A 50750-nucleotide genomic window follows, 5' to 3' on the forward strand; every position below is an offset into this window, starting at 1 on the left:
CCTGGGAGGCGCTCTGGGGGCGGTCAGGAGTACCAGGTCGGTTCGGGCAGTTCGCCCTCGATGACCCAGCGCCCGGCCTCTGGCCGCTTGTGGGCGACAGGGTCATGGATGGTGGGTGCGGACGTTGCGCCAGAAGCGGCAGGCCCTCGGATGCGGCGGTGGCACGGGCGCCGGTCACTTCGAAGGTCTGGTTGCCGATCTCCAGGGCGACGTCGACGGCGCGGGCCTTCACTACTGGAAGTGCCCCCGTCGGCGCCATTCCTCCGCGAGCAGTTCGTACGAGCGGACCCGGTCCGTGTGGTCGTGGGTGATCGTCGTGATGAGCAACTCGTCCGCGCCCGTGGCCTCCTGCAGTTGTTCCAGCTGGTCGGCGACCCGGCCCGGCGAGCCGACGAACTGGGTGTCGAGGCGGTCCTGGACCAGGGCCCGGTCCTCGTCGGTCCATTCGTGGGCGCGCGCTTCCTGCGGCGTCGGGAACTCGATGGCGCCCTCGGCGGTACGGATGCTGCGCACCCACGGGCCGTAGCCGGTGGCGAGTTCACGGGCCGTTGCGACGTCCGCTGCGACGACGACGTCCGCCGAGACGCTGACGTACGGCTTGTCGAGGAACTCGGAGGGCTGGAAGAAGGACCGGTAGCCCTCCACCGCCTCCAGGACCGTGGCCGGGCTGACGTGATAGTTGGCCGCGAACCGCAGACCGTTGCCGCCCGCCACCTCTGCGCTCTGACCCCCGCTGCTGCCCAGGATCCACACCTCCACGTCGGCGCCCTCCCCTGGCACGACGTGCGCTTCGACGCCCTCCGGCGAGCGGTAGGTGCCGGCCAGCAGGGCGAGGATGTCGTCGATCTGCTCGGCGTAGTCCTGTGACTCGGCGCCCGGCAGCAGGAGCAGCCTGCGCTGCAGCGCGATGCGGGGCGAGCCGAGCAGATGTTCGAAGGAGAAGCGGGATGGGATCAGCAGGCCGTTCGGGGTGCGGCCGTCGGCGACGGGGGTCGCCGTCGACAAGGGGGCGGCCGGCTGTCCCGGCGGGCGGCCGCCCGAGCGGCCCAGGCCCAGATCGAAGCGGCCCGGGTGCAGTGTGTCGAGCAGGCCGAACTCCTCCACGGTGGACAGCGCCGTGCGGTGCCCGAGCTGCACGGCCCCGGAGCCGAGCCGGATGGTGGAGGTGGCGGATGCGGTCAGCGCCAGGACGACGGCGGGTGACGTGCCTGCCACGCCGGGATTGAGGTGATGCTCAGCGAACCAGTAGCGGGCATACCCGAAGCGCTCGGCCTGCTGTGCGAGATCGAGGGAATTGCGCAGGGCATCGGCTGCCGTCGATCCGGAGGAGATCGGGACCAGGTCGAGGACGCCGAGGGAGATGTCAGACACGGACGGACTCCTGAGTGAGCGGTGATGCCGAAAGCACGGGGCCCCAGGCGAACGGCGGGTCGGGGATCTCGCGGCGCAGCACGGGGGCGACCTTGGACTGGAACAGCTCGAGGGAGGCGCGGTGCTGGGACTCTGGCAGCCCACCCGCGTCGGCGTGCAGGTGGACGACCGTGTGGCCGAACTGCTCGTGGTAGCGGTGCACCTTGTCGACGACCTGTTGCGGGCTGCCGATCAGCGCCGAGCTGCGCTCGACGAAGTCCTCCAGGGTTTCGAAGACCACCGGCAGGCCTGCCTTCTTGAAGAAGGCCACGTTGGCCTCGAAGATCGGCCGGTACGCGGCGAGCGCCTCCTGCGAGGTGGGGGCGACATAGATGCCCGCGGTGCCGGCGCCGACGGCGATCCGCGCCGGGTCGTGGCCGTAGAACTCCCAGCGCTCGCGGTAGTGGCGGATCAACTCGGTGTACGCCTCTATGGGGTTGGTGACGTTGGCGGAGAACAGCGGGTCGCCGTAGCGGGCGGCGAGGTCGACCGACTCCTTGCTGGTGGCGCTGCCGTGCCAGACCCGGACGGGCTGCTGGTACGGCCGCGGCCACACCTCGGCGTCGGTCAGCGGCGGACGGAAGCGGGTGTCGGCGGTGACCTTGTCCTGGCGCCAGATCTTCCGGAAGACCTCGTAGCTCTCGGCGTTGCGGTCCCACTGGTCCTCGGGCGTGACGTGGAACAGGTCGCGTTGGGCGGCGCCGTTGCCCTTGCCGATGATCAGGTCGAGGCGGCCGCCCGAGAGATGGTCGAGGGTGGCGTAGTCCTCGTACGCGCGGACCGGGTCCAGCAGGCTGAGCGTGGTCACGGCCGTGAACAGGCGGATCCGCTTGGTCAGGGCTGCCACATGGCTCAGTACGACGGTCGGGGACGAGGAGATGAACGGCCGCTCGTGCCGCTCCCCCACGCCGAAGCCGTCGAACCCCAGCTCCTCGGCGAGCAGGGCGTTGTCGAGAACCTCGCGGAACCGGTCGTGTGTGGACTTCTGCACCCCGGTGACCGGGTCCGGTCGATGCACGATCAAGGTGATCGCGAGGAACTTCACGACGCCGCCCGCTCGTCGGACGCCTCGTCCGGGTGGGCGAGGCCGAGGTGGTGCCGGAGCGTCGGGCCCTCGTAGTCGGTGCGGAAGACGCCCTGTTCCTGCAGCAGCGGGACGACCTTGTCGGCGAAGTCGTCGAGGCCGGTCGGGGTGATGTGCGGGACGAGGATGAAGCCGTCACTGGCGTCTGCCTGGACGTAGTCGTTGATGGTCTTGGCGATGGTCGCCGGGGAGCCGACGAAGTTCTGGCGGTTGCCGGTGTTGATGACCAGGTCGCGGATGGACCAGTTGTTGGCCTCGGCCAGCTCGCGCCACTCGCGGGCGGTGGCCAGCGGGTCGCGGTACATGCGGACCTGGGCGCGGCCCTTGGAGATGTGGTTGTCGCTGACGTCCGGGTCGATGTCGGGCAGCGGGCCTTCGGGGTCGTAGGCGGACAGGTCCCGGTTCCAGACGAACTCCAGGTGCTTGATGGCGGTGGCCCCGCTGACCTGCTGGCGGCGCACCTCCCGGGCCAGCTCCTCCGCCTCGGCGTCGGTGTCGGCGAGGGTGAAGGTCGCGGCGGGCAGGATGAGCAACTGGTCATGGCGGCGGCCGTACTTGGCGAGGCGGTTCTTGACGTCCGTGTAGAAGGCCTGGCCGCCTTCGAGGGTGGCGTAGCGGCTGAAGATGGCGTCGGCGCTCGATGCGGCGAACTCGCGGCCCTCGTCGGAGTCGCCGGCCTGGAAGATGACGGGACGGCCCTGCGGGGAGCGCGGGACGTTGAACTGGCCGTGGATGGCGAAGTGTTGGCCGGTGTGCACGAAGGAGCCGGCCTTCGCGTCGCGTAGGAAGACGCCGGTCGCCTGGTCGGCGATGATCTCGTCGCCGTGCCAGGAGTCGAAGAGTTCGCCCGCCGTGGCCAGGAACTCCTTCGCCCGGGAGTAACGCTCGCCCTGCGGCAGGAAGCCGCCGCGGCGGAAGTTCTCGCCGGTGAAGGCGTCCCAGGAGGTGACGACGTTCCAGGCGGCGCGGCCGCCGGAGAGGTGGTCGAGGCTGGCGAACTGGCGGGCCACCTCGTAGGGCTCGTTGAAGGTGGAGTTGATGGTTCCGGTCAGGCCGAGGTGTTCGGTGACGGCGGCGAGCGCGGCGAGGATCGTGAAGGTGTCGGGGCGGCCGACAACGTCCAGGTCGTAGATCTTTGCGCCCTGTTCGCGGAGCCTGAGTCCCTCGGCGAGGAAGAGGAAGTCGAACTTGGCGCGTTCGGCGGTCCGGACGAAGTGCGCGAAGGAGCTGAACTCGATGTGGCTGCCGGCCTTCGGGTCGCTCCACACGGTGGTGTTGTTGACGCCCGGGAAGTGTGCGGCCAGATGGATCTGCTTCAGCGGCTTGCTCATGTCGGTGCGGTCCTTCCGGCTCAGGCGGTCGCTGCGGCGTAGCGGTTGGCGGGGTGGGCGAGGCCCAGCAGGCCGCGCAGGGTGTCGGCCTCGTAGGCGGTGCGGAAGGCGCCGCGGCGCTGGAGTTCGGGCACCAGGCCCCGGGTGATGGCGGGCAGGTCGTGCCCGGCGACGGCGGGCCGCAACCGGAAGCCGCTCAGCCCCTCCGCCGCCACCTCCTGCAATAGATCGGCGAGTTGGGCGGGCGTACCGGCAAAGATGCGGGCGTCGCTGGTGTACGGCTCTCCCGCGAGGGCGTCGAGACGTGCACGGCGGTCCTCCGCCGCGGCCGGCTCGTCGTCGAGGAAGACCACCAGGTCGCCGAAGACGTGCAGGAGTTCACCGGCGCGTCCGGCCGCCTCCTGCTCGGAGCGGATCTCGGCGACGATCGCGCGGGCCTGGCGGGCGTCGTGCGGAGTGACGTAGCCGACGTCGGCCTGGCGGGCCACCAGCCGGTACGGGATCGTCTGGTGGGCCAGGGCGGTGACGAGCGGCTGGCCCTGGGGCGGGCGCGGGGTGATGGACGGGCCCTTGACGCTGAAGTGCCTGCCCTCGAAGTCGATGTAGTGCAGCTTGTCGCGGTCGATGAAGCGGCCGGTGGCGACGTCCCGGATCTCCGCGTCGTCCTCCCAGCTGTCCCAGAGCCGGCGCACGACCTCGACGTAGTCGGCGGCCTCATCGAAGTGGTCGGTGAGCAGTTCCTGCCCGGCCGGACTCTGGATGCCCTCCAGGCTGAGCGGTGGAAAGGTGCGGCGACCGAAGTGCGCGGCCTCGTGCGGCCGGGGCGAGATCTGCACGCGCAGACCGGCCCGGCCGGTGCTGACGTAGTCGAGAGTGGCGATCGCCTTGGAGATGTGGAACGGCTCCGTGTGAGTGGCGATCACGGTCGGCACCAGTCCGATGTGCCGGGTCAAGGGTGCGATACGGGACGCGATCAATACGGCGTCCAGGCGTCCGCGGACCTGATCGGTACGGCCGTCCGGCTCACCGTAGTGCGAGGACTGCAGGCCGAGTCCGTCCTCGATGGTGACGAAGTCGATCAGGCCGCGCTCGGCCTCGGCGACCAGGCCGGCCCAGTAGCCGGCGGTGAACAGGTCCCGGGGCCTGGCTGCTTGCTCGCGCCAGGAGGCAGGATGCCAGCCGGTGCCGTCGAGAGCCACGGCAAGGTGCAGGTGAGAAGCGGGAGTTGAGGACACGAAGGTGCCTTCCTGGAGGTCCGTACTAGATCGCCGGCCCGCGGGAGTCGGGGCACACGGCGGCTGGGGAAACGGGGTCAGGAGCTACAGAGGGAGCCGGCCACGCGCTGGAGGTCGATGTGGGGCCGGGAGTGGAGGTGGACGGCACGCAGTACACGTGTCACGTGTCGCACCTCCGTCCGAGCGGACCATGCACTCACCTTCGACAAGGACAACGGCACGGCTATGCCGTTTCTTCCAGAGCGGCGGCGCCGGTGTGCAGGACGAGCGAGAAGGCGGTACGGCGGCGCAGGGTGAAGCCGATCGACTCGTACAGCCGGATCGCGTTCGCGTTGGTGGCCGCGGCGTGGAGGAAGGGGCGTTCGCCGCGTTCCCTGATGCCGGCGGCGACCGCGCGGACCAAACGGGTGGCCAGGCCCCGGCCGCGGTGGTCGGGATCGGTGCACACGGCGCTGATCTCCGTCCAGCCCGGCGGGTGCAGCCGCTCGCCGGCCAGGGCGATCAACCGGCCCTGGTGACGGATGCCGAGGTAGGTGCCCATCTCGACGGTGCGGGGCAGATAGGGGCCCGGCTCGGTGCGGGCGACCAGGTCGAGGATCTCGGGCACGTCGCCGGGGCCGAGCCGTACGGCCTCGGGGTCGGGCTCGGCGCGCAGGGAGGTGTCCACGAGCTGGACGCCGTGTCCGGTGCGCACGACCTCCCAGCCCACTGCCGCCTCGGTCACGCCCCGCACCGCGGCGGTGCCGCCAGGGCCGACGAGTGCGGCGAGGTCGGCCCAGGCGCGCGGGTCGTCCTCGTCCAAGAGGGCGTGGAAGGGTGCCACGTCCTGGTGGTAGCGGGCGGCGTGGCCGATGCGTTGGGCGAAGTGAACGTGGGGGCCGGTGAGCGCGGCCCAGGCGGGGTTGTCCAGGATGTGCGAGGAGCTGGCGTCGATGCTGATCACGGACATGGTGTGGCAGTCTCCGGGGTGCGGCTCGGGGTGTCCGGCGCGCGGGGACTCCACCGCGAGGCGGCGGTGGAGTCCGCTCACGCGTGGTCAGGAGTTGTCGAGGGGCAGTCCGGGCGGGTTGACCTCGGACTTGGCGACGGCTTCGTTGGAGAGGTTGTAGGCCTTGAGCCACTCGGCGTACTGACCGTTCTTGATCAGGTAGTTGATGGCGTCGGCGAGCGGCTTGGCCAGCCCGCTGTCCTTCTTCGCGGTGGCCGCGATCAGGCCCTGCAGGCTCGCGCCGGCGCCGGAGTAGGTGCCCGCGGTGCGGGTGGCGTTGGGCGTGTCCGCGACCTCGCGGTTGTGGTAGGCGATGCCGGGGTTGGGGCCGAGGTACGCGTCGATCTTGCCGCTGGACAGGGCGAGGTAGACGCTGTTGCTGTCCTGGAAGTACTTGACGGTGAGCTTCTTGCCTTCCTTGGCCAGCTTCGCCTTCCACTCCAGAAGGATCTTTTCCTGGTTGGTGCCAGAGCTGACGGAGACGGTCTTGCCGGCGAGGTTCTCGTAGTTGCCGTCGAAGTTCCAGGTGCTCTTCTTCGGCACCACGAAGGCTAGGTTGTCCTGCCGATAGGAGGCGAACTCGTACTTTTTCTTGCGTTCCTCGGTGTCGGTGACGTTGGAGAAGGCCACGTCGACCTTGCCGCTGTCGATGCCGACGAAGAGGTTCTCCCAGGTGGAGTTCTTCACCTCGGGCTGGAGGCCGAGGACCGCGGCGACCAGGCGGCCGAGGTCGGGTTCCGCACCGGTGAGGGTCTTCTGGTCGCCGCCCACGTAGGCCAGCGGCGGGAAGCCGGCCGGCAGGGCGCCGATGCCGATCTCCAGCTTGCCGCTCTTCTTGACGGCGGCGGGCAGTTCGCCGCTGATGGACTTGACCTCGGAGACCTTGATGGAGGTCTGCTGGGCGGCGCCGTTGGAGACCTGGCCGATGACGACCTCGCCGGCCTTGGCGGCGCTGTCGGTGGAGGTGGCCGCGTCGCTGTTGCCACCGCAGGCGGCGAGCCCGGTGGCCAGGGAGGCGACGGCGGTCGCCGCGGTGATGCCGCGTATCAGGCTGCGTCGGGTGAAGTGGGTGGCCATGGCCGTTCCTTGTCGCTCAGGGGCGGTGATGAGGGGGTGGCGTGGGGGGAGGTCGTGGGGGCGGCGGGTCACAGGACCTTGCTGAGGAAGTCCCGGGTCCGCTCATGCCGTGGTGCGTCGAGGACCTCGGAGGGCGGCCCCTGCTCGATGATCTTGCCGGCGTCGATGAAGACGACTCGGTCGGCGATCTCGCGTGCGAAGCCGATCTCGTGCGTGACGATGACGAGGGTGGTGCCGCTGGTCGCCAGGTCCTTGATGACGGCGAGGACTTCGCCGACCAGTTCGGGGTCGAGGGCGGAGGTGGGCTCGTCGAAGAGGATGACGCCGGGGCGCAGGGCGAGGGCGCGGGCGATGGCGACGCGCTGCTGCTGGCCGCCGGAGAGCTGGCGAGGGTAGGCGCCGGTCTTGTCGGCGAGGCCGACCCGGCCGAGGAGTTCGCGGGCCAGCTCCTGCACCTCGGGCCTGCCGAGCCTGCCGGTGGCGACCGGGGCGGCGGCCACGTTGTCCAGGACGGTCAGGTGCGGGAAGAGGTTGAAGTTCTGGAAGACGAAGCCGATCCGTCCGCGCTGGGTGAGGATGGCGCGCTCGCTCAGCTCCTTGAGCCGGTCGCCCTGTCGCTTCACGCCGATCAACTCGCCATTGATGCTGACGTGGCCGATCTCGGGCTTCTCCAGGTGGTTGATGACCCGCAGCAGGGTGGACTTTCCGGAGCCGGAGGGGCCGAGGATGACGGTGACCTCGCCGGGGCGGACGGTCAGGTCGACGCCGTCCAGTACCCGGTGGGTGCCGTACCACTTGTGCACGTCGTGGACCTCGACGGTGGCGGCCTCGACGTCCGCCCGGGCGTCGGCGGTCTTGGCGGTCATACGGCGGCCTCCCGGCGGATGCGCTCCCGCAGGTCGGTGAGCCCGGTGCGGAGCTTCTGCAGCGGTGTCGGCGGCAGGCTGCGGGTGGCCCCGCGGGCGTAGTGCCGCTCGACGTAGAACTGGATGACGGAGACGACGCTGGTCAGGATCAGGTACCAGACGGTGACGACCAGCAGCAGGGGCACGATGTCACCGGGGTAGGTGGAGCCCATGGTCTGCGCGGAGCCGAACAGGTCCAGCAGGGAGACGTAGAAGACCAGTGAGGTGCCCTTGATCAGGCCGATGAGCTGGTTGACGTAGTTCGGGATGATCGAGCGCAGCGCCTGCGGAAAGACGATCTTCCGGAACTGGTAGCCCTTCGGCAGGCCCAGCGCCGCGGCCGCCTCGTGCTGGCCCTGGTCGACGGAGAGGATGCCGCCGCGAACGACCTCGGCCGCGTAGGCGGCCTCGTTGAGGCTGAGGCCGACGACGGCGACGACCATGTCGGTGGCGAGCTTCGACTCGTCGAAGGAGAAGAAGGCCGGGCCGAAGGGAATGCCGACGCTCAACGTCTTGTACAGGGCACTGAAGTTGTAGAGGAAGATCAGTACCACGATGAGCGGGATGGAGCGCAGCGCCCAGACGTAGGTCCAGCTGACCGCGCGCAGCACGGGGCTCCTCGACAGCCGGGCCAGGGCGAGCACGATACCGCCGATCAGGCCGAGCACCGCGCTGTAGGCGGTGACTTCGAGGGTGATGAGCAGGCCGTCGAGGATGGTGGGGCGCAGGAACCAGTAGCCCCAGCGGTCCCACTGGTAGAAGGGGTTGGAGACCAGTCCGTGCACGAACTGGGCGACCAGGACCAGCACGACCGCGGCGGCGATCCAGCGCCCTGGCCGGCGGAGCGGCAGAACTCGCTGGGCAGTGAGGGCTTTCGATGATTCGGCGGCGGTCGGCGCTTCGGGGAGGGTGACGGTGGCGCCAGGGGGTTCACTCATGGTGGGCTCCGGCTGGGGGGGTACACCCCGGAAGCGCGGCGGCATGCGGGGGCGCACACGACGGCGTCGTACCGGGGTGGGGAGGACAACAGCACACCGCGCGGGCGGTGTTCGTCAGGGATTGCGGGGGCTGCGGGGAAGTGTCAGCCCCGACAGCGGGCACAGCCCGGTGCGGTACACAGCGCGCTGTTCACGCGGAGCAGATCGACGGCGCGATCGGCGACGAGAGGGTTCGGGTACGGCGCGCCGTTCGGGCCGAGCAGCCCGAAGAACGCACCATCCGGTATCTCCAGGTCGAGCCCGGCCACCGCGGTGAAGCCGTCCTCGTACGTCTTGCGCAGGCCCTCGACCCGCAGCGCGGGCGGACTCCCGCCGCTCCGGAAAGTGGAAGCGGCGGGAGTCGCAAGCGGGTCAGCCACGGGAAGCGGATCAAGCCCGGAAAGCGGGTCAGCCATGGAACTGGTTCGCAGGCACCGGGAGCCCGTAGTGCTCACGCAGGGTCGTACCTTCGTACTCCTCGCGGAACAACCCCTTGCCGCGCAGGATCGGCAGCACGTGTTCGACGAAGACCGCCAGGCCCGACGGCAGCGCAGGGGCCATGATGTTGAACCCGTCCGCAGCACCGCCCTCGAACCAGGCGATGATCGTGTCCGACACCTGCTCGGGCGTGCCCACGAACTCGAAGTGACCGCGTCCGCCCCCGAGCCGGGAGATGATCTGTCGTACGGTCAACTGCTCGCGCACCGCGAGATCGATGATCAGGTCGGAACGGCTCTGCGAACCCTCCAGCTTCGGCCTCGCCAGGATGAACTCCGGCAAAAGCTGGTCGAGTTCGAAGACCGACGGCTCAGTCTCGAACACCGCGGCCAGCTGACGCAGCCCGTACTCCGGGACGCGCAGCTCGTCGAACTGCCGCGCAAGCGCCCGGGCCTCCTCCTCGGTCGAGCCGATGTACGGGACGATGCCCGGCAGGACGATGACGCCGTCCGGGTCGCGCCCCGCGGCCCTGGTCCGTGCCTTGATGTCGGCGTAGAAGCCGGCCGCACGCTCGTATGTCGTGTGCGCAGTGAAGATCGCCTCGGCGTGCCGTGCCGCGAAGTCCTTACCGTCCTCCGAGGAACCGGCCTGGACCAGCAGCGGGTGACCCTGCGGCGGACGCTCGACGTTGAGCGGGCCGGCCACCTTGAAGTACCTGCCCTCATGGCCGAGCCGGTGCAGGCGTGCGGGGTCGGCGTAGCGTCCGGCGGCCTTGTCCGCGACGACGGCCTCGGACTCCCAGCTGTCCCACAGCGCCTTGGCGACCTTCAGGAACTCGTCGGCGCGGGCGTAGCGCTCGGCGTGGCCGGGGCGGTCGTCGAGGCCGAAGTTGGCGGCCTCGTCGGCCCCGGCCGATGTGACGATGTTCCAGCCGGCCCGGCCGCCGCTGACGTGGTCGACGGACGCGAGCCGGCGGGCGAGGTTGTACGGCTCGTTGTACGTCGAGGACACGGTCGCGATGAGGCCGATCCTGCTGGTCGCCTGGGACAGCGCGGTCAGCAGAGTCAGCGGCTCCAGCTGGCCCGGTGGTCGGAATTCGCCGGTACCGATGAGGGCCGGGCCGTCCGCGAGGAACAGCGAGTCGAACTTGGCGCTCTCCGCCAGCTGCGCCAGCTCGATCCAGTGCCGTAGGTCGAAGTCGGCGCGGGGATTGCTGTGCGGCAGCCGCCACGCCGCCTCATGGTGGCCCGCTTCCATGAGGAAGGCGTTGAGGTGGAGCCTCCTCCGTCCCGCGCTCATGAGGTGACCTTCAACTTCGAGCTGTCGTAACCGGCCGGGAGGAGGTTGTCGACGATCGACGGGACGTCGACCTTCTTGGTGATCTGGCCCGCCTCCAGGAAGGCGTCCGCGAGCTTCTGCTCCAGTTCGATGTCCGACTGCTCCACCGGAGTCACCCGGTTCGAGTAGGCGGCCAGGGACGCCTTGGCGTCGGCCAGCGGGATGCCCTGCTCCTTCGATAGCGCCTGCGCGTATTTGTCGGGATTCTTGACCGCCCAGGCGAACTCTCGCGACAGCCTCTTCAGGACGTCCGTCAGAGCCGCACGCTTGGTCTTGTCGTTCAGCGACGTGTCGCTCGCGACGTAGTAACTGCTCGTCTGGTCGATCGGCGGGAGGCCCTTCACCAGGATCCGCGCGCCGTTCTTGACCGCGATCGCCGACTGCGGGTTCCAGATCGACCAGGCGTCCACCTTGCCGGTGTTGAACGCCGTCGCGCCGGCCGCCGGGTCGAGGAAGACCAGCTTCACGTCCTTGGGGGTGAGGCCGACGCTTTTCAGCGCGTTGAGGGCCAGCCCGTGGGCCGAACTGCCCGGCGGGACGGCGATCTTCTTGCCCTTGAGGTCGGCGGGCGTCTTCAGCTTCGAGCCGTTCGGCACGATGATGTTTTCGTTGGACTGGGTGGGCGTGAGCGAGCGGTTGACGGCCACGACCTTGAAGCCGTACTCCTTCGCGGCGCCGGTGATCGGCGGTACGTCGCCGACGCTGCCGAGGTCGATGTCGCCTGAGGCGGCGGCCTGCACGAGCGGAGGGCCGTAGGTGAAGCGGGCGAACTTCACCTTGTAGGGCGCGTTGTCGAACACGCCGGTGACTTTCGCCAGTTCCTGGCTGCCGTCACCGCCGTTGTCGCCGATGGTGAAGGTGTACTTGCTCCACTCGGCGTGCTTGGCGTCACTCGATTCGACGGCGTTGCTCAGCGGCGCGGCGGTGTCCGACGACGATCCTCCGCAGGCGACGAGGGTACTCGCCAGAGCGAGCGAGCCGACTGCGCCGATGAGTCTCGTGGTTCTCTTTCGCATGGGTTGTCGTGCTTTCTGTGCTGGGTGAAGGTGTTCGGACAGTCAGTGCTGGCCAGCCAAGCCGAGGTCTTCCAGGAGCCGGGCGCGCAGTTCCTCCCGTGCGACGCTCGCCTCGCGGTCCGCGGCTGAGAGGTCCACCTGGTGCGCGGTGCCGATGCGGCCGTTGCTCATGACGACGATGCGGTCCGCCAGGGCTATCGCCTCGTCGACGTCGTGAGTGACGAGCAGCATGGCCGCCTGATGCTTGGTCCGCAGGGCGCGTACGAGGTCGTGCATGCGAAGCCGTGTGATGGCGTCAAGGGCGGCGAACGGTTCGTCGAGCAGAACGAGTTCGGGCTCGGAGACCAGTGCCCGCGCGAGTGAGACCCGCTGGGCCTCGCCGCCGGAGAGCTCCTTGGGCCAGGCCTTCTCGCGGCCCGCGAGGCCGACCTCGGCGAGCACGTCGCGGGCCCGCTGCTCCGTGTCGGCCCCGTGCAGGCCGAGCGTGACGTTGCTCAGTACCCGCTGCCAGGGCAGCAGCCGGTCGGCCTGGAAGACGATCGCACGCCGGGCCGGGACCTCCACGCGCCCGCCGTCGGGCCGGTCCAGTCCGGCGAGCAGCCGCAGCAGGGTGCTCTTGCCGCAGCCCGAAGGGCCGAGCAGGATCACCAGCTCCTCGTCGGCGATGGTGAGGTCGAGGTGGTCGAGCACCACCCGGTCACCGAACTGACGGACCACCTGCTCGACGACGGCCCCGGTCTGACGACGGGGCTCTGTCGCAATCGTGCTGCTCATGACGCCTCATAACTGGGTCGCCACCGCAGCAGCACCCGCTCGAGAGCCCGGACGAACTGGTCGGCGAGCAGACCGAGGAGCGAGTAGATCACCAGCCCCACGAAGACCTGGTTGGTCTGGAGATACGTCTGCCCCTGAGTGATGAGGAAGCCAAGTCCCTTGTCCGCGTTGACTGTTTCGGCGGCGACCAGGCCCAGGACGCTGTATGCGAGGGAGAACCGGAGGCCCACCAGGAAGCCCGGCAGGGCTCCGGGCACCAGCACGCGCGTCACCAGGCGCCAGGGGCCCGCGCCCGTCGTGCGCGCCATCTCGATCAACCGCTGGTCGACGCCCCGTATCGCGGCGAACAGGTTGAGGTACATCGGGACACCGGCGCCGAAGGAGATCAGCAGCACCTTCGTGAGTTCGTCGATGCCGAACCAGACGATCATCAGCGGCAGCACCGCGAGGAGCGGGATCGTGTTCAGCACCTGTACCAAGCCGTTGAACAGGTACTCACCGCTGCGTAGCAGCCCGCCGAGCACCCCGCTGACGGTGCCCACCGTCAGACCGATCGCGAGACCGATGCCAGCCCTCTGCAGCGAGATGGCCAAGTCCGGCCCGAGAATGCCCTGTTGCCAAAGATCGGCGGCGGACTTCACGATCGAGGTCGGGGCGGGGGCATAGGTCTTCGACACCACTCCGGCCCGAGCGAGGATCTCCCAGGCGATGAGGATCGCGACCGGGGTCGTATAGATGCCCAGCGGCCAGCGCAGGCGCTCGCGGAGTGTGCTGAGCGACGTCCGGCGGCGGGCGTCGCGCGGGAGGAACACCTCGCGTTCCCGCGCGCCCGTCGTCTCGACGTCCGAGCCCTTGGTGACGGCAGGCGCCTTGAGGCTGAGATCGGTCATGCCGCCACCGCCGGCACGCTGCTGTAGTGCGAGGCGTCGCCGACGAGCTGCTCGCTGCGGCGGCCGTCGACACCGGTCGGTACCTCTCCTGCGATGGTCACCCGGTTGAGGCGGCGCGGGTGGTCGTCGTAGTTGTCCACCGCATAGTGCTGGGTGATCCGGTTGTCGAAGATCAGCAGCTGGTTCGGGGACCACGTCCAGCTCAGGATGTTCTCCGGACGGGTCACATACGACTGGAGGATGCGCAGCAAATCTGCCGAGTCGCTGCTCGACAGGCCGACGATCCGCCTGGCGAATCCACCGATGAACAGCGCGCGTTCGCCAGTGAGCGGATGGACTCGCACGACCGGGTGCTCGGCCTCGTAGGGCGTCGAGACGAAGGCCCGGTCGTACTCCTGTCGCTGCGCCGTCGTGGCCGCGGGGCGGGCGTAGTCGTACTGGTTGGTGTGCACGACGCGCAGCGTGTCCGCGAGCGCGCGCAGCGCTTCGGGCAGGTCGCGGTAGGCCGCGGCGGCGTTGGCGATGAGCGTGTGGCCGCCGTAGGGCGTGGTCACGATGGACCGGAGCGTGGTGAGCTGCGGCGGGTTGACCACGAAGGTGACGTCCGTGTGCCACTCGTTGGCCTTGGACGTCGCGCTGTCGACGGCGAGGACATTCGTCGTGCCGTCGGCTGCCGGTACGTTCGGGTGGGCGGTGGTGAGTTCGCCGAACCACCCGGCCACGCGCTCCTGGCCGGCGTTGTCGAGCTGCACGTCGTCGAACACGATCGCCTTGTGCTCGTTGAGGGCGTCTCGGAGCGTCGTGACTGTCGAGGGGTCGGGCGGCGCCGCGAGGTCGACGCCCTCGACGACCGCGCCGATGCGGCTGGCGAGCTTTCGGATGGACGGAGGCATGAGGGGATCCCTCCCGGGCAGATGGGCACGCCAAGGGGCGCTGGGGACGGGGAGTCGAGTGAAGGGGGTGGGTACAGCGCAGGACTGGTCGACCACGCGGAACACCGGACTGGGCCGGCCGGAGAGAAGACGCGCGGTGGCAGGGCCTCTACAGCCGCGTTCTCAGCGGCCGCGTCGGCGTGCGCGAACAGGCTCCCGGCTCATACGAGAAGGGGATGAGAGGGGAGCCCTCAGGAGATGGATACGACGATCCCTTGCCGCGTCAGCGACAACAAAACGCGCTGGAGACGTGCGCCAGGTCGATGTGGCGCCGCCGAGTGAGGTCCACGCGCGGGTTCATAAGACGGGAGTTCAGCAGAGGTCCCCCACGTCGGTCAATAGCTTTCCGGACAGGTCTTGCATGGCGGACACGGAGAACTCGTCCGCCTGTTCGTGGAGATCGCGCAGGCCGCATTGCCTGCCTCTGACGTGTGCGTCAAGGGCAAGCCTCCTGCGCGGCGGCGCCAGCAGGTCGGCCGCGCTCGGCGGGCTTCCCTCGATCAGGAACCGTCCATGGCCGCTTCCCTGCCCTCCGCCGCCCGTTACTGAGAGCGCCCGGCACCTGCGGCCGCCTCGCTCACGGGCAGTTCACCGTGAACAACCCGGCCTCCTTCGCGTGCACTCAACGCCGGGTCGTGAGCTACTGGAGCTGCTACTGCCGGGGCACCTACGCGAGTTTTCGGGGCCACCCGGGGTGCACTCTTGTGGACCTCCTACGGTCCGCCGCCTTTGACGGAACAGGGCATCCCTGGCCCACCCTCACTCCGACCGGCGCCAAGCGGGACGCCTACTGCTAGAGGTCGGCGCGTTCCACGAAGAGGTCACGCAGGTGGGCAAGGCTCCGCTCGGCCAACGGGCGTAGGGCTGGGGCAGCGGCGCGGGCGTCCGCCTATGCGGTGAAGGAGGTGGCCTCGGAGCTGGGCCGCACACCCGCCCAGGTCGCACCGGCCTGGACCCTGAACGCCCCGGGCGTGACGGCACCCATCATCGGCGCCCGCACCATCGCGCAACTGGAGGACAACCTGGGTGCCCTGCAGGTCGACCTCGCTCCTTCCCAGCTGGCCCGCCTCGATGAGGTCAGCGCCATCGACCTCGGCAATCCGCACGGCCTGCTCGCCAGCGATCACATCCGCACGGTCACCACAGGCGACATGAAGATCGAAACCCTCGGCTGATTCGCTTCAACGGCGACATCCGGATATATCGACATGTTTTTGATGATGGAACGGAGCAACCTCGGTTATGGGTAGGTACAGCGACAAGAATGCGGTGATCACGGGTGGCAGCAGCGCATGGGGCTCGCGCTGGCGGAGCTGCTGGTGCAAGGCGGAGCCCGCGTGGTGATCACCGGCCGTTCTCAGGCCAAGCTCGACGCGGCACGCGAGCGGCTCGGCAAGGATGCCGTGGCCGTCCGGGCGGATGTGGCCTCACTGTCCGACCTGGATATGCTCGTCGGGCGTGTAAAGAGCGAGTTCGGCTCGATCGAGGCTTTGTTCGTCAATGCCGGCATCTCCCCCCTCACTCCCCCTCGAGTCGACGACCGAGGACGTGTACGACGAGCTGTTCGCGATCAACGTCAAGGGCGCCTTCTTCACTGTCCAGAAGCTCGCCCCGCTGCTGAGCGCGAACGCCGGCATCGCCCTCACCACCTCGATCGAACGTCATCGGCATGGTGGACACCAGCGTCTATGCGGCCGGCAAGGCGGCGCTGCGCTCGATGGCCCGCACCTTCTCCCGCGAACTGCTTCCGCGGGGAATTCGTGTCAATGCGATCAGCCCGGGTCCCATCGACTCGGGGATTCTGGAAGCGATGAACTTGTCCAAAGAGGCCGCCGACCAGTTCAGGGCGGAGCGGACCGCGAGCAACCCCATGAAGCGCTACGGCACGGTCGAAGGGTTCGCCAAGGCGGCCGCATTCCTCGCCTTCGATGCCACGTACACCACCGGCATCGAGCTGGCCGTGGATGGCGGCGAAACCCAGCTCTGAGCTCGTCTGCCGTCCCGTGGCGAGCAGCGCGCCTCGCCGAAGTGCGCACGCCCACAAGTGGGCCGTGGCGCACAAGGAGAGAGACGACGGCCCCCAGCGCCGGGGATGCAAGCACACCGGGCGGGTGCCGGGTGACGACGGTCAACGCGACAGAGGCTGTTCGATCACGCCGCCCCGATGAGGTTCAGGGACGTAGCCCTTCGCCCCAAGTGGCAGAACCTCCAGGCAGGCCTGGGAGCAGGCGTTGACCAGCATCGGCAGAACATCCGTCGCCACCGCCCGGGAGAGCCACGCCTGGTGCGGGCCGCAGTGGTGCCCCAGCGGACGGGATCCAGACCCTCGAGGTCCAGGACCGTATCGCCGGGCAGGAAAAGCCGCGGGAAAGGCGGCCGGTACTTGTAGTTGCCTTGACATCCTCGCCCACCTAAAGGAGGGCGATTCCCGCCTGCTACACCGTTGTCGGGTGCAGCTTCGGGTGGGTTCCTGTTTCTTCACGCTGTGCCGGGACGGGTCCCGGTCTTACCCGCGCTCGGCAGGCTGACACCGCCAGTCCGGCGGCCTTGGCGACGTTGACCGCCGCATTGATGTCCCGGTCGAGGACGGCCCCGCAGGCTGCGCACTCCCAGATGCGGACGTGCAGTGGCTTGGCGCCGTCCTTGACGCCGCACTGCGAGCACGTCTGAGACGTCGGCTCGAACCGGCCGATGCGCACGAACGTCCGGCCGTACCTCGCGGCCTTGTATTCGAGCATCCCGACGAACGCCGACCAGCCGGCGTCGTGCACGGACTTGGCCAGGCGCGTGCGGGCGAGTCCTTTGACCGCCAGGTCCTCAACGGCAACCGCTTGGTTATCACGAATGATCTTCGTTGAGAGCTGGTGGTGGAACTCGCGCCGTGCGTCGGCCACCCTCGCGTGAGCGCGGGCGACCTTGAGCCGGGCCTTTCCCCGGTTGTTGCAGCCCTTCGCCTTCCGACTCAGGGCCTGCTGTGCCTTCTTGAGTTTCTTCTCGGCCCGGCGCAGGAAGCGGGGGCTGTCGATCTTCGTGCCGTCGGAGAGGATCGCGAAGTGCGACAGGCCCAGGTCGATGCCGACCTCGGGCACGGTCTCGGGGAGGACTTCGGAGGGTTCGGTCTCGACCACGAAGGATGCGAAGTACCGTCCGGCGGCGTCCTTGATGACGGTCACCGTGGACGGGACGGACGGCAGGGGTCGGGACCACTTGACCGCGATGTCGCCGATCTTCGGAAGGCGGAGCTTTCTGCCGGGCGTGATCTTCCATCCGGCGTTCGCGGTGAAGCGGATCGACTGCCGGTTGTCCTTGCGGGACTTGAACCGGGGCGCCCCCATCGTGGGCCGCTTGCCCCCCAGGCCGTCGAAGAAGTTCCGGTACGCGGTGTCCAGGTCGCGAAGGGACTGCTGGAGGATCACGGACGACACCTCGCCGAGCCACGCCCGCTGCGGCGTCTTCTTCGACGCGGTGAGCCGCTTGGACAGCTCGCCGGAGGTGACGAACGCCAGCCCGGCGGCGCGGGCGTCCTCCCGCACGCGCAACGCGTCGTTGAAGACCACCCGAGCGCACCCGAACGCCCTGGCCAGCGCCGAGCGTTGCGGATTGTTCGGGTACAGGCGGAACCCGTACCTGAGCTGCATAGCGATCACCATACAAAGGTGGTTCATGTCACCATGCTGGAACCCAAATCCCGATGTGCGTACCGGCCGCCACGTCGTCCACAACGTTCACGTCCACTTGCTTCACGTCCACTTGGTTTTCGTCACGAAGTTCCGGCGCACCGGTGCGGAGCCATGACCGACCAGATCTGACGCGCTGCGAAGAGATCATGCGGGAGGTCTGCTCCGACTTCGAGGCCGAGCTGAAGCAGTTCAACGGCGACGCCGATCACGTCCATCTGCTCGTGCACTACCCGCCGAAGGTCCAGCTCTCCAAGCTGGTCAACTCCCTCAAGGGCGTCTCCGCCCGGCTGATCCGCAAGGAGTACGACAGCCACATCCGCCGGTATGTGTGGCCCGGACACTTCTGGTCCGGCTCGTACTTCGCCGCAAGCTGCGCCGGGGCACCCCTGACCGTCATGAAGCAGTACATCGAGAACCACAGACGCCCCACGTAGCGGGCTGAGGTGAACACTGTGGACCCGTGCTCACGTGCGGGTCAGCGCAGTTCTGAGATGGCCCTCACCCCCGGCGTAAACGCCGGAGCACTGGCCAAGATCAAAGGTAGATCGAGCGCGTGTTCACCGTGCTGTTCATCAGCCGAGCGCACCGCCTGATTTCGTACGGGAACCAGTGCAGCCGTCGTGACGTGTAGGGGCTGAACTCCTCCAGGCTTGTCATGTCGCCGATCTCCGGAGGTATGCGGACCAGGTTGCTTCCGTACAGCACAAGGGTCCGCACTGCTGTCAGCCGCCCGATCGACGCCGGCAGCGTTACGATCTGCCGCCGCTCCTCAGGTCTCAGATCCGGCAGCGGGCGGAACTCCTCCCGCCTGTCGGCCGCCGCCTCTTCGATCAGCTCCAGCAGCGGAGCCAGCCCGGAGCACTGGTGTCCTGGATCTCGGCGTGGAAAGCCGTCGCCGCGCCGGGCGGGCTCACCCGGGCCTAGCTGAAGAGTGGCAGCGGTCCTGCGGCACCCCGAGCCGGGGGTCGACCGCTTCGGGAACAGCAGAGAACTCATGGGACCCGCGTCGTAGCAGTTCCCCTCGGCTGATCAGACGTCGAAGGCTGGAGTCACCTCGTATGGCTGCGGCCTTTCGCGTGTGCGCGGCTGTTTTCGCCCGGGTGCCCGACTCGAAGCGGTCCTCTTCGGCGAAGAGGTGATCTTTTTCAGCAGAACAGACATGCTCCCCCGTACAACCCTTCCTCCCTATGCGGCGTCAAACACGGCGCCGGACATAGGAACGGGACCTATCCGGACACCCCCCGCGCCCCCGAGCCAGCCGGTCGTATCTGAGCCAAGGAGCCGCTCATGCGCAAGCACCGCTCGGCCGCCGTCGCGGCGGCATCGTTTCTCCTCGTGACGGGCGCGGTCATCGCGACCGCTCCGAGCGTCTACGCCGGAACACCCGGCGGAACACACGCCAACGACCGCAACACCGACTTCAACGGCGACGGATACGACGACGTGCTCGTCGGCGGCCCCGGGGCGGCGGTCGGCGGGTACAAGGGCGCCGGCATGGTCACCGTGCAGTACGGCGGCCCCAGGGGCATCGGCACGACCAGGGTCAAGGCCTTCAGCCAGAACTCCACGGGCGTCCCCGGCGCCGCCGAGAGCGGTGACGGCTTCGGCAAGTCGCTGGCCACCGGCGACCTCGACGGCGACGGCTACGACGACGCGATCATCGGCATTCCCGGCGAGGACCTCGGCGCCGTCGCCAACGCGGGCGGCGCGGTCGTCCTGTGGGGCACGCCGAACGGCCTCACCGGATCGGCCAGCGACTGGCTGCAGTCCGACGACCTCACCACGGGCGGCCGGTTCGGCGCCTCGCTCGCCGCGGCCCGCTTCGGCGACACCACTCCGGGCGACTTCCTCGCCGTCATGGACTCGGTCGGGCTGACGATCTACACCTTCGAGCCCGCCCCCCAGCCCACCGCCAAGAGCACGGACGTGCAGGCGCGGCGGCCGGTGCAGAAGTCGCGCACCACGCTCACCTCGCCTTCGCGGAAGACGCTCAGCCAGGCCTCCGCCGACGACGCGCCGGGCATCCAGCCCAAGTCGATGACCACGGGCGACTACGACAACAACGGCTTCGCCGACCTGGTCGTCTCCGGCACCAGCGTGGGCGACGAGCCGGGCTACGGCTGGTCGTACATCCTGCCCGGCACCGCGTCGAACGAAGAGCCGCTGCCGATCACCGCGGTGCGCGGCGGCCCGGTCGTCGCGTCCGGCGACATCAACCGCGACGGCTACGACGACCTGGTCACCGGCGAGCCGCACAGCCCGGACGACGGCGGCGAGAGCATGAGCGGCGGCATGGTCGGCGTCTACTACGGCAGTGTGGACGGGCCCGCCGGCCAGGAGGGGCCGGGCACTCCGCCCCTGTGGTGGACCCAGAACTCGGCGGGCGTGCCGGGCGCGAGCGAGCAGGGTGACGGCTTCGGCACCGACCTCTCCGTCGGCGACAGCAACGGCGACGGATACGCGGACGTGGCGATCGGTGTCGCGGGCGAGGACATCGGCAGCGTCGCGGACGCCGGCGCTGTCACGGTCCTGCGTGGCTCGGTCAAGGGCATGACGTCGACCGGCGCATGGTCCGTGAACCAGGGCACCGCGAACGTCCCGGGCACCGTCGAGAAGGGTGACAAGTTCGGCGGCCAGGTCGCCTTCACCGACCCGAACGACGACGGCCGCTTCGGCCTGCTCGCGTCGGCACCCGGTGAGAACACGAACGACGGCTACGTCTGGGTGCTCTCCGCGGGCAGCTCGGGCCTGACCACCTCCGGCTCCTGGAGCTACGGCCCGAGCGCGTTCGGCGGCCTGCCGACGGACGCGCTGTACGGGGCGGCGATCGACGACTAGGCGGTACATGGCGAGCGGCCCGTACGCGGCCTTCGTACGCGTACGGGCCGACGACGGGCCGCGACGCGTCCGGCGGCGAACCCGTAATGAAGAACCGCCTGCTCTGGCCTCGCGGCCGGGGCATGCGGTGTCGTCGCTCCATGAGAACCAGGAGAGCGGTGCAAGGCGCGGTCGTGTCGGCGTGCGCCCTGCTGTCTTCCGGATCCACGAGTGCTTTGGGCACGAGCTGCCTGTGGCCAAGCGTCTCGCCGGACCGGACGACAAGTACGACATCCTCGAATACGGCCGCGCTCACCGACGTCGTCCTGGGCCACGCATTCCCGCAGGAGCACGTGCACGACCTCCTGGAGGCTCTCAAGCCCTGCCCAGACGTCACCATGGAGTCCCTGCAGTTCCTCAACCGCAGGCTGTACTGCCATCCCTTCGAGGGCTTCGTCCGACAGCCTGGGCCGCTGTCCACCGAGTCCTGGCCTGCTCCGCGAGGAGGAGGCTCCCTGACCGAGGGACTGCTGGCGATGCGCAGCTCCGAAACCGAGGCCGAGGCACGCCGCCAGGCCGCAGCTCTGCTCATCCAGGAGTCTCTGGCACAGCTCGAGGAGGGCGCCACAAGGCTTGTTTCGCAGCTGAGCCTGTGGCCCGGGACCGAGGCGGAAAGCCACTCCCGGACCACGGCCGTCGTCGCCAACGGGTTCGCCGGCGGAGGCCGTGTCCGTGGCGGCGGCGTCCAGCTTCGTGCGGGCGCCCTCGAGGAAGTGCGCGTACTTCTCCCGTACGTCGCCGCTCGGTTCCCGCCCCGACTCCCAGCCACCGACCATGGACGCACTGACACCCACACGAAAGGGCCCGGATCGTGTGGATCCGGGCCCTCTTCGACAGTAGCGGGGACAGGATTTGAACCTGCGACCTCTGGGTTATGAGCCCAGCGAGCTACCGAGCTGCTCCACCCCGCGTCAGTGTCCCCCACCGTACGCCATCACAGCAGGCACCGAAGACCACCATCCGACGCAAGGCTTCTGCGCGGCGAAGCCGACGGTGGTGACGTACTCGGAGCGCAGCCGCAAGGGTCACCTCGTGTTGTCTGTCAGCACAAGCACGATTGAGCGCAGGACCTCGGCCTGTCAGGACTTTGGATCTGTTGGGTGATAAGCCGTGCGCGGTCTGGATCATCCACGGCCACCGACCTGGCGACAGCGGCCCGTACTCTCACCCCGGCATACCTGTCGGTAAGCGTGTTCGCGATGCGTTCCGCTCGGTCGGGGTCAGCGGCGGCCACCGCCTCCCAAGGCAACTGGCTAGTGCCGGTGCCAGACCAGCGTGTAGCGCCAAAACAGTCGTCGGTGCAGGGGTGCACCGGGTAGCGCCAGGTGGGCGTCACGAACGATGTCTGCAAAGGTCATAGTCGCCGGTCGGGTCGGGGCGGTCATTGAGGCTGGTCGCGGCGCCTTGCGGCCCTTGTTCTTGATCCAGGCCATGGCGACGTTCGCTGGAATGGCCACAGCGTCGATCAGGTAATCGCTCCGAGACTGCGGGCGATAGACGCCGACGACGACCAGGGTTCCGCCGGGCGCCAGGTGCTGACGGAAGCAGGTGAGGGCGTCGATGAACGGCATGTGGTGGATGGTGGCGACACATGTGATGACGTCGTAGGGGCCAGGCTCCACCTCCTTCAGTGCGTCTCCGACAGTGAAGGTCACCGGGGCGGCGGGGTCTGTGAGCTCCCACGCGCGATCGATGATCGTGGGATCGACGTCGATACCGTGCACTGCTCCGGCCCGTGAGGCCAGGAGTCTGGCGAGGTCACCGCTGCCTGATCCGACGTCCAGAGCCCTGTTGAAACGTCTGGGGAGCCGGCGCAGGATCCACCGGTGGTAATGGGCGTTGTGGTCCCAGGGGTGGGTGGCATGGAACTGCTCAAGTGCTCGCAGGACGCGGGGCAGCAATGTCGTCATGGCGTGAGTCGATCACCTCTCGGTCGCCTGCCGAAACCACAACCGAGACAAAGGTGAGCTGGCCGGGGCGCCAGGCCTGGAACGACCGACAGCCGCTCGGCCGGGTATCCCGGCGCGCCGTGCGGGGACCTGCGGGCTGAAGCCGAGCCGGTGCATCAGCCTCGTGGTCCCGGAGACGCTGTAGGAAACGTGGAACTTTCTGCCGATCAGCGTGGCCACCCTCGCGGCGGTCCACACCTGGTCCTCCACCCAGCCGTGCGCGGCGGGACCCTGCTCCAGATACACGGCCAGTTTCTCCAGACAGCGCGAGGACAGACGGCACCGCGACCGCTCGGGCCGCGGGAGGCCAGAGCCTGCACACCGCCGTCCCGCCACAGCTGATGCCACTGGTAGGCCGACTTCGGACTCACCCGCAGTTGCCGCGCGACCTCTGATGGCTTGACCTTCTGCTCGAACAGCTCGACCGCCTGCATCCGCACAGTCTCCCGACGCTTGCGTCCCGCAGCCGTCAGCCCGCCCCCATCCGCGTATCTCACACAGCACGTGATACGGCCACCACCCCAGACTCATCAGGGACTTCGCCAAAGTTCACCCTGACGAGCCGAAGTCAGTAACCTGGATGTGGGGCCTCCCGTATGCCGGGAGGCCCGCACGTCAGCCGGCCGCTCAGGCCTGCGGGACGAAGAGGAAGTGATACGCCTCCAGCCCGGTGATCGGATACTGGTGTCCCGTCAGCTCATCGAACCGGGCCGCCACTGTCGCACCCCCCGAACGAAACACCCGCAGCAGGAAACGGCTGTCGGCGGGCACGGCGAACGAGAACTCGGGCCCCTCGATCGTGCAGACCACCAGGTCGCCACTGCCACTGCGATACGGCCACTCCCCCAGCAGCTCGAACTCCGCGCCGAGCGGCTCGGAAAGCTCAGCACCCGTCTCGAGCGTCACTTCCACATCGTGCGCCTGCGCCTCGCTGCGCACTAGGACCGTGCCGTGGCTGACCTGCACGGGGCCGGCATCGACGGGAAGATCAGTCCAGAACGGCCGCTCCGCCTCACCCGGCCGCCGGTTCTCGTCGATACCGCAGATCGACCGGTCAATCTCCACCGTGCCGGACACGCGGTCATTGCTCACACCCATGCAACCGAGCCTATAAGGGGGAGTGTAAATCTAACGGCGGATCCGGCGATCATGGGAGGGACGTCAAGTGACTGATACCGCCGTGGAGTTGGAGACCGTGGAGCCTGTCGAGAGTGCCGTGTCCGGGCAGCCTGTGCCTGTGTCCGACGAGCAGCTGGTCGCGATGCTGGTGGAGCGGGCCCGGTCGGAGGGGCTGCAGCTGACCGGGCAGGGTGGGCTGCTGCAGCAGCTGACCAAGCGGGTTCTGGAGTCTGCTCTGGAAGGTGAGATCACGGATCACCTCGGCTACGAGAAGCACGACGCGGCCGGCCGGGGCAGTGGCAACTCCCGCAACGGGAGCCGGTCCAAGACGGTGCTGACCGACGTCGGGCCGGTCGAGGTGAAGGTCCCGCGTGACACCTCGGGCACGTTCGAGCCAGGGATCGTCAAGAAGCGGCAGCGGAGGCTGACCGGGGTCGATGAGATGGTTCTGTCGTTGTCCGCGAAGGGGCTCACGCACGGCGAGATCGCTGCCCACCTGGCAGAGGTCTACGGGGCCGAAGTGTCCAAGCAGACCATCTCCACCATCACCGACAAGGTGATGGAGGGCATGGCCGAATGGCAGAACCGACCCCTCGACCGTGTTTACCCCGTTTTGTTCGTCGATGCGATCAACGTCAAGATCAGGGACGGGAAGGTCGCGAACCGTCCTGTCTACGTGGTGATGGCGGTGACGGTGGACGGCACCCGCGACATCCTCGGCATCTGGGCCGGCGACGGCGGCGAGGGCACCAAGTACTGGCTGCACGTGTTCACCGAGCTGAAGAACCGCGGCCTGGACGACGTGCTCATGCTGGTCTGCGACGGGCTGAAGGGACTTCCCGAGGCCGTGGAGACCGTCTGGCCTCGCACGATCGTCCAGACGTGCGTGGTGCACCTGCTGCGGAACTCGTTCCGTTACGCCGCCCGCCAGGACTGGGACAAGGTCGCCAAAGCCCTCAAGCCTGTCTACACCGCGCCCAGTGAGGACGCGGCGACGGAGCGGTTCCTGGAGTTCCAGGAGGCGTGGGGAGGCAAGTATCCGGCGATCGTGAAGCTCTGGTCGGACGCCTGGGCCGAGTTCGTGCCCTTCCTCTCCTTCGACGTCGAGATCCGCAAGGTCATCTGCAGCACGAACGCGATCGAGAGCGTCAACGCCCGCATACGCAGGGCCGTTCGTGCCCGCGGGCACTTCCCCAACGAGGCTGCCGCCCTCAAGTGCATCTACATGGCGCTGATGAGCCTGGACCCGACCGGGAAGGGCCGCAAGCGGTGGACCATGCGCTGGAAAGCACCCCTCAACGCGTTCCAGATCACCTTCGAAGGCCGCCTGACCCCGAGCAACAACTAACCATCAACAACCAAGATCAGCCGTTAAATTGACACACCCGACTAGGGGGCAGGTCGATGTCGATGCCGAAAGGGACCGCTGTCTTCATGCGCTCGCGGTTGATTCCGGTGGCGACGTAGGCGCGGGTGATGTCGTCCAGCTCGTACGGGTGGATGACGGGGAGGCCGTTTTCCTCCTCGATACACCAGTAGTGCGGGATACCCGCCTGCGCGTATTTGAACGGCTTCAGCGACCGGTCCCGGTCGGCGGACTCGTCGGAGACGACTTCGACGGCGAGGGCGACTTGGTCGGGGAGGTAGCGCGTACGGTCCGGGCCGTAGGCGACGGTGACAGCAACGATGTCAGGCTCGGGTCGGTTCTTCTCGTTCAGTTTGACCGTCATTTCCCGGTCGATCGCGAATCCCTCGGGGGTCTGGTCGTCCAGTGCGGTCGTAAGTCGGGTGACCACGCGGGCGTGCCAGGACCGCTGCGGGGAGATCATGAAGATCAGCGCTCCGTCGATCAGCTCGGTATGCCGGGGGAGGTCGGGTGCGTTGTCGAGGTCATCGGCCTCCCATCCACTGGGCCGGGGCGGCAGCATCCAGGGCGGGAGCGCGTCCCACGCGGTCGTCATCGTGTCCTCCTTCGGGCGCCCCGGCCAGCTTGTCTGTCAGCTCCGCGTGGCGGTGCGGGCCGCGACGAGAGCGGCGACGGGGTCGGTGGTGGCGGGGGCACAGGGCCACCATGCGGCGGTGGGGCTTTCGCGGGTGTAGGGATGCCATCGGTTGTCGGGGCCGAGGCGGATCTGGACGTCTTCGTCGTCGGCGGTGAGGCGGTTGCGCCAGGTGCGCATCCGTAGGGTGCGGGCGGTGTCATCTGTGCTGTCCGCGTTGTCGGGGTCGGCGAGGGCGGTGCGGGCGGCGGCCATGGCGGCGGGATCGGGGACGAAGGGTGCGCGGGCGACGGCGACGCCGGCGGATCCGCCGTGGCGCAGGGCGCGGACCAGGAGGGCGAAGTCGAGCGGGGGCAGGCCGGCGGCGCGTACGAGCTGGTGGAACCAGTCCTCGCCGATGCCGGTCGCGGCGAGGCGTACGGCGTCCTCGAGCGGGGTGCAGGTGAGGGAGGTGGTGTGCCCGGCGGCGAGGTTGCGGGCGCGCTGAGCGGTGTCGCGGGTGAGTGCTTCGAGGTCGTCGAGGGTGAAGGGGGCGCCGGGTGGGGGTGCGGTGGTGACGGGAGAGGGGGCTGTGTCGGGTTCGCCTGGTGCGCTCTTGGCCGGCTCGAGGGCAGGCAGGGTGAAGGTGCCGTTCCAGGAGGCGAATGCGTCGCGGGCGGGCATGCCCCGGCCGCGGGGCGTCTCGCCGGTTTCCGGCACAGCGCACGTTGAGGTCTGGCGGCGGGTGCGCAGCGCGGTGAGGACGGCGTCCTTGGTGCGGCCGCGGAGGGCGAGGAGCCGGAAGGGGTCGTCGTCGAGATGGGTGGCGGTGGCGTAGCACAGGGCGGCGGCGTGCTTGCAGGGGTAGCCCCAGTCGGGGCAGGAGCACTCCGGGTCGAGTTCGGCCGGTTCGGGCAGCAGGGGGATGCCGGCGGCGCGGGCGTCGTCGGCGAGGTCGGCGGGCATCTCGCCGTCGAGGAGGGCGGCGGTGCGGCCGGCTTGGGCGGCGATGGCGTCGAGGAGGGCGTCCCACTGGGCGTCGGTGAGGACGCGCAGGCGTACCGCGGCGTCGTACGGCCGGGGGGCGCTGCCCTCGACCTCGGCGCGCAGCATTCCGGGGGTGGCGGTGACCGGGCCGACCATGCCCTTGCGCGCGTAGGTACGGCCGCGGGAGAGGCGGCCGGCGTCGAGGGTGGAGGCCTCCAGGGCGTCCACCCAGGCCCGGCCCCACCAGGTGGCGGCGAAGGCGCGGCTGCCGGTGCGCGGCGCTTTGTGGGAGGGGGTCATGCGTCGGCTCCGTGGGACAGTGCGACGAGTTCGGCGAGGTCGGCGTTGGTCAGTTCGGTCAGGGCGGCCTCGCCGGAGGTGATGATCTGGTCCGCGAGGGCGCGCTTGGCGCCGAGCAGGCGGGCGACTTTGTCCTCCAGGGTGCCCTGCGTGGTGAGCCGGTGGACCTGGACGGGGCGGTCTTGGCCGATGCGGTGGGCGCGGTCGGTGGCCTGGTCCTCGACGGCGGGGTTCCACCACCGGTCGTAGTGGATCACGTGGGTGGCGCGGGTGAGGTTGAGGCCGGTGCCGGCGGCCTTCAGGGAGAGCAGGAAGACGGGGAACTCGCGCTGTTGGAAGGCGGCGACCATCTCCTCGCGCCGGGGGACGGGGGTGGCGCCGTGCAGGTAGCGGGCGCGGATGCCGCGGTCGGCGAAGTGCCGCTCCAGGAGCTTGCCCATCTGCGTGTACTGGGTGAAGACCAGGGCGCCCTCGTCCTCGGCGACCACCGTGTCGAGCAGTTCGTCGAGGAGGTCCAGCTTGCCCGAGCGGGCGGCCAGGGGCCCGGTCTCGCGCAGGTAGTGGGCGGGGTGGTTGCAGATCTGCTTGAGGGCGGTGAGGAGTTTGAGTACCAGGCCGCGGCGGGCGATGCCGTCCGCCTTCTCGATGAGGGTCATGGTCTCGCGGACCTGCGCCTCGTACAGGGCGGCCTGCTCGCGGGTGAGGGTGACGGGGTGGTCGGTCTGCGTCTTGGCCGGGAGTTCGGGGGCCACACCGGGGTCGGACTTGCGGCGGCGCAGCAGGAACGGACGGGTGAGCCGGGTGAGCTGTTCGGCGGCCTGCCGGGCCTGTTCGGCGCTCTCCTCGTCGCCGTCCGCACCCAGCGCGCCGCGCTCGATGGCCTTCGCGAAGCGGTCGCGGAAGGCGGACAGCGGGCCGAGCAGACCGGGGGTGGTCCAGTCGAGCAGGGCCCACAGTTCGGAGAGGTTGTTCTCCACCGGGGTGCCGGTGAGCGCGACGCGGGCGCGGGCGGGCAGGGCGCGCAGTTCGCGGGCGGTGGTGGCGTACGGGTTCTTGACGTGCTGGGCCTCGTCGGCGGCGACCAGCGACCACTTGACGGCGGCCAGCCGCTCCCGGTCCCGGCGCAGCACGCCGTAGGTGACCAGGACGAGTTCGTCCCCGGCGAGGTGGTCCAGGGTGCGCTCGCCGCCGTGGTAGCGGCGCACCGTGAGGGCGGGGGCGAAGCGGGCCGCCTCGCGCTGCCAGTTGCCGAGCAGCGAGGCCGGGCAGGCCACGAGGGCGGGGCCCGCGGTGTCGGGTTGCTCCTGGCGGTGCAGGTGGAGGGCGAGCAGGGTGACGGTCTTGCCGAGGCCCATGTCGTCGGCGAGGATCCCGCCGAGCGTCAGGCGGGTCATGTCCGCCAGCCAGGCCAGTCCGCGCTTTTGGTAGTCACGCAGGGTGGCCGTCAGGCCCTGAGGTACGCGGACGGGAGCGCGGCACTCGCCGGCCCGCAGACGGTCGACCAGCTCGCCGAAGGCGCCGGCCGTTTCCACCGCGACGCGCTCGCCGTCCCATTCCACCTCGCCGCTCAGCGCCGCCTGGAGTGCCTCCAGCGGAGCGAGTTCGCGGCTGCGCTGCCGCTTGAGGCGGGCCACCAGCTTCGGGTCGGCGACCACCCACTGGTCGCGGAGCTTGACCAGCGGGCGGCGGGCCTCGGCCAGCACGTCGAGTTCGTCCTCGGTGAGCTGCTCGCCGCCGAGCGCGACCCGCCAGGAGAAATCGAGGAGGGCATCCCTGCCCAGCAGGGTCTCCACGGTCGCGCCGGGCGCGGTGGCCGCCCCGATCTCCGCTCGCAGGTCGAGGGCCTTGACCAGCTCGCGCGGCCAGTGCACGCGTACGCCCGCCGTGCGCAGCGCGTCGGTGGCGTCCCCCAGCAGCTCCATGGCCTCCTCGTCGTCGAGCCTCAGCGCGCTGGGCGCGGCTTCGGCGAGCAGGCGGGTCAGGGGCTGCCAGGCGCGTGCGGCACGGCGCAGTGCCAGCAGCGCCTCGGCCTCGGCGTGCGGGCCGAGCAGACGCTGCGCGGTGCGGGTCGGCCCACAGCTCGGCGGCGTCCAGGACCAGGGAGGGGTCGGCTGCGGTCCGCAGCTGCAGCACCGCCTGGAAGACGCGGCGCCGCCCGACGGGGGGCTCGACCCGCAGCTCCACACCGACCTGCGCGGCCCGCTCGGCCGCGGCCTCGGCCGCCCACGGGGCCAGGCGCGGGTGCAGGGCGGTCGTGCGGTCGGCGTACGGGTTGCTGGGCGCGGCCCAGCAGGCGGCTGGGGTACGCGGCAGGGCGTCTGCCAGTGCGTCGCAGAACTCCCCTACGAGGGCTGCCGGTTCGGCGATCCGTACGGCCTTGCCGTCTGCCGGTGGCGCGGGGAGATTGTGGGCGTACGGGGGCAGAGCGGCGGCCAGCGCGTCCAGGTCCCGCTTGCCCCGCGCGCCGGGTGGCCCGAAACGCCAGGTGGTGTATGTGTCGGAGGTCAGCGCCGGATACAGCCGCCCCTCGCCCAGCAGCTGAAGGGCGCGGCGGGCGACGGCCGCCCATGCGGCGAGCGATGGATGAACGGGGTCCTTTGGCAGGTCGGGCAGATCGAGCAGGAGGGCGAGCGCGTCTGCGGGGCCGAGCGCCAGCCCCTCGATGTCGCGGGTGCGCACCCCGGCACCGTGCGGCAGGACCAGATCGAGGCGGACCCGCTTTACCGTCTTTGGTACGGCGGTCGAGGCGGGCACGCGGCGGGCGTCGGCGGAGGGCCGGTAGAGCACCAGGCGGCCAAGTCGGGCCGGCCGCCCCGGCTCGGCCGGCACGAACACCGCGGCCCAACTGCCCGCGGCGAGGTGTTCGCGCGCCCAGGCAGTGGCAGCAGGATCCGCGAGCGGCGCGGCCTCGGCGGTAGTCTCCCGCAGAGCTCGGCTCACTTGGCACTCCCCGCCTTGAACGCGGCCTTCCGCAGCCGCTTGGCCACGGCCTTGTCGAGGGGTTCGACGGCGTCGGCAAGCGAGCCGAGCACCTCGCCGGCGTGCGGGTGGCCGGCACGGTACGAGAGGAGCGCGGCCGGCAGTTCGCGGGCGTCCGACCGGGCGAGCGAGCTGGTCACCGGCGCCGGGACGCCTGCCGCCACCAGCAGCGCGCGCAGGTCGAAGCGACCCAGCGCCGTGAGCTGGAAGCGGTCGGCGGGCAGCATGCCCTGCCCGCCGCCGTCGAACAGCAGGGTGAAGACGGCATCGTCCGCAGGAGGCTCATGGCCGTCGCGCTCGGCGGCACCGAACAGCTCCAACGTCCCGGCGGGGTCGTGGTACTGGTCGGCGAGGAGCGCTGACACCAGCTGCCGGGCCGGGCCCTCGGGCAGTCCTGACAGGCCGTCCGTGCCGAAGTCGGCGACATCCAGCCACTCCTCGTCGGGCAGCCCGTACGCCGCGAGCAGCATCAGAAACACCAGCGGCGGAGCCTTTTCGGTCAGCTCCCGCAGCGGCGCCAGCTCACCCAACGGCCCGCCCAACGCGCGGAAACCGAGGGCGGGTTCGGTCGCCGCTGCCGCCACCGCCGACCTCTCCTCCTCGCCCTCCCCCACGCTCGAAATCGCTCGCGCGGCGGAACCCCCATCGTCGCCGTCGGCGAGCAGGCCCGCGTCGCCGAGCAGAGAGTAAAGCTCGCCGCACTCGCGCCAGCACATCCCCGGCGGAGCCTGGCGCTCGCCCCACCTGCCACGCCGTTTGGGTCGCGTGCCCGCCCGCCCCTCTCCCGCCACCACCCTTCTGCAAAAGCCATTCGGGCCCTTCTCTGTCCTCCGCAGCCCCACCTGCGCCAGCCCGCGGGTGAGTTCGGCAGGGTCGAGGTCAGCCTGGTCGAGGCCCTCCTCGTACAGGCCCGCCAACACCTCGTCGTGCGGGCTCTGGTACTCCACCCGCTTCTCACCGCCGTGCCGGACGACAGCGGGGCTCGGGCGCTGCCCGTCCCCGTACCGCTCCAGCCGCTCGGTCAGCTCGCGCACGCCACCGAGGTCCTCGGCGGGCGGCATGGCACGCCGCCCGCCCATGCACAACGGGACTTCCCCCTCGCCCTCTTCGGCGGGGCGTGCTCCCTCCACAGTGATCCGGTGCAGCCAGTCGTCGCCGAAGTCGTAGGTGTAGTCCATTCGGTCGCCGGTGCGCGGCGGGACGTCCGCGAGGACGGCCTCCTCCTCGTCGAACACCGGGACATCGAGATCCTCCGGCGGGGCGTACCGCCCGCCCAGGCGGTCTTCGAAGGCGTGCAGGTGCATGTCCTGCCAGCCGAACGCCTCCTGGATCACGACGTGCAGCGATCCCAGCGTGATGTCCGAGGGCACCACCAGCCGCCGCCACACCGGCAGTTTCATCCCCTCCAGACCAACCTTCAGCTGGTGGACGGAAAGCTGGCGATCGAGGGAGCTGCGCTGGGCGGCCATGGCTTGAGGACTTCCCACTGTTGGAGGCATACGCACCGGACCACACCGCGCATCCGCCGCTGTACGCCGAACCGCTGACCGGCCATTCTTGCAGTCCGAAGACACCAGCCCAGCCGCTCAGTCCCTTCAGTTGGAGATCAGTGGCTTCGCTGTAGTTCCTCGATCACTGCGTGCGGGTAGCTTCAGCGGAGTTACTGGACATTTTGTCGGAGGTCACGGACCGGGAGCGGGCCGAGGAGTTCTCTGATCGGTAGCCGAACAGCTCCCGGATGCTCCCAGGTGTGGCAGCCTTCGGTGCCTCTGCTGCCTGCACGGCGGCGCTACGCGCTGCCCGGGGTAGCGGCCATCGACAACCACCGTGGTGTCCTTGCAGCGGCCGACGCTGGAAGGCAGGCGGGGGGTGGGTTACGAGCCTGGGATCGACGAGCTCACGCAGCCGCACGACAAATGCCGCCGCCGCGGGCTTGTAGGGCTGTGGCGCACAGGCGGCCGAGCCGCCGTTGCTGAACGAAGCGGCGGACAGCCTGGACGTGGATGGCTGGGAACCCGTCGAAACATATTGATCGCCACGTGCCCCCATTCCCGGCGGCCGCGAGCTATCCGTCTTGCATCGTTGGACATAGATTGTGTGGCTTCAGTACTAAATATCCCCCTCTCCGGGTCCTGAAGCTGCAGGAACATGATGTCGCCTCGGACTGCCACGCTGCAGCTGCCTACTGCTGAAATAACAGAAGCCCGCCTCCCCAAGTCGGCCTGGACAGCGTGATTTCGGGGCGACGGGCTTCCGATAACACCCCTCGCAGTTGAGGTGATGTCCTGTGCACAAAGACCGTATCGCCCGTGCCGCCGGATCCAAAGAGGAGAAGCCCCGCTGGGCCCTGGCACTTGCTGCCGTGTCGGCCGTGGCAAATGTCGCCCGTTTGATCCGCGAACTCGTCCAGCACTAGCAGTTTCGTTGAGATCATCCGATCGCCGGTCCGGGTGTGCCGTTGACTGACACGCAGTGGGAGCGGATCGAGGCGGTGCTCCCGGACCGCACCGAAGCGGGGTGGCCGCTGGCGGGATCACCGCAGGGTGATCGACGCGATCGCCTTCGAGTCCCAGACCGGCTCGCAGTGGGTCCATCTGCCGGAGAAGTACGGCAACTGGCGAGGGGTCTACAACCGGCTACGGATGTAGACCGTCGACGGCACCCGGAAGTGGGTCTTCACCGCGCTGATGGCTCAGGCCGACGCCGACGAGGACCTGAACTGGGCGGTCACGGGGGGGCCCCGGCCGGCGGGCCGGCCGACCATGCCGTCGGCCGGTCCCACGGCGGGCTGACCACGAAGACCCACCTCGCCGCCGACGGTCGCTGCCGTCCGCCGGTATTTCGTTCTCACCGCCGGACAGGCCTGAGATGTGCCTGCGTTCACAAAGTCATGGCCCGTCTGCGCGTTCCCCGCCGCCGCGACGACCGCGCACCAGGCCGGGCCTGGTCCTGGCCGACACGGCGTATTCACAGTGAGATGACGCAGAACGGGTCCGATGGACCGAAGTTCCTGTGGGCCGAGCATGGGGCTGTCGCTGAGCGGCAGGACGGTGGCGGTGCGCTCGGCGAGCCGGGCGGGGAATTCGCTCCACAGCGCCCAGTCGCGGGCGTAGCCAGTGATGGTCTTGCGCGCCTGGTGCTTCTCGATCTCCTCACGGGCACCGTCCGCGGCGATCCTTCTGCCGTGCGATGCAGGGCCGGCCGAGGTTCTGCCGGCCCGCTCCGCGACACTCGTCAACGGGCGACTGCAGCTTTACGATGCGCTCGTGGACGGGGCCACCCTTTTGAACGTGCTGGCCATAGCGATCTCCGTTTCCGCGGTGCTCGCCTCGATGTGGTTCGGAGCACGGCAGGTGCAGATCGCCCGGCAGGCGAACTACATACCTGCTCTGATGGACCTGCTCGCCGAGTTCCGCTCCGCCGAGCTGCACGAGCAGTACGCCTACGTCTGTCGCGATCTCAACCGTGAGCATGCGCCGGATGGTGGGCTGCGGGGCCTGCCGCCTGACGCCAAAGCGGCCGTGTACAGCGTCGCCTACTTCTTCCAGACACTCGCCGGCTTGTACGCACTGGGTGTCATCGACGAAACCGCCGCCATCGTCATGGCGCGGGGCCGGATCGCGAAGGTATGGGAGGCCATCGAACCGTTCGTGGAACAAGAACGGCGCTTCCCCGACGTCGATCAGCACCTCCTCGCCCTCCTGCAGGCCTACGCGGCCGTCTCCCAGCAGTTCACCGGCCCCTCCAGCGCAGAACTCATCCGGGCGCGCTGGCACAGCAGACACTCCACGTTCTGGCAGCACCTGTTCGGGCGGCGCCGCCGCTGACCCAGCCGCGGCGACGGCCAGCCCCTCCCGTTCGATTACCGGCACATCGCCTACCTGATACCCATTCATAGGTGCAGTGTGCTTGGCCGATTGAGCGGACCTTCGGCTGGCTGATGCACCACCGCCGCGTTGCCCGCGACTTCGAGACCCACTCCCACCGCTCCGAAGCCATAATCCACGTCGCGATGATCGACCTCATAAGCCGACGCCTCGCACTGGCGCGACACTTGAACCTCGAACCAAACACTGCCGCCGGGACAAAACGCTCTTTCAGAGAGAAGAGATATCTCGATGACACTGCAACGAAATGCCATTACCGGCCTTCTAGCGACACTTCAAAAAATTCACTCCGGACGATAAGGGGGTGCGATGGCTTGATACGAGAGCGCCCTTTCTACGATTTCCTCGGGCGTAAGCTCAGGTTCCGAGTGGTAGATCAAGGAGTAGACACCCGGATAAGGAACACTTGACTCGAATAGCACCTCCATGGCGTCCACTTCTTCTTCAGTTCCATCGAACGCAATGATGCGTCGAACCAGACCTACAAGCTGCTCCCACGTAAGATCACCTAGGGCCACTAGATCCCCCTCTCGCATGCAAATCATCCGAAGTGATGACCGCGATCAAGTACCTCTTCCACTGTGGCCTGGACGCCTCTAGCAAGACAGAGCATCCCCTCGATGGTGACCGGCCGTCGCGGCGGTCGTTGAAGGAGGCAACGCGCACAGCTCCCCCGGCAGATGCGCGAATGAGAGCGCGGGCCCGAACCTCGCCCGACTTCGTGCCCGCCCTCGATAGTCGCTGAGATGCCGTTGACGTCCGCTCTCCGGTGAAGAGAGCACTCGTGACGGAACTCACCCGAACAGCAAGGGGCTGCCGGTGGGCGGCACGGCCACAGCGCCGTCACGCTCTGGCAGTGCCGACTGAGCCGGAGGCACGCCGGGCGTGCGCCTACACGGTGGCGCCCGGTCCCGGACGGGCCGCCGCACCGTCCAGCCGTCTGTGCGTGATCAAGTTGGCGGCATCGGCTGATCGAGGGTGACACGCCCGGCATGAATAAATATCCGAAGCTTTTCTTGCATATCGTTGAAGTGGACGTCGATTCGCTCGTTCATCTCCGCCACGACCTCTCGTGTCAGAGTCCCTGAAGAAGATCTCACTTCGTGTTCTTCTGCACAATTCAGCAGATCACGCAGGCTGGAGATACAGTCGTTCGCCCTAGCAGACACCTCGTCAGGCCCTTGCAATCCCACACCGTACGAAGCCACTACAGCATCCCTATGTGCCCTTCTTCCCTCCATTCGAAGGCCAGCGATGTGCTCGGATGCGCGAACTGCATTGAGGCAAGCTCTGTGGTAATCAAGAGCTACACCGCGGGCGATCAGAACTTTTTCGGTGAATCCCTGATAAATCGCCCTTCTGTGATCTCTCCTCCACCGGTGATGTTCCAAACGAAGGTCAAGTTCCTGCAGGCCTGCTTGTCTGTGTGACTGACGTTCTTCATGCCGTTCCAGAGCTTGCTGTTTCGCACGTTCCGAGCGGAGAGCGAGGAACCCAGTGAGACCACTGCCGATCAAGGTTCCGATGATTCCCGCAAGAGAGAGGAGCAGCGAGTCGGCCATGCTTCATCCCTACGTCAGACAGCACACCAATACTCCTGCACTGCTGACCGAGTCCTGAGCCGCGCGCGCCACGGTCGAAGGCAGCACGCGCGACCATGGCCTAGGGAAGCACGCAAGCCAGGGGAACCCAGCGCTCCGCCCAGGCCGCGATCAGGCTCGGTCTGCCCCGTTCAGAGTCCGAAGCACCGAACCGATCCACGGTGTACGCAATGTGTGCACGTGGTGCTTCCCGTTCAGGGCGTCGCCCCGGAGTCAGGCCAGTATGGCGACAGGGTGGGCACCGGGGACAAACCCATGGTGCGCCGGGGATGAAGCTGGTCGGCGACATCACTTACATCCCCACCCATGAGGGCCGGCTGTATCTGGCGACCTGGCTGGACCTCGCGACCCGCGAGATCGTCGGCTACTCGATGGCCGACCATCATCGCGCCGGCCTGGTCGTGGATGCGCTGACGATGGCCGCCGGACGCGGTCAGCTGAAGCCTGGATGCATTGTGCATTCGGACCGCGGCAGTGCATACACCTCGGACGAACTCCGATGTGAGACAGGCCGGTTCGGGCTGCGGCAGCGCATAGGCCACACCGGCTCCTGCTTCGGCAATGCAGCCGCCAAGTCGTTCTTCGCTCTGCTGAAGGAGGAGATCGGAACCCGTCGCCGGCCCGACCGGACCGGCGCCCGCGCGGACATCTTCGCTTTCGTCGAGACCTTCTACAACCGACAGCGCCTGCACCGCCATGCGCTCTGGTGTGTGTCAACTTTGACAGTCCCTTCGCGCCCAGGGACACACAGGCGAAGAGGGACCGTCCCGGGGTCTCATGCGGCGCTTCGAAGACACCGTGCCCGGTGATGCCGTCAGCCGCTGTGGGGTTTCGGGCGGATGAGCAGGAGGGCGATGTCGTCGTGGCGGGGGGCGTCTCGTGTGGCGTGGTGGATGAGGGTGTCGGCGAGGTGGTTCAGGTCCTGGTCCCGGGCGTGGACGAGGTGCTGGGCAAGGGCGTGGGTGGTGTCGTCGATGTCGGTGCCGGGGGTTTCCACGAGTCCGTCGGTGTACAGGGCGAGGACTGTGCCCGGGGGGAGGGGGATCTCGGTGGTGGTGTAGTCGGCGTCGGGGTCGATGCCGAGCAGCAGGCCGGGCGGCAGGCGCAGGACTTCGGCGTACCCGTCGGGATGGGCGAGCAAGGGCGGGGGGTGTCCGGCGTTGGCCAGCCGGGCGCGGTGGCGGGCCACATCGAGGTGGGCGATCAGACAGCTGGTGAACAGCCCAGGGTCGAGGTCGGTCAGGAGACGGTTGGTGCGGGCCAGGACATCGCCGGGGGATATTCCGGCAGTGGCGTAGGCGTGGACGGCGATGCGGACCTGCCCCATGAGGGCGGCGGCGGTGGAGTCGTGGCCCTGGACATCGCCGATCGCCGCAACGGCGCTGGTCTCGTCACAGCGGATGAGGTCGTAGAAGTCGCCGCCGATGTCCATGCCGCGCCCGGCGGGGAGATAGCGGGCGGCAACCTCCAGCCCCTGGATGCGGGGCAGGGCCTGGGGCAGCAGGCCGGTCTGCAGAGTGCGGGCGAGGGCGTGTTTGGCGTCGTAGAGGCGGGCACGGTCCAGGGCCTGGGCGATCAGTCCGGCAAGAGAGGTGAGGATGGCGCGTTCTGCCGGGGGGAAGGGGCGGGGCTGGTCGTAGGAGAGGACGAGAGAGCCGATGGGACGCCCGGAGACGGTCAGAGGCAGAAAGCCCCAGGCGTTGGTCTTCTCGTAGCGGGGGCCCTCGGGATAGGCACGCTGGAAGTCGTCGAGGGTGGGGAAGAAGGCGGCGTCGCCGGTGGTCAGGACATGCGCGACGGCGGTTGCGGAGGTCAGAGAGGTGCCGTCGAAGCGGCGGACGAAGTCGGTGCGGTAGCCGCGGTGGCCGACGATGTGTAGACGGCCTTCCTCCTGGGTCATCAGGATCAGGCGCTGGGGGCCGAAGGCGGGAACGATCTGGTCGGCGACCCGTTCGGCCACGTCGCGCACGCCCGTGGCTTCGGCGAGAGCGGCGGCCAGGTGTGTCAGGAGGTACAGGGCCGTCGCGCTCACCGGTGCGTCCGGAGAGCGCAGCTGCTGTCCCGGGCCGGTGGTGGCCGGCTGCGCGGCGGGGGTGATGAAGATGCTGATGCCGCTGCCGTCGGGGTAGAGCTGGAAGAGCAGCGGCGTGTTCGGGGGGCGCACGGCGGTGAAGGACGTGGGCTGGCGGGAGATCAGCGCTGCCCGGTAGCCCTCCTCGAAGAGCGGGTGGTGCAGCCACAGCAGCACCTCCCACGGGCGTTTGCCCACCAGGCGGGCGGCGCCGGCGTCCATCAGGCTGGCGGCGGCGGCGTTGATGAAGGTGAGCCGGCCCTCGAGGTCGAGGGCGCAGCAGCCCACCGGAAGGCGTTCGGTGAAGCAGAGCGCGGCCCTGGCTTCGGCGGGGTCGGCCTCTGCAAGCTGCGGGGCAAGAACCCGAGGCTCCTCAGGGGCTCTCAGCGGACGGCCGTGCTGCGCGGCCTGCTCGAAAAGGTCCGCCGCACGCTGGCAGCAGGTGGTGACCGCCTGGCGTTCATCCTTGCTGAGCTGCGGCGGGTGCCAGATGGGCCACAGCAACACGATGCCGCCCCACACCATGGCGCCGCTGGTGAGGGGGGCCGCGGCGAGCATGAAGTCGTACGGCAGCACGATCCCGAGCCGGGGATAGCGGCGCGCCAGCTCCTCCTGGCTGCCCAGCCACACCAGACGCCGCTGCCGCATCGCATCCAGCACCGGGATCGGAGCATCCACGGGAATGCGGGCCCACGGCGCGGCAATCTGCTGGGAGACACCCGACAGCAACGCCAGCCGCAGCACTTGCTCTCCGGGCTGCAGCAAAAACACCAGGGCAGCCGACGCATCGGTCTCCCGCACCACGTCGGCCACGACAGAATCCAGGCGCTCCGCGGCGAAACCGGATTCGAGGCCGGGGTCGGCAGGCTGCCGCATGGCGTTCACCCGGACCTGGCGACCGGCGCAGTGCTCCCACGGGTGCGCCCGAAACGGCTGCGGGCCGCCTCGGCGCTGATGCCCAGCCCCGCACCGATCTGCGCCCAGCTGGCCCCCGCCTGCCGGTCCGCCCGCACCGCCGCCCTGACCAGCTGCCCGGCCAGGTCCGGCACGCGTGCCACTGCCGCGCTGTGCCACTGCGTGCACGGCCCCGGCGGCGGCAGCTCATGAGCCCGCTGGGCGAGGGTCTGCACCTGACAGATCAGGTCCTCACCGGCCGCGGCCATCCCTTCCCGGGCTCTGGCCGCCTGCCTCCAGCGGCGGCGTGCACGCCAGGCCGCCTGCCGGTGCGCCGGCCGACAGTACCGGCGGCCACCCACCGCCGCCCCCTGGATCCGGGCCCCGCACCAGCCACACTGCACGTCACCCATATGCGGACAATACGCCCGTTCCGCCGAGACGGCCTCATCCACGTGACTGACGGGGCCACCGCTCAGCGGCCGGCCAGTCCTCCGCGGTGGAGGACCGGCGAGGACGGGCGGCTTCGGGCGACATGCCGCCCTCTGGGCCGCCCCGCGCGGGGTCAGACGGCTCCGTCGAAGGACCGGCATCTCCTTTGACCCGCACTGGTACCGCCACACCTACGCCACCAGACTGCTGTGAGGCGGCACCCCGGTCGAGGTTGTCAGCAAAACGCTGGGACACGTCAGCCTGACCACTACGACCGAGACATACGGACACCTCACCGCCGAGGACGCTCGGAAGGCGCTGGAGGCCGTCGGCTGGTTCGACGGAACGGAGGTGCGGCTGTGAGCGAGACCTCGCACATGCCTGCCGACCCGGGAAAGGCGGGGCCCGAACGCGCCAGGCTTCAGCTGCATACAGGGCAACGCGTCGAGGAACCCACTGCGCGAAACGTCTGGGACATCGAGTACGACCGGGAGGTCTGGCGGCTCCGCGAGCTGGGGATCAAGGCCAAGATCGCCCACATCCTCTTCGACCGGATCCCACAGCCCTGGCTGAAAGATCTGGCAAAGCGGTGGGCCCGGTGGCGGCTCAGCACAGGGCTCGGCGCGGAGTCGGCACCTCCGGCACACGAGCCATTACCCACTTCGCGCAGTTCCTCGCATCGCCTGCGGTTCGCGTCGTCCGCCTTGATCATGTGGATCGGCCGTTGTTGGAGAGGTATCTGGCCCATCTGCACGCCGACTATGCGGGCCGAGCGGTGCACCGGAACTTCATCGGACAGCTCAATCTCTTCTTCCTGGCCATCCGTCAGCACCGCTGGGACGACGCCTTGCCCTCAAGCACTGTGTTCTTCCCCGAGGACCTTCCCCGATACGACGAGCGGCTGCCCCGGGGCCCTGAGCGAACCAGTGATGACGCAGTTGGAGCAGCCCTCGAACCTGGACCGGTGGAAGACCCCGGCCTCCCGGCTGGTCACGCTCATCCTGATGCGGCGGCCTGAGGATCACCGACACGGTGCGGCTGCCGCACGACTGCATCGTCCACGACGCCGACAGCCCTACCTGCGCTATCTGAACAGATGAAACGTGAAGCGCTCGTCCCCATCGACGAAGAGCTTGAGCGCGAAATCCGAGATCGCGAGGCCTACCTGAGCATGCTGCTGTGCAGAACACGTTTCCTCTACCGAGAGTAGAGGAACGCGGTAGAGTCGGGATATGGCAGCAGACGAGACGAGCATCAAGGTGAGCACCGCCGCGCGGGATCGGCTTGCCCAGTTGGCGGCCGAGCACGGCACCACTATCCGTAGCCTGGTGGAGGGCCTCGCACAGGGCACGCCGACGCAGGCCGAGTACGCCGAGCGTGCCGAGCTGGCTCGCGCCGAGCTCGCCTCGGCCCTCGGCAGCGCGCCGAGCCCCGAGGCGGAGGCGAAGGCCCGGGCTCTGCTGGAGCGCCTGAGTGCCGCCTCGCACGGTCCGCGGGCGGCCGCGTAGTGGCCGGGATCGCCGTTGTCCTGGACCACACGACCGCCACGGCGCTGTACGACCCGAAGGACCCGTTCAACGAGGCGGTCGCTGCGTTCTACGTCCAGGCCTCCGGCGGACTCGGCGAGCTGTATGCGCCGGTGCTGTCGCTGACGGCCGGCGACGCCGAACGACCCGGCCTGCTCGCCTATATCAAAGGGCTGCGGTTCATCCGGATCGAGGCGTTCGACACCGACGCTGCGGTCACCGCCACCGAACTGCTGCGCTTCGGGCATTCCTGGGCCGCCGTCCACGCCATCCACGCCGCCCGTCCCTCCGCAGCCCACCCCAGCGGGCGGTACCTGCTCACCCTGAACCCCAAGGCGTACGCGGGAACCGGCGTCCAGGCCGTCCACCCTGACCAGTAGCCGTCAGCAGCCGCGGCAGCAGAAGACGTTCGCCTCCCGCCTGTCCTGCCGTCACGATCGTCGCTTTGCCCCGGGCCCGGCTCGCCGCAGCCTGACGCCCGTGAAGGTCCGACACTGCTAGGCCGGGAGCGTCACCGCTCGCGCAAGCGGTCGCTTTCTGTGCCGATGTGCCGGGCCGCAGGCCGAGACGTCTTCTGAAGGAACTGTGCAGTTCACTGTCCTGCCCAGCCACGGGCGACCTGTCTCCCCCGTGCCGGGGCAGGCCTTGGAGCAATGCTCGGAACCTGTGGATCGATGCCGGGAGGAACGCGGAGGGCGTACCTTCCCGATGATCCCTTGAAGGCCGCCGAGTAGGCCCGCGTTCGCAGCGCGGGTCGGGAAGGCACGCCCGTGCTGAGCGTAGTGAACGCGGACGGCAGTATCGCGTCCGGCTCCCTGATCGACGAGATCGTCCGCGAGGGCCCCCGCCGCATGCTGGCCGCCGCGCTGGAGGCGGAAGTCAACCAGTACATAGCCGAGTTGGCTGCCGAGACCGACGAGCACGGACGGCGCCTGGTCGTACGCAACGGCCACCACCGGCCCCGGACAGTCAGGCCGCCCGTCGTCATCTGCAGCCAGACGTCGGTCTTCGGGCCGAACACCCACTCGAAGCGGCGCAGATGCAGCAGCGGCCACAGCCCGCCCACGACGTTGAACGCGCCGTGCGCCACCGCGACCGTGTCCGCCAGCTCCGGCACTCTGGTTTGGTCATGGGCCGTCCCTCCGGCTCCGTTCTCAGGTGTCGGCCGGCCTGGCAGGAAACGACGGCCACTCGCGCAGCTCCACCGTCGTCGTGACCCGCGTGAGGGTGGGTTTACGCGGCACCGAACCGAACCCGAAGCGCACAGGCGGATCGACGGGCGCCATCGCACCGAGGTCATGGCCCTCGAAGACCGCCGAGATCGCGCGGACCGGCCGTAGATCCCGTACGCCGTACCACTCGCGGCGGCCCGCACCCGCGCTGCCGCGGGTCCGCACGTGCGCCGGCAGCAGGCGGGCGGGCCAGTTGGTCAATGCAGCCCATGCCGGGCGGGCGGCGAGTACACCGGGCACGGCCCGTAGCAAGAGCCCCGCTACGCCCCGGCGGCCGACGGTGAAGCACAGGCCGAGTGGGCCGGCGGTGACCGTCCAGGTGCCGTCCGCGACGCGGACATCGACCGGCACGACGCACACCGTGTCGAAGTGGTAGGTGCCGCGCACGAAGTCCGCCGTACGGCCTGAGGGGGCCAGCAGCAGCCGCTCCCCGTCGGCCCGCTCGATCATCACGTCGCTGAACGGCCCGAACGGCGACCGGTTCCAGTGCCCCAGCACGAGGCGCGTCCCGGACGAAGTGCCGATGCCCGCGATCCAGCCGTCGAATCGCAGCCGCGGGCACAGACCGGCAGGGAGGTGCCTTCGGCTCATTGCCCTGCTCCCGACCGGAGGTCAGGAAGATCCCGGCCTCGGGACACTGGGCCTGGTGGGCCCAAGCCGCACATGCCTGACTCCTTCTGAGAAATGCACCACGAGCTCGGCCGTGGGCGCGGGAAGGCCCGCAGCGGTGGTCAGCGTCTCCTCGAGTACGTCGACGACGGCGTCCCTCAACGGCCAGGGCTCATGCTCGACCGGCGTCTCCCAGAGCATGCCGAGCCGCCGTGTGTACGCCCGCCAACGCGAGGTCAGCCACACGTCCCGCTCAGTGGGCGTGATCGGGTCGCCGGGCCGGACGATCAGGCGGTAGGAGGCGTCGCCACCCCGTCTGGACCCGGTGTACGAAACGACGTCCCCGGCCACGGAGACGCTCAGCGTTCCCGGGTTGTACGGGGCGCCGACGGCCCGGGCCGCCAGCATCAGCGGGCAGGCCACCTCGATGGACAGAAACCACAGCCCTTCCCGCCCGTCCCGATGCCGGACGTAGGTCCGCAGGTTGGTTTCCGCGAAGGTCGAAAGCCCGGGCACCAAAACAGGCACACCGGGAAGGCGCACATCCACCATCATGAAGGGGGTGAGGCCCACCCGCGCGGCACCGTCATACTCGTCCACCACCAGTTCCCCGGGCAGCAGCGCCTGGACCTCGTCCGGCGGGAAGGCCCAGTGCACGAACGTCTGTCTCAGCCAGCCGGCCCGCAGCGCCGGAATGCGCACCCGCTGCTCCGCTCCATATGCGACCACACACGGCGAGTTCCCCCGCCTTGATCGGCGAAAACTGCAAGCGGGCGCTGGCCGGTGGCCTTGGTGAACTTCACCGTATCGGTGGCGGACAGGTTCGCTGCCGACCCGTCCTTGGCTTCGGCGGCCGGGACGTGATGGCTCAGGGGTATGGCCGCTCGGAGCCTGTGCCGATTGCGGCTGACGTCGCGTTGCTGCTGTGACATGCCTGTCGGGTGCCATGCCTTGGCAGCGTTGCTTGGCCGGTTCTACGGCCGCGAGAGCGTCCTCACCGGCGCCGACCGCGAGCACGCCGAGGTCTCCCTGCTCGTACTCCATCTCCTGCAATTAAGCCTGATCCTGATCAACACTCAGCTTCTCCAGGCGGTCTTCCGCGACCCGCAGTGGACCAGTCGGGAAGCGCACCGCCGCAGACCGGCGCGGGCCGTCCCCGCGGTTCTGGTCCCACGCCAACCCGTACGGGAGTTTCACATCGATATGGACAGCAGGCTCGACATCACCAGGAGGTAGGCCTACCTCGGATGGCCTGGGTGCCGCTTACTGCCCGTCGCCGTGATGCGGCGGCGGCCACTTCCGCGGCGGGCGCTGTCCTTTCAGTAATCCGTCAACCGTTTGCTCTGACGGGAAGTTCGGTGATGCTGAGGGCGAAGTCCAAGTTCCCCACCCCGTGGTTGGCGAGGCCCACCGTGACCACGCCCGCTCCTTCCAGCCAGTGCGCCATTTTCAGGCCGCCGACGTCCAGCGGGCGCAGCCCAAGGGTCTCGATGAACGCCTCCACACGTGCCTTGGCCTGCGCATTGTCGCCGGCGATGAAGACGTCGGGCCGCCCCTTCTCCAGGACATGGCGGAAGACGGTGTTGAACGCCTTCACCACGCTGGCGCTGGCCGGGGCCGCCTTGGCGACTTCCTGCGCGATCGAGGTCTCCTCGCGGTGGGCCAGCCCGTCGAACGCGGAATTGAAGGGATTGCTGATGTCGACGATGACCTTGCCCGCGAGAGCGTCTCCGTACTGGGCGACGGCCGGCACGACACCGTTGTACAACAGGGCCACGATGACGATGTCCCCGGCCGGGGCGGTGCCCCATTCTCCCGTCGTGGTGCCGCCGCCGAGAGCCTTGGCCAGGTCAGCGGCCTTGGACTGATCGCGGCCCATGACCTCGACGGTGTTGTCGCCCGCTATCGCCCGCGCGCCGATGGTGCGGGCCATGTTCCCGGTGCCGATGACGCTGATGCTGCTCATGAGATGTCCTGCCCTGGGTGTGGGTTGTTCGGGTCAGATGGCGGTGGTACCGCCGTCGGCGACGAGTTCCATGCCGTTGACGTAGCTGGAGTCGTCGGAGGCAAGGAAGAGGGCGGCGGTGGCGATCTCGTCGGGGCGGCCCATCTGGCCGCGGGGGATGAGGGACTCGAACTGGCGCTTGGTGACCTCGTCGAAGAGTTCTTCCTGCTTGGCGGTGGCGACCTGGCCGGGTGTCAGGACGTTGACGCGGATGCGGCGGTCCTTGAGCTCGTTGAGCCAGATGCGGGCCCAGGCCTGCTGGACGGCCTTGCTGCCGGCGTAGACGCTCCAGCCGGGGAAGGCGCCGAGGGAGGCGTTGGAGCCGGTCATGAGGATGGAGCCGCCGTCGTTGAGGAGCGGGAGGGCCTTTTGGACGGTGAACAGAGTGCCGCGGGCGTTGAGCCCGAACCAGGTGTCGAACTGGGCCTCGGTGATCTCGCCGAGCGGGGCGGGCTCGCCCCCGCCTGCGCTGGCCCACAGCACGTCGAGGCTGCCCTTCTCCCGCTTGACGGTGTCGTACAGGCGGTCCAGGTCGTCCAGGTTCGCGGCGTCACCCTGGACGCCGGTGACGTTGCGGCCGATCTGCTTCACGGCCTCATCCAGGGCGTCCTGGCGGCGGCCGGTGATGAAGACGTGCGCTCCCTCGTCGACGAACAGCTTCGCGCCGGCCAGCGCCATGCCGGTGGTGGCGCCGGTGTCGCCGCCGCGGCCGGGGCGCCCGCGAGCGCATCCTCAGCGCGTCCCAGCAGCTGTTCCGCGAACAGGGCATCAACCGCACCGGCATGGACCAGCTCTGCGCAGCGGCCGAGGTGTCCAAGCGCACGGCCTACCAGCACTTCGCCGGCAAGGACGAACTCGTCGCCGAGTACCTGCGCCAGTTCGACCCCTCCGTTCTGCCTGGCGTGTTCGACCGCACCGACCTCACGCCCCGCGAACGGCTCCTCGCCGCCTTCGACATCCCCCCACCACCCCCCTGTGCCCCTACATCGGTGCCGCCGTCGAACTCCACGACCCCCAGCACCCCGCATCCCAGTACGCACGCGACTACAAAAAAGCCGTCGCCGCCCGGCTCGCCGACACCGCCCGCGAAGCCGGCGCCGCCGACCCTGAACAACTCGGCGAGCAGCTCGCGCTGCTCATCGACGGCGCCGCGGCCCGCACCCGGGTCCTCAACGCCGACGCCTTCCCCACCGCCGCCGCCATCGCCGCCGCCCTCATCGACAACGCCATCCCCGCCACAGCCGGCGAAGACCCGCGACGGGAGGAAGTGCCAAGCTGACTTGGCACTCCGCGACCGGGCTGGACGCGCTGCCCCTCGCGCGGCTGCACCCGCCGGTACGCGACACCAGCCACCCGGCACCTGGCCCGGACCTGCCGGCTTTTACGAACCTGGCCGCCCGCCTGCTGAAGCCGCGGCAGAAGGCCGGGGAGATCGGCAACCCCGAGGACCCGCCGACGTGGTCGGCCTGGCAGCTGTCGACCCTGCCCGTAGCAGCCGTAGACCACACCCGACGAGCACCGGGGCCCCTGCGAGCGCACCGGTGTGCTGACGGCCGCCCGGCGGATCCGTACGAGCCTCAGGACATGCTGCCCCGGCACACCGTCCCCGGGGCCGGGGTGCGGCCCGTGCTGAGGTAGCGGTCCACCGCCTTGGTGACGCAGCGATTCTGCGGATATGTGCCGTGGCCCTCCTCCTGGGCCGTCAGGAGGACGCCGACGCCGTCGCCCAGGGCGCGTGCCATGCGGCGGGCGCCCACATAGGGGGTGGTCGGGTCGCCGGTGCCGCCGACCACCAGGACGGGGGCCGCGCCGTCGGCGTTCACCTGGAGCGTGGCGCGCTCGCCGTCGAAGGGCCAGTCGTAGCAGAGGTAGACGCCGGTGGACCAGGCCGCGCCGAAGACGGGTGAGGCGGCTTTGATGCGAGCCTCGTCCCGGTCGAGGCGTTCGAAGCCGGGGCGCAGGCTGGAGTCCGCGCAGGTGATCGCGGTCTGGGCAGCGCGGCTGTTGTCGGGCGGGGTCGCCGCGCGGTCGGCGGAGCCGATGTCGTCCGCGCCCTTGCTCAGCAAACGGCCGTCGTTGTGGTCGATCAGCGCGGTGAGGGCCTTGGCGAGCGGCGCCCAGCCGTCCGTGCCGAGGTCGAGATGGTCGCTGACGGCGTACGCGAGGTCGTCGGCGTCGAGGTTTCTTCCGGCGCCTGCCGGGGCGGGTTTCTTCTCCAGGCGGTCGGCCAGGCGCGTCATGCGCCGCGCGGCCTCCTGGGGCCCTTCGCCGGTCGGGCAGTGGCGGATGCGGGCCGCGCAGTGTGCGGCGAACCGGTCGAACGCCGCCTGGACCGCCTTGACTTGCGAGATCTGCTTCTCGGCGAGGTCCTCGGTCGGGTCGACGGACGCTTCGAGGACGAGCCGTCCGACGTGCGAGGGGTACAGGTGTGCGTAGATGGCGCCGAGCGCCGTTCCGTACGAGACGCCGAAGTAGTGCAGCCGCTCGTCGCCGAGGAGGTAGCGCATCAGGTCGAGGTCGCGCGCGGTGTGCGAGGTGCCGACGTACGGCAGGAGCGCCCCGGAGTGCTCGGCGCAGGCGTCGGCGCCGTCGTAGCCGGTGTCACCCGCGGTCTTCCCGCATCGCACGGGGATGGTCGCGCCGACGCCGCGAGGGTCGAAGGAGACCAGGTCGTAGCGGTCGAGGAGCGGCCTGTACTGGTTGAGGAAGTCGGGCAGTCCGCTCACGCCGGATATGCCGGGGCCGCCGAAGTTGAGGACGAGCGAGCCGATGCGCCGGGCGTTCGCACCGGTGGCCTTGCGGCGGATCAGGGCGACGTCGATCGTCTGGCCGTCCGGTTTCCGGTAGTCGAGGGGGGCCTTCATGGTGGCGCAGTCGTAGCCCGTGCGCGCGGTGGGCGGCGAGGTGCAGCGGGACCAGTCAAGGTGCTGGCCGGTGGTGAGCGCGGTGGGCAGATTGGCGGGCGGGTTGTGCGCGGTGAACTCCGTACGCGGCTCGGCACTTTGGCCGGGAGCGTCGTGCTGGAGCCAGGCGCAGACGGCCCCGATCGCGGCGAGGACGACCACGGCGATGATGCGCGCGCCGACCGAGAGGCCCGGTCCGCGGCTTCGTATCGGATGTGCGTCACTCATCGAAATCCCCGCGCTCTCGCCCCTGGACGCCCACCCCGGTGCCCGCATGCCCGTATCTGTGATCGCCGATCGTCGAATGCGTGCAGGATACAAGCCGCTTCGGACAGCACGGCCGGACGCCCGGCGTGCGATGTCCGGGGCGGCGCGGGGTGTTGCAGGTCGAGTGAGGAGCGGGATCCGTTCGCGCCGGCCCGGTTCATCTCGCTGCGGATCGACCCTGAAGGCGCGTACTGGCGCCGCGGTATCGAGGCCGCGACGAGAGACCGGCAGCACCGACCTGCGGGTGTTGTACGTGTTCACGGCCCCTGAGGAGTGGGGCGCCGCCTGCGGGTGTCCGCTGGGGCGGTGGCCGGCGGATGTTCGGCGCTCCTACGGCGCCAACACCCTTGGAGCCCGGCGCGTGGTGGAGCTTGAGGCGCTCGGGACGGTCTGGTCGGCCTGGAACACCGCATCGCCGCTCAAGGGCTCGTTGAGCGGAGGCGCGATAGGTGTCACCAAGGCAGGCCTGTTGTCACTTCGCGTCGGAGTCTGGCTGTGCCAGGGGTCTGGTTCCGGCAACGCCGGTGCAGGCCAGTCACCTTGTACCGCACGAGGTGTCGGGAGCTGATGGCAGACCGGACGCTGTCCCCGAAATCCATCACGGTGTCCCGGCGTTCACCGCCGTCGGTCACAGGGCAGTGGCCGCCCGGACCAGCCCCGCGACCGCCGTTGAGCGGCTGTGTGGGGGCCAGGCGATGACCGTGGTGACGTGGGGGGCGTCGGCAACCGGTACGGCGGTGAGGTCCTCGCGCAGGCCGGTGCGGCCCGACTCCGGCACGACCGCGCAGGCGCGGCCGAGGGCGATGAGCTGAGTGAGTTGCGTGTGGTCGCGCACCTGCGGTCCGGGGCCGTCCGGGAAGGTGCCGTCGGGGCGAGGCCAGCGGGGCAGGGGCAGGTCGGGAAGGTCGGTGACCTCGGCGAGCCGCACGTGGGGGCGGGCGCTGAGAGGGTGGCCCGCCGGGAGGATCGCGACCTGCCCCTCGGAGTGCAGGTCCTCGGTGTCGAAGCCGGCGGTGTCGTCGAATGGCCGATGCAGCAGGGCTACGTCGGCCCGGCCGTCGTGCAGCAACCGTGCCTGCTCGCCCGGCCCGCACAGCACGACGTCCACGGCGACGGTGCCGGGCTCGGCGGCGTAGGCGTCGAGGAGTTTCGCCAGCAGTTCACCGGAGGCGCCCGCCTTCGCGGCCAGGACCACGGCGGGGCGGCCGGTCGCCGCGAGGGCGGCCCGGCGGGTGCGCCGTTCGGCGGCCTCGACGGCGTCCAGCGCCGCGCGCGCCTCTCGCAGCAGGACCGCCCCTGCCCCGGTCAGGGCGACACCCCGGCTGCCGCGCTCCAGCAGGAGGGCGCCCAGGCGCCGTTCGAGCGCGCCGATCGCGCGCGACAGCGGGGGTTGGGCGATCCCGAGCCGCTGCGCGGCCCGGCCGAAGTGCAGCTCTTCGGCGACCGCGACGAAGTACCGCAGCTCACGTGTCTCCACACCGCCAGCCTAACCGGGACGGCCAGGAGCAATACCCGGGCGGTATCGCCGTCCACCCAGTCGGTCTTGGACGCCCTGCCCGGCGCGGGAGAAGTATCGATGTCATGAGTGAGACGAACACCGTGAACCACCACAAGGTCGCGCTGGTGACCGGGGCCAACAAGGGCATCGGGTACGAGATCGCCGCCGGGCTCGGCGCCCTCGGCTGGTCCGTCGGAATCGGCGCGCGGAACGAGGAGCGGCGCGAGGCCGCTGTGGATAAGCTGCGCGCGGCCGGAGCCGACGCGTTCGGCGTGCCGCTGGATGTGACCGACGACGCCAGCGTGACAGCGGCGGCTCGGCTGATGGAGGAGCGGGCCGGGCGGCTCGACGCGCTCGTCAACAATGCGGGGATCACCGGCGGCGGACCGCAGGAGCCCACCACGGTCGACGTGAACCGGGTACGGGCGGCCGTGGAGACCAACGTGATCGGCGTCATCCGCGTCACCAACGCCCTGCTCCCTCTGCTGCGCCGCTCGCCGTCGCCGCGGATTGTGAACGTCTCCAGCAGCGTCGGCTCCCTCACACTCCAGACCACGCCTGGCGCCGAGACGGGCCCCATCGCCATCGCGTACGCTCCGTCAAAGACATTCCTCAACGCCGTCACCGTGCAGTACGCCAAGGAACTGGCCGACACCCACATCCTGATCAACGCCGTCTGCCCCGGCTTCACGGCGACCGACCTCAACGGCTTCCGGGGAGTGCGCACCCCCCAGCAGGGCGCAGCCGCCGCGATCCGGCTGGCCACCGTATCGGCCGACGGGCCGACGGGCCGCTTCTTCGACGACGAGGGAGAGGTGCCCTGGTGACGCGCTTCCGGTTCGCGCCGCCCCGGCGAGATGGCGCATGCGCGTCCCCGTGACAGGCGCCGTCACGCTTTGTCGGTACGGCCGTCGAGCCCGAGCCGTCGGCGGACCACGAGGTGAGGGATCGAAAGGCACCGGGCGTCTGCGACAAGTAGCCTGCCTTCCAGGTGACAACCAGGCTGCTTCGGCCCGGCCCTTCTGCCAGCCTTTTCGGCTCCGCCGGTGACAACTATCGAGCCTCGGCACAGCTCGTACGGGGCAGAGAAGCCGACTGGCGGGTCATAGGCCGCACCGGGCCTACGCCCGCTCCGGGCGCCGTGTCCGCCGGCTGCGCACCTCGTTTCACAAGAGACCGCGTATACGGGCCCGAACCTGGTGCGCGCTCGCCGAGGATCTGCCTTCCGCTGCCCGGTCCAGGGTTCTCAGCCTTGACTTGCTCCTCGGGCTGATGCCCGAGGATTCTGGCCTTCTCGATCGTTGCTGTGCCGCTACGCGGCACGGGCTTGGGTCGGGAATCCGTGGCTTCCTGCTTCTTCGCGCTGTGCCGGGATCGCTCCTGGTCTTACCGGCGCTCCGCAGGCCGATACCGCCGGTCCGGCGGCCGTCTTCACGTTGATCGCGGCATTGTGGTCCCGGTCATGGACGCTGCCGCAGGCGGTACAGGTCCATGTCCGGACGCTGAGGGGTTTGCATCCGTCCTTGACGCCGCATGTCGAGCAGGTCTGGGAGGTCGGCT

Annotated in this window: 42 protein-coding genes, 1 tRNA gene and 9 pseudogenes; 16 read left to right on the forward strand and 36 right to left on the reverse strand. The window is 69.3% G+C overall.

What is annotated here, in order from left to right; all coding sequences use genetic code 11:
- Positions 1–23 precede the first annotated feature (23 nt).
- From H305_RS56145 to H305_RS0134325, 16 genes and pseudogenes are all read right to left on the reverse strand, one after another.
- Positions 24–319, reverse strand: a pseudogene (locus H305_RS56145) (monooxygenase); the annotation flags it as partial.
- Entirely contained in the window at positions 232–1371 is a 1140-nt protein-coding gene (locus H305_RS0134260) for an LLM class flavin-dependent oxidoreductase (RefSeq protein ID WP_028804439.1), read from the reverse strand. The gene H305_RS0134260 and the pseudogene H305_RS56145, both read right to left, overlap by 88 nt.
- Positions 1364–2455 (reverse strand): LLM class flavin-dependent oxidoreductase, encoded by a 1092-nt coding sequence (locus H305_RS0134265; protein ID WP_028804440.1) that lies wholly within the window; start codon positions 2453–2455, stop codon positions 1364–1366. Before H305_RS0134265 ends, H305_RS0134260 begins: the two co-directional genes overlap by 8 nt.
- Complete coding sequence (locus tag H305_RS0134270) at positions 2452–3825, reverse strand: NtaA/DmoA family FMN-dependent monooxygenase (protein ID WP_028804441.1); 1374 nt, start codon at positions 3823–3825, stop codon at positions 2452–2454. The genes H305_RS0134265 and H305_RS0134270 overlap by 4 nt, the downstream gene beginning before the upstream one ends.
- 20 nt (positions 3826–3845) lie before the next feature.
- A complete protein-coding gene (locus H305_RS0134275; RefSeq protein ID WP_028804442.1) occupies positions 3846–5060 on the reverse strand; it encodes an LLM class flavin-dependent oxidoreductase in 1215 nt (404 codons plus the stop codon).
- 77 nt (positions 5061–5137) lie between these two features.
- On the reverse strand, positions 5138–5281 hold the full coding sequence (locus H305_RS56490; RefSeq protein ID WP_420708180.1) for a putative leader peptide: 144 nt from the start codon (positions 5279–5281) through the stop codon (positions 5138–5140).
- Positions 5282–5283: 2 nt separating this feature from the next.
- Positions 5284–6009: a GNAT family N-acetyltransferase gene (locus tag H305_RS0134280; protein ID WP_028804443.1), complete on the reverse strand. Its 726-nt coding sequence runs from the start codon at positions 6007–6009 to the stop codon at positions 5284–5286.
- Positions 6010–6096: 87 nt separating this feature from the next.
- On the reverse strand, positions 6097–7125 hold the full coding sequence (locus tag H305_RS0134285) for an ABC transporter substrate-binding protein (RefSeq protein WP_028804444.1): 1029 nt from the start codon (positions 7123–7125) through the stop codon (positions 6097–6099).
- Positions 7126–7193: 68 nt separating this feature from the next.
- The gene (locus H305_RS0134290; RefSeq protein WP_028804445.1) at positions 7194–7991 is read right to left on the reverse strand and encodes an amino acid ABC transporter ATP-binding protein; all 798 of its coding nucleotides are present in this window, start codon (positions 7989–7991) and stop codon (positions 7194–7196) included.
- Complete coding sequence (locus H305_RS0134295) at positions 7988–8968, reverse strand: amino acid ABC transporter permease (protein WP_028804446.1); 981 nt, start codon at positions 8966–8968, stop codon at positions 7988–7990. Before H305_RS0134295 ends, H305_RS0134290 begins: the two co-directional genes overlap by 4 nt.
- A gap of 143 nt (positions 8969–9111) precedes the next feature.
- Complete coding sequence (locus H305_RS54155; protein ID WP_028804447.1) at positions 9112–9387, reverse strand: hypothetical protein; 276 nt, start codon at positions 9385–9387, stop codon at positions 9112–9114.
- 28 nt (positions 9388–9415) lie between these two features.
- Positions 9416–10744 (reverse strand): LLM class flavin-dependent oxidoreductase, encoded by a 1329-nt coding sequence (locus H305_RS0134305; protein WP_028804448.1) that lies wholly within the window; start codon positions 10742–10744, stop codon positions 9416–9418.
- Complete coding sequence (locus tag H305_RS0134310; protein WP_028804449.1) at positions 10741–11799, reverse strand: aliphatic sulfonate ABC transporter substrate-binding protein; 1059 nt, start codon at positions 11797–11799, stop codon at positions 10741–10743. Before H305_RS0134310 ends, H305_RS0134305 begins: the two co-directional genes overlap by 4 nt.
- Before the next feature lie 42 nt (positions 11800–11841).
- A complete protein-coding gene (locus tag H305_RS0134315) occupies positions 11842–12573 on the reverse strand; it encodes an ABC transporter ATP-binding protein (protein WP_028804450.1) in 732 nt (243 codons plus the stop codon).
- Complete coding sequence (locus H305_RS0134320; protein ID WP_028804451.1) at positions 12570–13463, reverse strand: ABC transporter permease; 894 nt, start codon at positions 13461–13463, stop codon at positions 12570–12572. The genes H305_RS0134315 and H305_RS0134320 overlap by 4 nt, the downstream gene beginning before the upstream one ends.
- A complete protein-coding gene (locus tag H305_RS0134325) occupies positions 13460–14356 on the reverse strand; it encodes a TauD/TfdA dioxygenase family protein (RefSeq protein ID WP_028804452.1) in 897 nt (298 codons plus the stop codon). The genes H305_RS0134320 and H305_RS0134325 overlap by 4 nt, the downstream gene beginning before the upstream one ends.
- 917 nt (positions 14357–15273) lie before the next feature.
- Here H305_RS0134325 and H305_RS0134330 point away from each other — a divergent pair.
- Positions 15274–15570 (forward strand): annotated as a pseudogene (locus H305_RS0134330) (aldo/keto reductase); the annotation flags it as partial.
- Between the two features lie 67 nt (positions 15571–15637).
- Positions 15638–16382, forward strand: a pseudogene (locus H305_RS47830) (SDR family oxidoreductase).
- Positions 16383–16830: 448 nt separating this feature from the next.
- On the opposite strand, the gene H305_RS0134340 reads toward H305_RS47830, so the two are convergent.
- Positions 16831–18033 carry an RNA-guided endonuclease InsQ/TnpB family protein gene (locus H305_RS0134340; RefSeq protein WP_037766228.1) on the reverse strand — a complete coding sequence of 401 codons (1203 nt, stop codon included), beginning with the start codon at positions 18031–18033 and terminating at the stop codon, positions 16831–16833.
- A 25-nt stretch (positions 18034–18058) separates the two neighbouring features.
- Between H305_RS0134340 and tnpA the strand changes: the two are divergent.
- Positions 18059–18509 (forward strand): annotated as a pseudogene (gene tnpA / locus H305_RS0134345) (IS200/IS605 family transposase).
- Between the two features lie 100 nt (positions 18510–18609).
- On the opposite strand, the gene H305_RS47835 reads toward tnpA, so the two are convergent.
- Positions 18610–19071, reverse strand: a complete 462-nt coding sequence (locus H305_RS47835) for a hypothetical protein (protein ID WP_234021355.1) — start codon at positions 19069–19071, stop codon at positions 18610–18612.
- A 291-nt stretch (positions 19072–19362) separates the two neighbouring features.
- Between H305_RS47835 and H305_RS0134355 the strand changes: the two genes are divergently transcribed.
- The gene (locus H305_RS0134355; protein ID WP_028804456.1) at positions 19363–20913 is read left to right on the forward strand and encodes an FG-GAP and VCBS repeat-containing protein; all 1551 of its coding nucleotides are present in this window, start codon (positions 19363–19365) and stop codon (positions 20911–20913) included.
- Positions 20914–21789: 876 nt separating this feature from the next.
- Here H305_RS0134355 and H305_RS0134360 read toward each other — a convergent pair.
- The 4 genes and pseudogenes from H305_RS0134360 to H305_RS0134375 all read right to left on the reverse strand — a co-directional run bounded on the left by H305_RS0134360 (position 21790) and on the right by H305_RS0134375 (position 23999).
- A tRNA-Met gene (locus H305_RS0134360) sits at positions 21790–21863 on the reverse strand.
- A 342-nt stretch (positions 21864–22205) separates the two neighbouring features.
- Positions 22206–22862, reverse strand: coding sequence for a class I SAM-dependent methyltransferase (locus H305_RS0134365; protein WP_028804457.1), 657 nt, complete (start codon positions 22860–22862; stop codon positions 22206–22208).
- A 54-nt stretch (positions 22863–22916) separates the two neighbouring features.
- Positions 22917–23398, reverse strand: a pseudogene (locus H305_RS47840) (helix-turn-helix domain-containing protein); the annotation flags it as partial.
- 130 nt (positions 23399–23528) lie between these two features.
- Positions 23529–23999, reverse strand: coding sequence for a Haze protective factor 1 (locus tag H305_RS0134375; protein ID WP_158690625.1), 471 nt, complete (start codon positions 23997–23999; stop codon positions 23529–23531).
- 163 nt (positions 24000–24162) lie between these two features.
- Here H305_RS0134375 and H305_RS0134380 point away from each other — a divergent pair, with 163 nt between their 5' ends.
- A complete protein-coding gene (locus tag H305_RS0134380; RefSeq protein ID WP_234021360.1) occupies positions 24163–25368 on the forward strand; it encodes an IS256 family transposase in 1206 nt (401 codons plus the stop codon).
- 16 nt (positions 25369–25384) lie between these two features.
- On the opposite strand, the gene H305_RS0134385 is transcribed toward H305_RS0134380, so the two are convergent.
- The 4 genes and pseudogenes from H305_RS0134385 to H305_RS49600 all read right to left on the reverse strand — a co-directional run bounded on the left by H305_RS0134385 (position 25385) and on the right by H305_RS49600 (position 31752).
- On the reverse strand, positions 25385–25981 hold the full coding sequence (locus tag H305_RS0134385) for a Uma2 family endonuclease (RefSeq protein ID WP_028804460.1): 597 nt from the start codon (positions 25979–25981) through the stop codon (positions 25385–25387).
- A gap of 36 nt (positions 25982–26017) precedes the next feature.
- Positions 26018–27286: an SWIM zinc finger family protein gene (locus H305_RS55850; protein ID WP_028804461.1), complete on the reverse strand. Its 1269-nt coding sequence runs from the start codon at positions 27284–27286 to the stop codon at positions 26018–26020.
- Positions 27283–30226, reverse strand: a pseudogene (locus H305_RS55855) (DEAD/DEAH box helicase). Before H305_RS55855 ends, H305_RS55850 begins: the two are co-directional and overlap by 4 nt.
- Complete coding sequence (locus H305_RS49600; RefSeq protein ID WP_158690626.1) at positions 30223–31752, reverse strand: plasmid pRiA4b ORF-3 family protein; 1530 nt, start codon at positions 31750–31752, stop codon at positions 30223–30225. The pseudogene H305_RS55855 and the gene H305_RS49600 overlap by 4 nt, the downstream one beginning before the upstream one ends.
- Positions 31753–32552: 800 nt before the next feature.
- Between H305_RS49600 and H305_RS55860 the strand changes: the two genes are divergently transcribed.
- From H305_RS55860 to H305_RS55250, 4 genes and pseudogenes are all read left to right on the forward strand, one after another.
- Entirely contained in the window at positions 32553–32681 is a 129-nt protein-coding gene (locus H305_RS55860) for a hypothetical protein (RefSeq protein ID WP_267880810.1), read from the forward strand.
- A gap of 46 nt (positions 32682–32727) precedes the next feature.
- Positions 32728–32913, forward strand: a complete 186-nt coding sequence (locus tag H305_RS55865) for a transposase (RefSeq protein ID WP_078629390.1) — start codon at positions 32728–32730, stop codon at positions 32911–32913.
- Positions 32914–33531: 618 nt separating this feature from the next.
- Positions 33532–34092 carry a DUF4760 domain-containing protein gene (locus tag H305_RS49605; protein ID WP_158690628.1) on the forward strand — a complete coding sequence of 187 codons (561 nt, stop codon included), beginning with the start codon at positions 33532–33534 and terminating at the stop codon, positions 34090–34092.
- 83 nt (positions 34093–34175) lie between these two features.
- Positions 34176–34304, forward strand: a pseudogene (locus tag H305_RS55250) (IS5/IS1182 family transposase); the annotation flags it as partial.
- A 798-nt stretch (positions 34305–35102) separates the two neighbouring features.
- Here H305_RS55250 and H305_RS53655 read toward each other — a convergent pair.
- A complete protein-coding gene (locus H305_RS53655) occupies positions 35103–35714 on the reverse strand; it encodes a hypothetical protein (RefSeq protein ID WP_158690629.1) in 612 nt (203 codons plus the stop codon).
- Positions 35715–36022: 308 nt separating this feature from the next.
- On the opposite strand from H305_RS53655, the gene H305_RS47865 reads away from it, so the two are divergent.
- On the forward strand, positions 36023–36562 hold the full coding sequence (locus H305_RS47865) for a DDE-type integrase/transposase/recombinase (protein WP_158690630.1): 540 nt from the start codon (positions 36023–36025) through the stop codon (positions 36560–36562).
- 5 nt (positions 36563–36567) lie between these two features.
- Here the strand turns inward: H305_RS47865 and H305_RS47870 are convergent, their stop codons facing one another.
- Both H305_RS47870 and H305_RS47875 read right to left on the reverse strand, forming a co-directional pair.
- Positions 36568–38700, reverse strand: coding sequence for a SpoIIE family protein phosphatase (locus H305_RS47870; protein WP_037766236.1), 2133 nt, complete (start codon positions 38698–38700; stop codon positions 36568–36570).
- A 5-nt stretch (positions 38701–38705) separates the two neighbouring features.
- Positions 38706–38987 carry a hypothetical protein gene (locus tag H305_RS47875; RefSeq protein ID WP_037766204.1) on the reverse strand — a complete coding sequence of 94 codons (282 nt, stop codon included), beginning with the start codon at positions 38985–38987 and terminating at the stop codon, positions 38706–38708.
- Between the two features lie 1395 nt (positions 38988–40382).
- On the opposite strand from H305_RS47875, the gene H305_RS0134440 reads away from it, so the two are divergent.
- The 3 genes and pseudogenes from H305_RS0134440 to H305_RS51420 form a co-directional block, all read left to right on the forward strand.
- Positions 40383–40658: a hypothetical protein gene (locus H305_RS0134440; RefSeq protein ID WP_028804463.1), complete on the forward strand. Its 276-nt coding sequence runs from the start codon at positions 40383–40385 to the stop codon at positions 40656–40658.
- A complete protein-coding gene (locus H305_RS0134445) occupies positions 40658–41056 on the forward strand; it encodes a hypothetical protein (protein ID WP_028804464.1) in 399 nt (132 codons plus the stop codon). Before H305_RS0134440 ends, H305_RS0134445 begins: the two co-directional genes overlap by 1 nt.
- Positions 41057–41446: 390 nt before the next feature.
- Positions 41447–41647: pseudogene (locus H305_RS51420) on the forward strand (IS256 family transposase); the annotation flags it as partial.
- A gap of 183 nt (positions 41648–41830) precedes the next feature.
- Here H305_RS51420 and H305_RS47880 read toward each other — a convergent pair.
- Together H305_RS47880 and H305_RS0134460 are read right to left on the reverse strand one after the other, a co-directional pair.
- Complete coding sequence (locus tag H305_RS47880) at positions 41831–42499, reverse strand: hypothetical protein (RefSeq protein ID WP_051371264.1); 669 nt, start codon at positions 42497–42499, stop codon at positions 41831–41833.
- Positions 42500–42520: 21 nt separating this feature from the next.
- A complete protein-coding gene (locus tag H305_RS0134460) occupies positions 42521–43219 on the reverse strand; it encodes a YqjF family protein (protein WP_037766207.1) in 699 nt (232 codons plus the stop codon).
- A gap of 249 nt (positions 43220–43468) precedes the next feature.
- On the opposite strand from H305_RS0134460, the gene H305_RS47885 reads away from it, so the two are divergent.
- On the forward strand, positions 43469–43753 hold the full coding sequence (locus H305_RS47885; RefSeq protein WP_158690631.1) for a Tn3 family transposase: 285 nt from the start codon (positions 43469–43471) through the stop codon (positions 43751–43753).
- A 94-nt stretch (positions 43754–43847) separates the two neighbouring features.
- Here H305_RS47885 and H305_RS0134470 read toward each other — a convergent pair whose 3' ends face one another.
- Positions 43848–44483 carry an NADPH-dependent F420 reductase gene (locus H305_RS0134470; RefSeq protein ID WP_028804466.1) on the reverse strand — a complete coding sequence of 212 codons (636 nt, stop codon included), beginning with the start codon at positions 44481–44483 and terminating at the stop codon, positions 43848–43850.
- Between the two features lie 33 nt (positions 44484–44516).
- Positions 44517–45218 (reverse strand): annotated as a pseudogene (locus tag H305_RS47890) (SDR family NAD(P)-dependent oxidoreductase); the annotation flags it as partial.
- 86 nt (positions 45219–45304) lie between these two features.
- Between H305_RS47890 and H305_RS55255 the strand changes: the two are divergent.
- Positions 45305–46072, forward strand: a complete 768-nt coding sequence (locus H305_RS55255) for a TetR/AcrR family transcriptional regulator (RefSeq protein ID WP_234021356.1) — start codon at positions 45305–45307, stop codon at positions 46070–46072.
- 27 nt (positions 46073–46099) lie between these two features.
- Here the strand turns inward: H305_RS55255 and H305_RS0134480 are convergent, their stop codons facing one another.
- Both H305_RS0134480 and H305_RS0134485 read right to left on the reverse strand, forming a co-directional pair.
- Positions 46100–47653, reverse strand: coding sequence for an alpha/beta hydrolase (locus H305_RS0134480; RefSeq protein WP_028804467.1), 1554 nt, complete (start codon positions 47651–47653; stop codon positions 46100–46102).
- 667 nt (positions 47654–48320) lie between these two features.
- Positions 48321–49169 carry a LysR family transcriptional regulator gene (locus H305_RS0134485; protein ID WP_028804468.1) on the reverse strand — a complete coding sequence of 283 codons (849 nt, stop codon included), beginning with the start codon at positions 49167–49169 and terminating at the stop codon, positions 48321–48323.
- A gap of 104 nt (positions 49170–49273) precedes the next feature.
- Here H305_RS0134485 and H305_RS0134490 point away from each other — a divergent pair, with 104 nt between their 5' ends.
- Positions 49274–50017, forward strand: coding sequence for an SDR family oxidoreductase (locus H305_RS0134490; RefSeq protein WP_037766211.1), 744 nt, complete (start codon positions 49274–49276; stop codon positions 50015–50017).
- A 485-nt stretch (positions 50018–50502) separates the two neighbouring features.
- On the opposite strand, the gene H305_RS51430 is transcribed toward H305_RS0134490, so the two are convergent.
- On the reverse strand, positions 50503–50750 hold a 248-nt coding region (locus H305_RS51430), incomplete at its 5' end, for a zinc ribbon domain-containing protein (protein ID WP_158690632.1).

The organism is Streptomyces sp. 142MFCol3.1 (genome assembly GCF_000424945.1).
In the GTDB taxonomy this organism is placed as follows: Bacteria; Actinomycetota; Actinomycetes; order Streptomycetales; family Streptomycetaceae; genus Streptomyces; species Streptomyces siamensis.

Coding starts and splice junctions, on each gene's coding strand:
- H305_RS0134355 (WP_028804456.1), top strand. CDS start 19,363: ATGCGCAAGCACCGCTCGGCCGCCGTCGCGGCGGCATCGTTTCTCCTC.
- H305_RS0134440 (WP_028804463.1), top strand. CDS start 40,383: ATGGCAGCAGACGAGACGAGCATCAAGGTGAGCACCGCCGCGCGGGAT.
- H305_RS0134310 (WP_028804449.1), bottom strand. CDS start 11,799: ATGCGAAAGAGAACCACGAGACTCATCGGCGCAGTCGGCTCGCTCGCT.
- H305_RS0134290 (WP_028804445.1), bottom strand. CDS start 7,991: ATGACCGCCAAGACCGCCGACGCCCGGGCGGACGTCGAGGCCGCCACC.
- H305_RS0134375 (WP_158690625.1), bottom strand. CDS start 23,999: ATGGGTGTGAGCAATGACCGCGTGTCCGGCACGGTGGAGATTGACCGG.
- H305_RS0134470 (WP_028804466.1), bottom strand. CDS start 44,483: ATGAGCAGCATCAGCGTCATCGGCACCGGGAACATGGCCCGCACCATC.
- H305_RS0134380 (WP_234021360.1), top strand. CDS start 24,163: ATGCTGGTGGAGCGGGCCCGGTCGGAGGGGCTGCAGCTGACCGGGCAG.
- H305_RS47880 (WP_051371264.1), bottom strand. CDS start 42,499: ATGAGCCGAAGGCACCTCCCTGCCGGTCTGTGCCCGCGGCTGCGATTC.
- H305_RS47835 (WP_234021355.1), bottom strand. CDS start 19,071: ATGAGTTCTCTGCTGTTCCCGAAGCGGTCGACCCCCGGCTCGGGGTGC.
- H305_RS0134490 (WP_037766211.1), top strand. CDS start 49,274: ATGAGTGAGACGAACACCGTGAACCACCACAAGGTCGCGCTGGTGACC.
- H305_RS55255 (WP_234021356.1), top strand. CDS start 45,305: ATGGACCAGCTCTGCGCAGCGGCCGAGGTGTCCAAGCGCACGGCCTAC.
- H305_RS0134305 (WP_028804448.1), bottom strand. CDS start 10,744: ATGAGCGCGGGACGGAGGAGGCTCCACCTCAACGCCTTCCTCATGGAA.
- H305_RS0134385 (WP_028804460.1), bottom strand. CDS start 25,981: ATGACGACCGCGTGGGACGCGCTCCCGCCCTGGATGCTGCCGCCCCGG.
- H305_RS47870 (WP_037766236.1), bottom strand. CDS start 38,700: ATGCGGCAGCCTGCCGACCCCGGCCTCGAATCCGGTTTCGCCGCGGAG.
- H305_RS0134320 (WP_028804451.1), bottom strand. CDS start 13,463: ATGACCGATCTCAGCCTCAAGGCGCCTGCCGTCACCAAGGGCTCGGAC.
- H305_RS0134280 (WP_028804443.1), bottom strand. CDS start 6,009: ATGTCCGTGATCAGCATCGACGCCAGCTCCTCGCACATCCTGGACAAC.
- H305_RS0134315 (WP_028804450.1), bottom strand. CDS start 12,573: ATGAGCAGCACGATTGCGACAGAGCCCCGTCGTCAGACCGGGGCCGTC.
- H305_RS0134480 (WP_028804467.1), bottom strand. CDS start 47,653: ATGAGTGACGCACATCCGATACGAAGCCGCGGACCGGGCCTCTCGGTC.
- H305_RS0134270 (WP_028804441.1), bottom strand. CDS start 3,825: ATGAGCAAGCCGCTGAAGCAGATCCATCTGGCCGCACACTTCCCGGGC.
- H305_RS0134295 (WP_028804446.1), bottom strand. CDS start 8,968: ATGAGTGAACCCCCTGGCGCCACCGTCACCCTCCCCGAAGCGCCGACC.
- H305_RS53655 (WP_158690629.1), bottom strand. CDS start 35,714: ATGGCCGACTCGCTGCTCCTCTCTCTTGCGGGAATCATCGGAACCTTG.
- H305_RS0134340 (WP_037766228.1), bottom strand. CDS start 18,033: ATGCAGCTCAGGTACGGGTTCCGCCTGTACCCGAACAATCCGCAACGC.
- H305_RS0134325 (WP_028804452.1), bottom strand. CDS start 14,356: ATGCCTCCGTCCATCCGAAAGCTCGCCAGCCGCATCGGCGCGGTCGTC.
- H305_RS47865 (WP_158690630.1), top strand. CDS start 36,023: ATGAAGCTGGTCGGCGACATCACTTACATCCCCACCCATGAGGGCCGG.
- H305_RS0134285 (WP_028804444.1), bottom strand. CDS start 7,125: ATGGCCACCCACTTCACCCGACGCAGCCTGATACGCGGCATCACCGCG.
- H305_RS47875 (WP_037766204.1), bottom strand. CDS start 38,987: ATGGCCGCGGCCGGTGAGGACCTGATCTGTCAGGTGCAGACCCTCGCC.
- H305_RS0134365 (WP_028804457.1), bottom strand. CDS start 22,862: ATGACGACATTGCTGCCCCGCGTCCTGCGAGCACTTGAGCAGTTCCAT.
- H305_RS55850 (WP_028804461.1), bottom strand. CDS start 27,286: ATGACCCCCTCCCACAAAGCGCCGCGCACCGGCAGCCGCGCCTTCGCC.